General features: G+C 73.4%; 46 protein-coding genes, 1 rRNA gene and 2 pseudogenes. 36 read left to right on the top strand and 13 right to left on the bottom strand.

Translation table 11 applies throughout. From position 1 onward, the window contains the following. The 3 genes from rrf to AB0M28_RS21115 form a co-directional block, all read left to right on the top strand. A 5S ribosomal RNA gene (rrf, locus tag AB0M28_RS21125) occupies positions 1-92 on the top strand; the annotation flags it as partial. A gap of 143 nt (positions 93-235) precedes the next feature. Beyond that, entirely contained in the window at positions 236-1,462 is a 1,227-nt protein-coding gene (locus tag AB0M28_RS21120) for a hypothetical protein (protein ID WP_365406886.1), read from the top strand. After that, positions 1,405-2,379 carry a hypothetical protein gene (locus tag AB0M28_RS21115; RefSeq protein WP_365406883.1) on the top strand — a complete coding sequence of 325 codons (975 nt, stop codon included), beginning with the start codon at positions 1,405-1,407 and terminating at the stop codon, positions 2,377-2,379. The genes AB0M28_RS21120 and AB0M28_RS21115 overlap by 58 nt, the downstream gene beginning before the upstream one ends. Before the next feature lie 84 nt (positions 2,380-2,463). On the opposite strand, the gene AB0M28_RS21110 is transcribed toward AB0M28_RS21115, so the two are convergent. Continuing rightward, entirely contained in the window at positions 2,464-3,711 is a 1,248-nt protein-coding gene (locus AB0M28_RS21110) for a DUF1015 domain-containing protein (RefSeq protein ID WP_365406874.1), read from the bottom strand. 59 nt (positions 3,712-3,770) lie between these two features. Here AB0M28_RS21110 and AB0M28_RS21105 point away from each other — a divergent pair, with 59 nt between their 5' ends. Both AB0M28_RS21105 and AB0M28_RS21100 read left to right on the top strand, forming a co-directional pair. Further along, a complete protein-coding gene (locus AB0M28_RS21105) occupies positions 3,771-4,790 on the top strand; it encodes an HAD-IIA family hydrolase (protein WP_365406871.1) in 1,020 nt (339 codons plus the stop codon). Positions 4,791-4,872: 82 nt separating this feature from the next. Then, on the top strand, positions 4,873-5,541 hold the full coding sequence (locus AB0M28_RS21100; protein WP_365406868.1) for a response regulator transcription factor: 669 nt from the start codon (positions 4,873-4,875) through the stop codon (positions 5,539-5,541). A gap of 15 nt (positions 5,542-5,556) precedes the next feature. Here AB0M28_RS21100 and AB0M28_RS21095 read toward each other — a convergent pair whose 3' ends face one another. Continuing rightward, a complete protein-coding gene (locus AB0M28_RS21095) occupies positions 5,557-8,058 on the bottom strand; it encodes an FtsX-like permease family protein (RefSeq protein WP_365406865.1) in 2,502 nt (833 codons plus the stop codon). Positions 8,059-8,168: 110 nt separating this feature from the next. Here AB0M28_RS21095 and AB0M28_RS21090 point away from each other — a divergent pair, with 110 nt between their 5' ends. The 4 genes from AB0M28_RS21090 to AB0M28_RS21075 all read left to right on the top strand — a co-directional run bounded on the left by AB0M28_RS21090 (position 8,169) and on the right by AB0M28_RS21075 (position 12,814). Continuing rightward, entirely contained in the window at positions 8,169-9,728 is a 1,560-nt protein-coding gene (locus tag AB0M28_RS21090; RefSeq protein ID WP_365406863.1) for a histidine kinase, read from the top strand. 119 nt (positions 9,729-9,847) lie between these two features. Further along, complete coding sequence (locus AB0M28_RS21085) at positions 9,848-10,894, top strand: iron chelate uptake ABC transporter family permease subunit (RefSeq protein WP_365406860.1); 1,047 nt, start codon at positions 9,848-9,850, stop codon at positions 10,892-10,894. Further along, positions 10,891-11,928 carry an iron chelate uptake ABC transporter family permease subunit gene (locus tag AB0M28_RS21080; protein ID WP_365406857.1) on the top strand — a complete coding sequence of 346 codons (1,038 nt, stop codon included), beginning with the start codon at positions 10,891-10,893 and terminating at the stop codon, positions 11,926-11,928. Before AB0M28_RS21085 ends, AB0M28_RS21080 begins: the two co-directional genes overlap by 4 nt. Positions 11,929-11,980: 52 nt before the next feature. After that, the gene (locus AB0M28_RS21075) at positions 11,981-12,814 is read left to right on the top strand and encodes an ABC transporter ATP-binding protein (RefSeq protein ID WP_365406854.1); all 834 of its coding nucleotides are present in this window, start codon (positions 11,981-11,983) and stop codon (positions 12,812-12,814) included. Between the two features lie 28 nt (positions 12,815-12,842). Here AB0M28_RS21075 and AB0M28_RS21070 read toward each other — a convergent pair whose 3' ends face one another. Next, positions 12,843-13,190 carry an alkyl sulfatase C-terminal domain-containing protein gene (locus AB0M28_RS21070; protein WP_365406851.1) on the bottom strand — a complete coding sequence of 116 codons (348 nt, stop codon included), beginning with the start codon at positions 13,188-13,190 and terminating at the stop codon, positions 12,843-12,845. Between the two features lie 76 nt (positions 13,191-13,266). Here AB0M28_RS21070 and AB0M28_RS21065 point away from each other — a divergent pair, with 76 nt between their 5' ends. The 5 genes from AB0M28_RS21065 (at position 13,267) to AB0M28_RS21045 (ending at position 18,450) form a co-directional block, all read left to right on the top strand. Beyond that, positions 13,267-13,605: a hypothetical protein gene (locus tag AB0M28_RS21065; RefSeq protein WP_365406848.1), complete on the top strand. Its 339-nt coding sequence runs from the start codon at positions 13,267-13,269 to the stop codon at positions 13,603-13,605. A gap of 2 nt (positions 13,606-13,607) precedes the next feature. Then, a complete protein-coding gene (locus tag AB0M28_RS21060) occupies positions 13,608-14,420 on the top strand; it encodes a TlyA family RNA methyltransferase (RefSeq protein ID WP_365406845.1) in 813 nt (270 codons plus the stop codon). Continuing rightward, positions 14,417-15,331, top strand: coding sequence for an NAD kinase (locus AB0M28_RS21055; protein ID WP_365406842.1), 915 nt, complete (start codon positions 14,417-14,419; stop codon positions 15,329-15,331). The genes AB0M28_RS21060 and AB0M28_RS21055 overlap by 4 nt, the downstream gene beginning before the upstream one ends. Positions 15,332-15,377: 46 nt before the next feature. After that, complete coding sequence (recN, locus tag AB0M28_RS21050) at positions 15,378-17,090, top strand: DNA repair protein RecN (RefSeq protein WP_365406839.1); 1,713 nt, start codon at positions 15,378-15,380, stop codon at positions 17,088-17,090. A gap of 223 nt (positions 17,091-17,313) precedes the next feature. After that, positions 17,314-18,450 (top strand): glycosyltransferase family 4 protein, encoded by a 1,137-nt coding sequence (locus AB0M28_RS21045; protein WP_365406836.1) that lies wholly within the window; start codon positions 17,314-17,316, stop codon positions 18,448-18,450. Between the two features lie 4 nt (positions 18,451-18,454). Here the strand turns inward: AB0M28_RS21045 and AB0M28_RS21040 are convergent, their stop codons facing one another. After that, positions 18,455-20,170: a PP2C family protein-serine/threonine phosphatase gene (locus AB0M28_RS21040; protein ID WP_365406833.1), complete on the bottom strand. Its 1,716-nt coding sequence runs from the start codon at positions 20,168-20,170 to the stop codon at positions 18,455-18,457. 359 nt (positions 20,171-20,529) lie between these two features. Then, the gene (locus tag AB0M28_RS21035; RefSeq protein WP_365406830.1) at positions 20,530-22,335 is read right to left on the bottom strand and encodes a glycoside hydrolase family 15 protein; all 1,806 of its coding nucleotides are present in this window, start codon (positions 22,333-22,335) and stop codon (positions 20,530-20,532) included. A gap of 289 nt (positions 22,336-22,624) precedes the next feature. Here AB0M28_RS21035 and AB0M28_RS21030 point away from each other — a divergent pair, with 289 nt between their 5' ends. From AB0M28_RS21030 to AB0M28_RS20990, 9 genes are all read left to right on the top strand, one after another. Next, on the top strand, positions 22,625-24,298 hold the full coding sequence (locus tag AB0M28_RS21030) for a CTP synthase (protein ID WP_365406827.1): 1,674 nt from the start codon (positions 22,625-22,627) through the stop codon (positions 24,296-24,298). Then, positions 24,295-24,921, top strand: a complete 627-nt coding sequence (locus AB0M28_RS21025) for an NUDIX hydrolase (protein WP_365406824.1) — start codon at positions 24,295-24,297, stop codon at positions 24,919-24,921. Before AB0M28_RS21030 ends, AB0M28_RS21025 begins: the two co-directional genes overlap by 4 nt. A gap of 120 nt (positions 24,922-25,041) precedes the next feature. Then, entirely contained in the window at positions 25,042-27,054 is a 2,013-nt protein-coding gene (locus AB0M28_RS21020) for an AAA family ATPase (RefSeq protein ID WP_365406821.1), read from the top strand. Between the two features lie 166 nt (positions 27,055-27,220). Next, positions 27,221-28,336, top strand: coding sequence for an alanine dehydrogenase (gene ald / locus AB0M28_RS21015; RefSeq protein ID WP_365406818.1), 1,116 nt, complete (start codon positions 27,221-27,223; stop codon positions 28,334-28,336). 309 nt (positions 28,337-28,645) lie between these two features. Further along, on the top strand, positions 28,646-29,770 hold the full coding sequence (locus AB0M28_RS21010) for a ParA family protein (RefSeq protein WP_365406816.1): 1,125 nt from the start codon (positions 28,646-28,648) through the stop codon (positions 29,768-29,770). Further along, positions 29,755-30,378, top strand: coding sequence for a hypothetical protein (locus AB0M28_RS21005; RefSeq protein ID WP_365406814.1), 624 nt, complete (start codon positions 29,755-29,757; stop codon positions 30,376-30,378). Before AB0M28_RS21010 ends, AB0M28_RS21005 begins: the two co-directional genes overlap by 16 nt. Before the next feature lie 91 nt (positions 30,379-30,469). Next, positions 30,470-31,699: a segregation/condensation protein A gene (locus AB0M28_RS21000; RefSeq protein WP_365406811.1), complete on the top strand. Its 1,230-nt coding sequence runs from the start codon at positions 30,470-30,472 to the stop codon at positions 31,697-31,699. Between the two features lie 59 nt (positions 31,700-31,758). Next, entirely contained in the window at positions 31,759-32,382 is a 624-nt protein-coding gene (gene scpB, locus AB0M28_RS20995; protein ID WP_365406880.1) for an SMC-Scp complex subunit ScpB, read from the top strand. A 14-nt stretch (positions 32,383-32,396) separates the two neighbouring features. Beyond that, positions 32,397-33,494 carry a pseudouridine synthase gene (locus AB0M28_RS20990; protein ID WP_365406808.1) on the top strand — a complete coding sequence of 366 codons (1,098 nt, stop codon included), beginning with the start codon at positions 32,397-32,399 and terminating at the stop codon, positions 33,492-33,494. Positions 33,495-33,522: 28 nt separating this feature from the next. Here the strand turns inward: AB0M28_RS20990 and AB0M28_RS20985 are convergent, their stop codons facing one another. Then, entirely contained in the window at positions 33,523-33,861 is a 339-nt protein-coding gene (locus tag AB0M28_RS20985) for a DUF952 domain-containing protein (RefSeq protein WP_365406805.1), read from the bottom strand. A 137-nt stretch (positions 33,862-33,998) separates the two neighbouring features. Here AB0M28_RS20985 and AB0M28_RS20980 point away from each other — a divergent pair, with 137 nt between their 5' ends. The 5 genes from AB0M28_RS20980 to der all read left to right on the top strand — a co-directional run bounded on the left by AB0M28_RS20980 (position 33,999) and on the right by der (position 38,799). Then, positions 33,999-34,463 carry a YidB family protein gene (locus AB0M28_RS20980; protein ID WP_365406803.1) on the top strand — a complete coding sequence of 155 codons (465 nt, stop codon included), beginning with the start codon at positions 33,999-34,001 and terminating at the stop codon, positions 34,461-34,463. A gap of 207 nt (positions 34,464-34,670) precedes the next feature. Beyond that, on the top strand, positions 34,671-35,756 hold the full coding sequence (locus AB0M28_RS20975) for a prephenate dehydrogenase (RefSeq protein WP_365406800.1): 1,086 nt from the start codon (positions 34,671-34,673) through the stop codon (positions 35,754-35,756). A 73-nt stretch (positions 35,757-35,829) separates the two neighbouring features. Next, positions 35,830-36,498 carry a (d)CMP kinase gene (cmk, locus tag AB0M28_RS20970; RefSeq protein ID WP_365406798.1) on the top strand — a complete coding sequence of 223 codons (669 nt, stop codon included), beginning with the start codon at positions 35,830-35,832 and terminating at the stop codon, positions 36,496-36,498. Beyond that, positions 36,495-37,151, top strand: coding sequence for a lysophospholipid acyltransferase family protein (locus AB0M28_RS20965; protein WP_365406795.1), 657 nt, complete (start codon positions 36,495-36,497; stop codon positions 37,149-37,151). Before cmk ends, AB0M28_RS20965 begins: the two co-directional genes overlap by 4 nt. A gap of 184 nt (positions 37,152-37,335) precedes the next feature. Next, positions 37,336-38,799 (top strand): ribosome biogenesis GTPase Der, encoded by a 1,464-nt coding sequence (gene der / locus AB0M28_RS20960; protein WP_365406792.1) that lies wholly within the window; start codon positions 37,336-37,338, stop codon positions 38,797-38,799. A 66-nt stretch (positions 38,800-38,865) separates the two neighbouring features. On the opposite strand, the gene AB0M28_RS20955 is transcribed toward der, so the two are convergent. Then, positions 38,866-39,066, bottom strand: coding sequence for a hypothetical protein (locus tag AB0M28_RS20955; protein ID WP_365406789.1), 201 nt, complete (start codon positions 39,064-39,066; stop codon positions 38,866-38,868). A 137-nt stretch (positions 39,067-39,203) separates the two neighbouring features. Further along, positions 39,204-39,998 carry a hypothetical protein gene (locus AB0M28_RS20950; protein WP_365406786.1) on the bottom strand — a complete coding sequence of 265 codons (795 nt, stop codon included), beginning with the start codon at positions 39,996-39,998 and terminating at the stop codon, positions 39,204-39,206. Between the two features lie 566 nt (positions 39,999-40,564). Here AB0M28_RS20950 and AB0M28_RS20945 point away from each other — a divergent pair. Then, the gene (locus AB0M28_RS20945) at positions 40,565-41,125 is read left to right on the top strand and encodes a transglycosylase family protein (protein WP_365406783.1); all 561 of its coding nucleotides are present in this window, start codon (positions 40,565-40,567) and stop codon (positions 41,123-41,125) included. Positions 41,126-41,144: 19 nt separating this feature from the next. On the opposite strand, the gene AB0M28_RS20940 is transcribed toward AB0M28_RS20945, so the two are convergent. The 3 genes from AB0M28_RS20940 to AB0M28_RS20930 are packed head-to-tail and all read right to left on the bottom strand — an operon-like array spanning position 41,145 to position 44,938. After that, on the bottom strand, positions 41,145-41,816 hold the full coding sequence (locus AB0M28_RS20940; RefSeq protein ID WP_365406780.1) for an ATP-binding cassette domain-containing protein: 672 nt from the start codon (positions 41,814-41,816) through the stop codon (positions 41,145-41,147). A 28-nt stretch (positions 41,817-41,844) separates the two neighbouring features. Continuing rightward, entirely contained in the window at positions 41,845-44,478 is a 2,634-nt protein-coding gene (locus tag AB0M28_RS20935) for an ATP-binding cassette domain-containing protein (protein WP_365406777.1), read from the bottom strand. A 1-nt stretch (position 44,479) separates the two neighbouring features. Continuing rightward, on the bottom strand, positions 44,480-44,938 hold the full coding sequence (locus tag AB0M28_RS20930; protein ID WP_365406774.1) for a hypothetical protein: 459 nt from the start codon (positions 44,936-44,938) through the stop codon (positions 44,480-44,482). A 151-nt stretch (positions 44,939-45,089) separates the two neighbouring features. Here AB0M28_RS20930 and AB0M28_RS20925 point away from each other — a divergent pair, with 151 nt between their 5' ends. The 4 genes and pseudogenes from AB0M28_RS20925 to AB0M28_RS20910 all read left to right on the top strand — a co-directional run bounded on the left by AB0M28_RS20925 (position 45,090) and on the right by AB0M28_RS20910 (position 48,346). Further along, a complete protein-coding gene (locus tag AB0M28_RS20925) occupies positions 45,090-45,653 on the top strand; it encodes a hypothetical protein (protein ID WP_365406771.1) in 564 nt (187 codons plus the stop codon). 7 nt (positions 45,654-45,660) lie between these two features. Continuing rightward, positions 45,661-46,986 (top strand): ABC transporter substrate-binding protein, encoded by a 1,326-nt coding sequence (locus tag AB0M28_RS20920; RefSeq protein ID WP_365406768.1) that lies wholly within the window; start codon positions 45,661-45,663, stop codon positions 46,984-46,986. A 41-nt stretch (positions 46,987-47,027) separates the two neighbouring features. After that, positions 47,028-47,210: a hypothetical protein gene (locus AB0M28_RS20915; RefSeq protein WP_365406766.1), complete on the top strand. Its 183-nt coding sequence runs from the start codon at positions 47,028-47,030 to the stop codon at positions 47,208-47,210. Positions 47,211-47,269: 59 nt separating this feature from the next. Next, positions 47,270-48,346 (top strand): annotated as a pseudogene (locus AB0M28_RS20910) (YafY family protein). On the opposite strand, the pseudogene ctaD reads toward AB0M28_RS20910, so the two are convergent. Continuing rightward, a pseudogene (gene ctaD / locus AB0M28_RS20905) lies at positions 48,285-49,922 on the bottom strand (cytochrome c oxidase subunit I); the annotation flags it as partial. The pseudogenes AB0M28_RS20910 and ctaD sit on opposite strands and share 62 nt — an antisense overlap. A 486-nt stretch (positions 49,923-50,408) precedes the next feature. On the opposite strand from ctaD, the gene AB0M28_RS20900 reads away from it, so the two are divergent. Continuing rightward, positions 50,409-50,624, top strand: coding sequence for an I78 family peptidase inhibitor (locus AB0M28_RS20900; RefSeq protein WP_365406763.1), 216 nt, complete (start codon positions 50,409-50,411; stop codon positions 50,622-50,624). Between the two features lie 79 nt (positions 50,625-50,703). Here the strand turns inward: AB0M28_RS20900 and AB0M28_RS20895 are convergent, their stop codons facing one another. Further along, on the bottom strand, positions 50,704-51,771 hold the full coding sequence (locus AB0M28_RS20895; protein WP_365406760.1) for a phosphatase PAP2 family protein: 1,068 nt from the start codon (positions 51,769-51,771) through the stop codon (positions 50,704-50,706). Between the two features lie 407 nt (positions 51,772-52,178). Between AB0M28_RS20895 and AB0M28_RS20890 the strand changes: the two genes are divergently transcribed. Continuing rightward, positions 52,179-53,981 (top strand): MFS transporter, encoded by a 1,803-nt coding sequence (locus tag AB0M28_RS20890; protein WP_365406757.1) that lies wholly within the window; start codon positions 52,179-52,181, stop codon positions 53,979-53,981. Further along, the gene (locus tag AB0M28_RS20885) at positions 53,944-55,119 is read left to right on the top strand and encodes an acyl-CoA dehydrogenase family protein (protein WP_365406877.1); all 1,176 of its coding nucleotides are present in this window, start codon (positions 53,944-53,946) and stop codon (positions 55,117-55,119) included. Before AB0M28_RS20890 ends, AB0M28_RS20885 begins: the two co-directional genes overlap by 38 nt. The last annotated feature ends 539 nt before the right edge of the window (positions 55,120-55,658 follow it).

Below are 55,658 nucleotides of genomic sequence, written 5' to 3'. Positions count from 1 at the left end.
CGCCCGGTTACATTCCGAACCCGGAAGCTAAGCCTTTCCGCGCCGATGGTACTGCAGGGGGGACCCTGTGGGAGAGTAGGTCGCCGCCGAACAATCTTTGTGAGGACCCCTGGTCCCAGCGTGAGCGCTGGGACCAGGGGTCCTCTTTTTGTTTTGGCTCGAAGCGCGTTGCCTCGCCGGCTGCGTGAGAATGAACTGCGGTACCCGATGACAGGAGACACGATGTCTGCGAACGGTGACGGCTTCCGTCGCAAGGACGGCGGCCCCCGCCGCGATGACGACCGGCGTGGTGGTCCTCGCCGGGACGACCAGCGGGGTGGCTACCGCCGTGACGACCGTGCCCCCCGTCGGGATAACGACCGTCGCGGTGGCGGTGGCGGTGGCGGATTCCGGCGTGACGAGCGCCGGGATGACCGTGGTCCGCGTCGGGACGACGACCGTGGTGGCTTCCGTCGGGATGACCGTGGTCCGCGTCGCGATGACGACCGTGGCGGCTACCGTCGCGACGACCGGGGCGATGACCGCCGCAGCGGTGGTTTCCGCCGAGATGATGACCGGCGTGGTGGCGGGGACTTCCGTCGGGATGACCGTGGTCCGCGCCGGGACGACGACCGCGGTGGCTACCGTCGCGACGACCGTGGCCCGCGCCGCGATGACGACCGGCGTGGTGGTGGGGACTTCCGTCGCGACGACCGTGGCCCGCGCCGGGATGACCGTGGTCCGCGCCGGGACGACGACCGCGGTGGCTTCCGGCGGGATGACCGCGGCCCGCGCCGCGACGATGACCGTGGCGGTTTCCGTCGCGACGATCGTGGTCCGCGTCGCGATGACGACCGTGGTGGTTTCCGTCGCGACGATCGTGGTCCGCGTCGGGACGACGACCGTGGCGGTTTCCGTCGGGACGACCGTGGTCCGCGTCGCGATGACGACCGTGGCGGTTTCCGTCGCGACGATCGCGGTCCGCGTCGGGACGACGACCGTGGCGGTTTCCGTCGGGACGACCGTGGTCCGCGTCGCGATGACGACCGCGGTGGCTTCCGTCGGGACGACCGGGGCCCGCGCCGCGATGACGACCGTCGTGGCGGCGGCGGTTTCCGTCGGGATGACCGTGGTCCGCGTCGCGACGATGACCGTGGTGGCTTCCGTCGGGATGACCGTGGTCCGCGCCGGGACGACGACCGTGGTGGCTTCCGTCGGGACGATCGTGGCCCGCGTCGCGATGACGACCGTGGCGGTTTCCGTCGGGACGACCGTGGCCCGCGCCGGGATGACGACCGTGGCGGCTACCGCCGCGACGACCGCGGCGGTCGGCGACCCTACGGCGAGAGCCGGGGGCGGTTCGACCGTGGTCCGCGTCGGGACGATGACCGCGGTGGCTTCCGGCGGGACAACGACCGGCCGCCGATCAAGCGGCTGCCGATTCACGAAGACGTCACCGGTGAAGAGATCGACAAGTCGGTGAAGCAGGAGCTGCAGAGCCTGCCGAAGACCCTGGCCGAGGACGTCGCCCGCAACCTCGTCATGATCGCCCGTCTGCTGGACGAGGACCCCGAGACGGCCTACGGGCACGCCAAGGTCGCGCTGCGCCTCGCGTCCCGTGTCGGTGCCGTCCGCGAGGCCGCCGGCTTCGCCGCGTACGCCACCGGGCGCTACCAGGAGGCCCTCGCCGAGTTCCGGGCCGCGCGGCGGATGACCGGTACGCACGAGCTGTGGCCGATCATGGCCGACTGCGAGCGCGGTATGGGCCGGCCCGAGCGGGCCCTGGAGATGGCCGGTGCGCCCGAGGTGCAGCGGCTGGACAAGGCCGGGCAGGTCGAGATGCGCCTGGTGGCCGCCGGGGCGCGCCGGGACATGGGGCAGGCCGAGGCCGCCGTCGTCACCCTGCAGAGCCCTGAGCTGGGCTCCAGCGCCGTACACCCGTGGACCGCGCGGCTGCGCTACGCGTACGCCGACGCGCTGCTCGAGGTCGGCCGGGAGGACGAGGCCCGCGACTGGTTCGCCAAGGCCCTGGAGGCCGACCACGACGGCACCACGGACGCGTCGGACCGGCTGGCACGGCTCGACGGCATCGAGTTCACCGACGCCCTCGACGAGGACGCGGAGGACGAGGACCGGGACGAGGACGCCCATTACGAGGAGGCCCGTTACCAGGACGACGACGAGGCCGACGACGAGGGTGCGGAGTTCCAGCACGGCGACGTCGACGAGGACTCCGTCCCGACCGCCTTCGGCGGCGAGGAGTACTACGACGAGGACGACGACGAGTACGAGACCCCCGAGGACCGTCCGCAGCCGCGTGAGCGCGCCGAGGACGCCGAGAGGGACGTCAAGCCGGCGGACGACCTCGCCGAGCCCGTCGTGGACGCCACCGACGACTGAGCGCGCCTGACCGACGTACGACGACGAGACCCCCTCCCGGGTGCGGGAGGGGGTCTCGTCGTTCCACGGCAGGGCCGTGCGGCCTCAGCCCAGGGACAGCGAACGCAGCACCAGCCCCGTGGCCGGTTTCGGGCCGAACGACGTCGACTTGCGCGGCATGGTGACCCCCGCGCGCGCCAGCTCCCGGACGACCTCCTCGCGCACCGGTCGCATCAGCACCGCCGTGCCGCCGTGCCGCTCGGCGTGCTCCACGGCCGCCCCGGGGTCGTGGAGATACCCGATGTGCGCCGGCTGGTCGGGGACCTGCCAGACGTGCTCCAGCAGTGTCGCGTGCAGCACGGTGGCGTCGAGTGTGCGCCAGGCCGCCGGACGGTCGGCGGGGATCGTACGGGAGAGGAGCCCCGGATCCGGGCGCCGGACGAGGTGGAAGGTGTCGCCACCCGTCAGCACGAACGCCGTGTCGTCCGTTTCCACCGTGGAAAGGACGTCGAGAGCGCGCCCCAGAGGGCCGTCGATCTCGGTCACCTCGAACGCGCCGTCCAGTGCCGCCAGCGCCGTGGCCGCCGGCAGCCGGTGCAGCACCCGGTGGATGCCCTTCACCTGCAGGGGATAGCGGGCGGTGTCCACGAGCAGCACCAGACCGTAGTCCCAGGGGCCGGGGCCCGGGTGCTCGTCGCGCAGACGCAGATAGGTGGCCCAGCGGTGATGGCCGTCGGCGATCAGCGCCTGGCGGGTCGAGAGGTCGGCGTCGATCTCCGCCAGCTCGGCGGGGTCGGTGACGGCCCACAGCCGGTGGGCGACGCCGTCCTCCGTCGTCGTGGCGAGCAGGGGAGTGCGTACCGCCGCGCGCTCGATGACCGCCATGGCGCCCGTGGCGCGGCCGTCGCTGACGTACGACAGGAGCAGCGGCTCCGGGTTCGCGTCCATGGCGCGCATCAGGGCGGCCCGGTCCTGCACGATGTGCTCCATCACGCCCTCGTGCGGCAGGACGACGCCCTCGGCCGGTTCGCTGAGCCGCAGGGCGCCGATGAGGCCGCGCTGGAGGGCGTCGTCCTTGCGCTGCTCGTAGACGTAGACGGCCGGCTGCTCGTCGGGGACCAGAACGCCCTCCCGCTGCCAGCGGCGGAGGGTCGCCGCGGCCTGGTCGGGACCGGAGGGCAGGATCAGCCGGACGATGTTGTGCGGGTCCGCCGTCTCCAGATGGTGCTTCCCCTCCGGACGGACCACGACGTCGTACGGGGGAGAGGTCACCGCGGCCAGACTGCGTACGCGGGAGGGGGCGTAACGCAGACCCTGGAAGGGCCGCAGCTGAAGACCCGGCGAACTGTGCATGGTCCGGATCGTATGCCGCGTGGGGCATGAGGGATGATCGGGGGAGAAAGGAGTCCCCCGTGACCCAGCACCGCAGAAGCCGTCCCTCCGGCAGCGAGCTCCCCCTCGACGAGGCGTACGACACGGCGCTCCTCGACCTCGACGGGGTCGTCTACGAGGGCGGCGCCGCGATCGAGCACGCGGTGGAGTCGCTCGGCACGGCCCGCTTCACGGGCATGCGGCTCGCCTACGTCACCAACAACGCCTCCCGTACGCCGCAGACGGTGGCCGCCCATCTGACCGAGCTGGGCGTGCCGGCGGACCCGGCGGACGTCATCACCTCCGCGCAGGCGGTGGCGCGGCTGATCGCCGACCAGGTGCCGGCCGGTGCGCGGGTGCTGACCGTCGGCGGCGAGGGGCTGTACGAGGCGCTGCGGGAGCAGGGGCTCACCCCGGTCGACTCGGCGGACGACGATCCGGCGGCCGTCGTCCAGGGCTACGGCGGTCCCGGGCTGACGTGGGGCCGCTTCGCGGAGGCGTCGTACGCCGTCGCCCGGGGCGTGCCGTGGTTCGCCTCCAACACCGACCTGACGATCCCCAGCGGACGCGGTATCGCGCCCGGGAACGGCGCGGCGGTGGAGGTCGTACGGATCGCGACCGGGGCCGAGCCGCAGGTGGCGGGGAAGCCGCAGCCGCCCATGCACCGCGAGACCATCATCCGTACGGGGGCGGAGCGGCCGCTGGTCGTCGGTGACCGGCTCGACACGGACATCGAGGGCGCGTACAACGGCGGCGTCGACTCCCTGCTCGTCCTGACCGGTGTCACGGACGCGGCGGCGCTGCTCGCCGCGCCACCGCAGCACCGCCCGGCGTATGTGTCCGCCGATCTGCGGGGGCTGCTGGAGCCGCATCCGGTGGTGGGCGAGGACGGGCGGTGCGGCGGGTGGACGGCGGCCGCCCAGGACGGCCGTCTCGTCCTGGAGGGTGACGGGACCGCCGTCGACGGGCTGCGCGCGCTGTGCGCCGCCGCGTGGACGCGGGCGGGCGGGGGCCGTTGCGAGCTGGACGCGGGGAAGGCGCTCGCCCGGCTCGGCATGTGAGGCCCTGGACCGCCCCGGATCGCCCTGGCGCCCATGGACAGCCCTTGACCGGCCGTCTCCGGCGCGCGGTAGCGTCAGAGGCGTGATCAGAGTGCTGCTGGCCGACGACGAGGCGATGGTGCGTGCCGGCGTGCGCGCCATCCTGGGAGCGGCGGCGGACGTGGAGGTCGTCGCCGAGGCGGGCGACGGACGGCAGGCGCTGGAACTCGCCCGCGCCCACCGGCCGGACGTGGCCCTGCTGGACATCCGGATGCCGGTGCTGGACGGGCTGGCCGCCGCGGCGGAGCTGCGCCGGGCGGTGCCCGAGGTGGCGGTGGTGATGCTGACGACCTTCTCCGAGGACGAGTACATCACCGCCGCGCTGGAGGCCGGTGTCAGCGGTTTCCTGCTCAAGTCGGGGGATCCGCACGAGCTGATGACGGCGGTGCGTGCCGTGCGCCAGGGCGCTTCGTATCTCTCCCCGGAGATCGCGCACTGGGTGATGCAGCAGCTGAGCGGCGGGCCGATGGTCCGGCGGTCGTCGGCGCGGGAGCGCGTCGGCGTGCTGACACCTCGCGAGCGCGACGTGCTCGCCCTCGTGGGCGCCGGGATGTCGAACGCGGAGATCGGGGAGCGGCTGCGGCTGGCGGAGGCGACCGTCAAGGCGTATGTGAGCGCGGCGCTCAGCCGCTTGGAGGTGCGCAACCGGGTGCAGGCGGCGCTGCTGGCGTACGAGGCGGGGCTGGTGGACCGCGAGCCCGGGGACCTCTGACGCCGTCATGCCCCGCTAGTCACTCCCGATCGCCGTCAGCACGTCGAGACGGGCCGCGCGGCGGACCGGCCAGAAGGACGCGGCGACACCGACCAGGGCGGACGCCGCGAGGATGAGCCCGAGGCGGTCCCAGGGCAGCACCAGAGCCCAGACGTCGATGCCCTCCTGGGCGGCCGCCAGTTCGCCGGCCGCCCAGCCGAACAGGACGCCGAGGCCGAGGCCCAGCAGCCCGCCGAACAGGCAGACGACCAGTGACTCCAGCCGGATCATCCGCGCCGCCGACCGGCGGTCGAGGCCGACGGCGCGCAGCAGGCCGATCTCCGGGGTGCGCTCGTGGACGGACAGGGCGAGGGTGTTGACGACGCCGAGGACGGCGATGACGACGGCCAGGGCCAGCATCCCGTACAGGATGGCCAGGACGACGCCGACGGCGCCGGTGATGTCGTCGACGAGGTGCTCCTTGTCGGAGATCCGTACGGCGGGGCTGTCGCCCAGCGTGCGCGCCAGCGCGCGCGCCGTCTCCTCGCTCGGGCCGTGCGCGGTCTTCACGAAGACGGTCGAGGCGGCGGTCCGGTCCAGATGCGGGGCGAGGACGGAGACGTCCGTCTTCACACCGTCGTCGAAGCTGTCGCGGTAGACGCCGGTGAGCCGCAGTCGGCCGCGGGCGCCGTCCGCCCAGACGACCGGCAGGGTGTCGCCCGGTCGCCAGCCGTGTGCGGCGGACGTCTGGTCGTCGACGACGGCCGTCTGCCCGGTCGATGCGAAGGAGCCCTCGACGAGGTTAAGTCCGAGCAGTTCGTCGGCGGTGGCGGCGCGGAAACCGGTCACCTCCTGGAGGAGCCCGCCCACACGGGCCTGTGTGACGACCCTCGGGGAGGTGGAGGTGACCTCGTCCAGGGCGCGCAGCCTGCGCTCCGTTTCGGGCGCGAGCGCACCGTCGCCGGCCATGCTGACGAGGTAGTCGGCGCGCAGATAGCCCGTCGCGGCCAGCTCCCGTACGGCCCGGTCCGCGCCGGCGCCGAGCACCGTCAGGCCCGTGACGAGGGTCAGGCCGATGGTGAGTGCGGAGGCGGTGGCGGCGGTACGGCGTGGATCGCGCAGCGCGTTGCGTCCCGCCAGCCGGCCGCTGACTCCGGCCTGCCGCAGCAGCGGGGACGCCGCCGCGATCACCGGCCGGGACAGCGCCGGCGTAAGAACGAGTACCCCGGTGACCAGCAGCGCCGTGCCCAGACCCAGCGACGACGTGCTGCCCGTGCCGGCGGCCGTGGCGACCACCAGGGCGCAGCCCGGGGCGGCGAGCAGGGCGCCGAGCGTGTGGCGCATCCGCAGGGAGCGCGGTGAGGACGGCGCGTGCACGCCGCCGAGCGCGGCGACCGGCGGGACCTTCGCGGCCCGGCGGGCGGGCAGCCAGGCGGCGAGCACCGTGATGCCCACCCCCAACGCGAGCGAGGCCGCCACGGCGCCCGTACTGACGACGAGAGGGCCGTCGGGGAGGGTGCTGCCGGACGCGGAGAGGACCGCGCGTACCGCGGCGGCGACACCGACGCCCGCCCCGAGACCGGCCGTCGAGGCGGCCAGCCCGACCAGCGCCGCCTCGGTGAGGACCGAGCGGGTCACCTGGCGGCGGGTGGCGCCGACGGCCCGCAGCAGCGCCAGCTCCCGGGTGCGCTGCGCCACCAGCATGGTGAACGTGTTGACGATGAGGAAGCCCCCGACGAACAGCGCGATGGCGGCGCAGGCCAGCAGCACATGGGAGAACGCCGTGATGGTGGCCGCGTCGCGCTCCGTCTGCTCGGCGGCGAGACGGGCCGCGGTGACGGCCTGCGTGCCGGGCGGTAGAACGCGCTCCGCCTGGGCGCGCAGTTCGTCGGGGGAGGAGCCCGGGCGGGCCGTCAGCTCGATCCGGTTGTAGTGGCCGGGGCGGGCGAAGAGGCGCTGCGCGGTGGCCGGGTCGAAGAGGGTGAGGGAGCCGCCCGCCGCGACGCCGCCGTCGTCGGTGGCGAAGATCCCGGTGACCCTCGCCCGCAGGACCGGCCCGGTCACCGACAGGCGAACGGTGTCGCCCACTCCGTAACCGGTCCGGGCGGCCGTCCTGGCGTCCAGGAGGACCTCGTCGGCGGCCCGGGGAGCCCGGCCCTCGGTGAGCGTCTCCCCGCCGTATCCGGCGCCCCTGGTGGGCCTGCCCGCGCCGGCCAGGCCGCCGTCCCGTGTTGCCAGGGCGGTGAAGCCGGAGGCGGTGCCCGTCGCGGAGGCGGCGGCGGGCAGTGCGGCGGCCCGGTCGAGGAGTCGCCGGCCGAGGAGCCGGCCGTTGGCGGCGGCATCGCCCGTCGCGGCGGCCCGGATGGCCACGTCGACGCCCGCGACGCTCCGCTCTGAGCTTCGGGCGTACGCCTCGGTGACGCTGCCGGTGAAGACCAGCGTCCCGGCCACGAACGTCACGCCGAGGGTGACGGACAGCAGGGTCATCAGCAGACGGGCCTTGTGCGCGAGCACGGTGCGGACGGCGGTACGGAACATGCCCCGGACGCTACGGACGGCCGCCCCTTCGCGGCTCCCGCCGAAGGTCGGCGGCGGGCACCTACTTTCGTCGGGTGTCGCCGCGGCGGATGCCACGTAGCGTGACCGGCATGGTGAGACGGTTTCCGGGCGGCGAGCGGGTCGCGGACGTGCTGCTGTGGGTGGTGATCACAGCCCCGCTGCTGCTGTCCGACGACGTGGACGCGCCGGTCGGCGCCGAGGGGCTGCCGCTGCCCTGGGTGAAGGCCGCCGCGGTGCCGCTGCTCGCGGTCGCCGTGTGGCTCTCGCGCCGCCAGCCGCTCGCCGCGGTGGCGGTGACGGCGGTGCTGGGCCTGGCGGTCACACCCGAGCTGCACGCCAGCTCGTTCGGGTTCGCGCAGGCGGTCCTCGTGTACCTGATGGGGCGGCGGGCGGAGCAGCGGCGGCCGGCGCTGCTGTTCTTCGCCGCCGTGTGCGTCGCCGGCGTCCTGCTGATGCTCCCCGCCGCGCGAGGGCCGGCGGCGGCGGACAGCACCACGCTCGTGGGCAACGTGCTGCTGGTGTACGTCCTGCCCTGGCTGGCGGGCCTGTACGTACGGCAGCGGGCCGAACTGGTGCGTACCGGCTGGGAGCTCGCCGAACGGCTCGAGCAGGAGCAGGAGCTGGCGGCCGACCGGGTGCGGCTGCGGGAGCGGTCGCGCATCGCCCAGGACATGCACGACACCCTCGGCCACGACCTCACCCTCATCGCGGTGCGCGCCGCCGCGCTCCAGGTGGCCGACGACGTCGGCCCGAACGGGCGGCAGGCGGCGGCGGAGCTGCGGCAGGCCGCCGCCTCCGCGACCCGGCGGCTGCGCCAGGTCGTCGGGCTGCTCCGCGAGGACGCGCAAGGGGCGCCGCTGCGGCCCGCGGACGAGTCGGTGGCGTCGCTGGTCGAGCGGGCGGTGGCCTCGGGGATACCGGTGCGGCTGGACGACCGGCTCGGCCCGGGGACGGACCCGCTGCCGCCGATGACGGACCGGGCGGTCCACCGGGTCGTCCAGGAGGCGCTCACCAACGCGGCCAAGCACGCGCCGGGGGCGGCGGTCACCGTGACGCTGCTGCGCGAAGGGGAGCAGGCGGCCGTCACCGTCGCCAACACCGCCGCCCCGCACAGCCCGGGCGACGCGAACGGCGACGGCTACGGCCTGGTCGGCCTGGACGAACGCGTCCGCCAGGCAGGCGGCACGCTCCGCACCCGGACCGGCGACGGCGTCTTCACCGTCACCGCCCGCCTCCCCCTCACCGCCGACGCCGCCGTCACCCCGCCCGGTGAGGACGGCCGCGTACGCCGGCAGTTGGACGCCGCCAGCCGCACCACCCGCCGGCGCATGCTGCAGACCGTCTGGCTGCCCGCGGCGGGGGTCGCCGCGCTGCTGGCGCTGATGATCGGTTACGACCAGTACTCCGCCCGCGGTTCCGTCCTGGACGAGGAGGTCTACGCCGGGATGCGGATCGGCGAGCCGCGCGCCGCCGTGGTGGAGCGCCTGCCCGCGCGCCGGCTGCGACCGGAGAACCCGCCCGCGGCGCCGTCCGGCACGGACGAGTGCCTGCTGTACCGGACGATCCCGGGCGGACCCACACCCGCGTACCGGCTGTGCTTCACCGACGGCCGTCTGTCGTACAAGGACAAGGTGGCCCTCAGGGAATGAAGGGGCGGCGGGGGGGGTGTCACAGACCACTCCCGCCAGGTGCGGAGGGTGTCGCAGACCACCACCCGCGCAGGCCGACCCCCCTCGGCAGTGCAGGGAGGTTAGGCTAACCTAACGACGTGCTGGTGAAGAGTCCGCCCCAGGTCGGGGCAGTCGAAGACGCCCCGCCGCGGGGGCGGAACGCGACCCGCTCGCTCGGGCTACTGATATCCGTCGCCCTGCTCGCGGCCGTCGTCGTGGCGAGCATCGCGCTGGGCGCGAGGGCGATACCCGTCGGGGACGTCTGGCACGGCGTCTTCACCCCCAGCGGGACGGACAACGACACCGTCATCCGCGAACTGCGCATCCCCCGCACCCTCCTCGGCCTCGTCGTCGGCGCCGCGCTGGGGCTCGCGGGAGCCGTTCTGCAGGCGCTCACCCGCAACCCGCTCGCCGACCCCTCGCTGCTAGGCATCAACGCCGGGGCCTCCGCGGGCGTGGTCACGGCGATCAGCCTGCTCGGAGTCACCAGCCTCACCGGCTACGTCTGGTTCGCGTTCGCCGGCGCCGCGGTCGTCGCGGTCGCCGTCTACGCCCTCGGCGGGCACCGCAGTGCCACCCCGATACGGCTCACGCTCGCCGGTACGGCCGTCACCGCCGCCCTCTTCGGCTATGTGCAGGCCGTCCAGCTGCTCGACACGGCGGCGCTCGACAGGATGCGCTTCTGGACCGTCGGCTCGCTGGCCTCCGCCTCCATGAGCACGTTCTGGAAAGTGCTGCCCTGTCTCGCCGTCGGCACGCTCCTCGCGCTGGCCCTCGCGCGGCCGCTGAACGCCGTCGCGATGGGCGACGACACCGCCCGCGCCCTCGGTGCGAACCTCACCCGCACCCGCACCCTCGCGATGGTCGCCGCCACGCTGCTGTGCGGCGGCGCCGTCGCCGCCTGCGGGCCCATCGTCTTCGTCGGCCTGATGGTGCCGCACATGGTGCGCAGCTTCACCGGCCCGGACCAGCGCTGGATCCTGCCGTACGCCGCGGTCCTGTCGCCCGTGCTGCTGCTCGGCGCCGACGTCGTCGGCCGGGTCGTCGCCCGCCCCGGAGAGCTGCAGGTCGGCATCGTCACCGCGCTGATCGGCGGACCCGTGTTCATTCATCTCGTCCGCCGCCGGAGGATGGCCCAGCTGTGACCTCGTCCAAGACCCTCCGAAGCCCCGGCGGACTGTCCGTCCGTACGGACGGGCGCGCCGCGGTCGTCGTGCTGCTGCTGGCACTCGTCGCGGCGGCCGCCGGCGTCCTGGTCGTCGGCACCGGTGACTTCCCCATGTCCACCTCCGAGACCGTCAAGGCGCTCCTGGGCAACGGCAATCCGGCGCAGGAGATCATCGTCCACGAGCTGCGGCTGCCGCGCGTGCTGGTCGGCCTGCTGGTCGGTGGCGCGCTCGGGCTGGCAGGCGCGATCTTCCAGTCCGTCTCCCGCAACCCGCTCGGCAGCCCCGACGTGATCGGTTTCGGGCAGGGCTCCGTGGTCGGCGCGATGGTCGTCATCGTCGTGTTCGACGGCACCGCCGTGCAGGTCTCCCTCGGCTCGCTCGCCGGCGGACTGCTCACCGGCGTGCTGATCTACCTGCTCGCCTGGAAGCGGGGCGTCCACGGCTACCGCCTCGTCCTCGTCGGCATCGGCGCCTCGGCCGTGCTGACGGCCGTCAACGGCTATCTCTTCACCAAGGCCGACATCGTCGACGCCGCCCGCGCGCTGGTGTGGCTTACCGGGTCCCTGAACGGCGCCGACTGGTCGCAGGTGTGGCCGCTGCTCGCCCTGTGCGCCGTGCTGATGCCGCTGGCGTTCGGGCACGCCCGCCCGCTGCGGATGCTGGAGATGGGCGACGACAGCGCGTACGGGCTCGGCGTGGCCGTCGAGCGCACCCGCCTCGTGCTGATGGGCATCGCGGTGCTGCTGACGGCAGCCGCGACCGCCGCGGCCGGACCCGTGTCGTTCGTCGCGCTCACCGCGCCCCAGCTGGCCCGCCGCCTGACCCGCTCGCCCGGCCCCAACCTGCTGCCCGCACTGACGATGGGCGCCGCGCTGCTGGTCGCCGCCGACTGGATCGCGCAGCGCGCCTTCGGCGACCGCCAGCTGCCCGTCGGCGTCGTCACCGGCGTCCTCGGCGGCGTCTACCTCCTGTGGCTGCTGCTCACCGAACGCAGGGCGGGCCGCATATGAGACCCCCGCAGCCCGTGAAGCCCCGACCGCACCACACCCCTGGAGCGCCCGCATGACCGCCGCACCGGCCCGCCTCACCGCCGAGAACGTCACCCTCGGCTACGACCAGCGGATCATCGCGCAGCAGCTGTCGGTGCGGATCCCCGACAACTCCTTCACCGTCATCGTCGGCCCCAACGCCTGCGGCAAGTCCACGCTGCTGCGCGCCCTGTCGCGGATGCTGAAGCCGGCGCAGGGGCGGGTGCTGCTGGACGGCCAGGTCATCGGTTCGATGCCGGCGAAGAAGGTCGCGCGCACGCTCGGCCTGCTGCCGCAGTCGTCGATCGCGCCCGACGGCATCACCGTCGCCGACCTCGTCGCGCGCGGCCGCTACCCGCACCAGGGGCTGCTGCGGCAGTGGTCGGCCGAAGACGAGCGGATCGTCGGCGAGTCGATGGCCGCCACGGGCGTCGAGCAGCTGGCCGACCGGTACGTCGACGAGCTGTCCGGCGGACAGCGGCAGCGGGTGTGGATCGCGATGGCCCTCGCCCAGCAGACGCCGCTGCTCCTGCTCGACGAGCCGACGACCTTCCTGGACATCCAGCACCAGATCGAGGTCCTCGACCTGTGCGCCGATCTGCACGAGCAGCAGGGGCGCACGCTGGTCGCCGTCCTCCACGACCTCAACCAGGCCGCCCGCTACGCCACGCACCTCATCGCCATGCGCGACGGGCGGATCGTGGCGGAGGGAGCGCCGGGCGACATCGTGGACGCGCGGCTGGTGGAGGAGGTGTTCGGGCTGGCGTGCCAGGTCATCGAGTGCCCGGAGACGGGCACCCCGCTCGTCGTCCCGGCGGCCCGCAAGCGCCCGCAGGACCGGGTGCCGCTGACAAAGGCGAGCGCCTAGAGCAGCGCGCGCCTGGAAGAGCGCGCGTCTAGAGCAGCGACCTCAGCCTGACCAGGTCCATCAGGCCCGCCTCCAGCTTGACGCGGCCGGAGCCCCACGCCTTCGCGAAGCTCAGCTCGCCGTCGACGAGGGACAGCAGGTCGTCGCTCGACATGGTGAGGCGGATCTGGGCCTTGTCGGCAGGGGCGCCCGGCACCGTCGTGACGTCCTTGATGCGGCCGTCCCGGAGCCTGCCCACGAAGGTCGTGTCGAGGTCGGTGATACGGCAGCTCAGGGAGCGGTCGAGCGCGGCGGCCTTCCGCACGTCGCCCTCGGCGCCCCCGATGTTGTCCGACAGGCGGTCCAGGGCGGCGCGGCATTCCTCGATCGTTCGCATCGCCTCCGACGCTACCCGACCGCACCGTCACCGGCGCATCGCCGGAAGGTCAGTGCGGCAGGGTAGCGTCTGGGGCATGAGCGAAACGATGCCCGAGGCCCCCGCCGGGGCCGCGACGGCACCCGAGGGGGCCGAGCCGCCCGAGGCCGCCGAGGGGGCCTTCCAGGCACCCCAGGAGCCCGAGCCGCACCCCCTGGGCGTGGTGCGGACCCCGACCGGCAACGCGGACGTCGACGCCGCCCTGGAGCGGCTGGCCGACGCCGACGAACTGCCCACCGAGGGGCACGTCGAGGTGTACGAGGACGCCCACGGGCAGCTGCGCGGGGCCCTCGAGGAGCTCGACCGCCGCCCCGGCCCCCCGCCGCCCGGACCGGCCGCCGCTGCCGCGCCCGCACCCGGCCCGTACAGGGGCTGAGCGTGGCCGTACAGCGCAGAAGGCTCGACGCCGAACTCGTCCGCCGCAACCTCGCCCGCTCGCGCGAGCAGGCGCAGGCCCTCATCGCCGCCGGACGCGTCACCGTCGGCGGCGCGACGGCGGGCAAGCCGGCCACGCAGGTGGAGACCAGCGCGGCCATCGTCGTGACGAAAGACGACAGCGACCCCGAGTACGTCTCCCGCGGCGGCCACAAACTCGCGGGCGCGCTCGCCGCGTTCGTGCCCGCCGGGCTGCAGGTCGAGGGCCGCCGGGCGCTCGACGCGGGGGCGTCCACCGGCGGCTTCACCGACGTGCTGCTACGCGCGGGCGCGGCGCACGTGGTCGCCGTCGACGTCGGCTACGGACAGCTCGCGTGGTCGCTGCAGAGCGACGAGCGGGTCACCGTCAAGGACCGTACGAACGTACGCGAACTGACGCCGGAGCAGCTCGACGGGAAGCCGGTGGACCTGGTCGTCGGCGACCTGTCGTTCATCCCGCTCGGACTGGTGCTGCCCGCGCTCGTGGCCTGCACCGCGCCGGACGCGGATCTGGTGCTGATGGTCAAGCCGCAGTTCGAGGTGGGCAAGGAGCGCCTCGGCAGCGGCGGAGTCGTGCGCAGCCCCGAGCTGCGTGCCGAGGCGGTGCGCATGGTGGCGGAAAGGGCCGCCGCGCTGGGCCTCGGGGTGCTGGGAGTGACGGCCAGCCCGCTGCCCGGGCCGTCGGGGAACGTCGAGTACTTTCTGTGGCTGCGCGCCGGTGCTCCGGAGCTCGATCCGGCGGATGTCGACCGTGCCGTGGCGGAGGGGCCCCAATGACCGAACACCCGATGGCCGAACGAAACGTTCTGCTGCTCGTCCACACCGGCCGCGACGCCGCCATCCGCAGCGCCGAACTCGTCGTGCAGGGGCTGCTGCGCTGCGGGATCGGCGTACGCGTGCTGGCGGCGGAGGCCGCCGACGTCCCGCTGCCGTCCGGGGTGGAGACCCTCGCGGCCGCCGAACCGGAGGCCGTCGAGGGCGTCGAGCTGCTCATCGTCCTCGGCGGTGACGGGACGCTGCTGCGCGGTGCGGAGATCGCGCGCTCCGGCGGCGTGCCGATGCTCGGCGTGAACCTCGGCCGCGTCGGCTTCCTCGCGGAGGCCGAACGGGACGACCTGGACAAGGTCGTCGACCGCGTCGTCTCCCGCGAGTACGAGGTCGAGGAGCGGATGACGATCGACGTCCTGGTGCGCACCAACGGCGAGGTCGTGCACCGCGACTGGGCGCTCAACGAGGCGTCCGTGGAGAAGGCCGCCCGCGAGCGGATGCTGGAGGTCGTCACCGAGGTCGACGGCCGCCCGGTGTCCCGCTTCGGCTGCGACGGCGTCGTGTGCGCCACCCCGACCGGCTCGACGGCGTACGCCTTCTCGGCCGGCGGTCCGGTGGTGTGGCCGGAGGTCGAGGCGCTGCTGATGGTGCCGATCAGCGCGCACGCCCTGTTCGCCAAGCCGCTCGTCACCTCGCCCAAGTCGGTGCTGGCGGTGGAGGTGCAGGACGGCGCCGGGCAGCACGGCGTGCTGTGGTGCGACGGCCGGCGCACCGTCGACCTGCCCGCCGGCGCGCGGGTCGAGGTCCGCAGGGGGGCGGTGCCGGTGCGGCTCGCGCGGCTGCACCACGCGCTGTTCACGGACCGGCTGGTCGCTAAGTTCGCTTTGCCCGTTGCGGGCTGGCGTGGGGCGCCCCATTAGGACGGTACGAGGGGAGGGCGATGGATTCCCCGGTTCAAAACCTCGTATGGTCGTATCCGTGTTGGAGGAGATGCGGATCCGGTCCCTGGGTGTGATCGACGACGCGGTCGTCGAGCTGTCGCCCGGCTTCACCGCGGTCACGGGCGAGACAGGCGCGGGCAAGACCATGGTCGTCACCAGCCTCGGGCTGCTGCTCGGCGGCCGGGCGGACGCGGGTCTGGTACGGATCGGCGCCAAGGGCGCCACGGTCGAGGGACGCGTGGTCGTCCCGCCGGACGCGCCGGCGGCCGTCCGCGCCGAGGAGGCCGGGGCCGAACTCGACGACGGCGCGCTGCTCATCAGCCGCACCGTCTCGGCGGAGGGCCGCTCCCGGGCGTACGTCGGCGGGCGCGGCGTGCCCGTCGGGCTGCTCGGCGAGCTGGCCGACGACCTCGTCGCCGTACACGGGCAGACCGACCAGCAGGGGCTGCTCAAGCCCGCCCGGCAGCGCGAGGCGCTCGACCGGTACGCGGGCGACGCGGTCGCCGTACCGCTGGCCAAGTACGACGCCGCCTACCGGCGGCTGCGGGCGGAGTCCGCCGAGCTGGACGAGATCACCACCCGCGCCCGCGAGCGGGCGCAGGAGGCGGACCTGCTGCGCTTCGGTCTGAACGAGGTCTCCGGCGTCGAGCCGCGCCCCGGCGAGGACACCGAACTCGCCGCGGAGGCCGAGCGGCTGGGCCACGCGGAGGCGCTGACCGCCGCCGCGAACGCCGCACACGCCGCTCTCGCGGGCAATCCCGAGGACCCCGAGGGCGTGGACGCCACCATGCTCGTCTCGGGCGCCCAGCGGGCGCTGGACGCCGTCCGCTCGCACGACAGCGCGCTCGCCGGGCTGTCGGACCGCCTGACGGAGGTGGGGATCCTCCTCGCCGACGTCGGCCAGGAGCTGGCGGCGTACGCCGACGGCATCGACGCCGACCCGCTGCGGCTGGCCGCCGTGGAGGAGCGGCGGGCGGCGCTCGGACAGCTGACGCGCAAGTACGGCGCCGACATCGACGCGGTTCTGGTGTGGGCCGAGGAGGGCTCCCTGCGCCTGTCCGAGCTGGAGGGCGACGACAGCCGCATCGACGAGTTGACCGCTGAACGCGACGCCCTCGTCGGCGAGCTGACGGAGCTCGGCGCGGCGTTGACGGACGCGCGGCGCGAGGCGGCGGAACGGTTTGCCTCCGCGGTGACGGCCGAGCTGGCCGAGCTGGCGATGCCCCACGCGCGCGTGACCGTCGAAATCCGGCCACTGTCGGAGTTCGGACCGACGGGTGTGGACGAGGTCGAGCTGTACCTCGCACCGCACCCCGGCGCGCAGGCGCGGCCCATCGCCAAGGGCGCCTCCGGCGGTGAGCTCTCCCGGGTGATGCTCGCCGTCGAGGTCGTCTTCGCGGGCTCCGACCCGGTGCCCACCTATCTCTTCGACGAGGTCGACGCGGGCGTCGGCGGCAAGGCCGCCGTCGAGGTCGGCCGCCGGCTGGCGAAGCTGGCGAAGTCCGCTCAGGTGGTCGTCGTCACGCACTTGCCGCAGGTCGCGGCCTTCGCCGACCGGCAGCTGCTCGTCGAGAAGACCAACGACGGTTCCGTCACCCGCAGCGGCGTGACCGTCCTGCAGGGTGAGGCGCGGGTCCGCGAGCTGTCCCGGATGCTCGCCGGCCAGGAGGACTCGGACACGGCGCGGGCGCACGCGGAGGAGCTGCTCGCGGCGGCGCGCGTGGACGCGGCGTCGTAGGGGGCGCCGTCCGTAACGCCGCAGCGCGGACCTGACGGCCGGTGTTGACGGCGGGACCCGTGTGGGGTGCGGGCATGTGCGGGGCGCCCGGACATACCGTCCCTCATCGGGGTGATCGCCCGTCCGGGTCCCCGGGGTGCGGCGCATTCCGGTGCCATACTCCCCGCCGGGAGTGGCATCCTGCTGTCCGGCCACCACGAGACGAGACGGGAGCGCCAGCCGCGTGATCACCACCTCAGCCCCGGCGTACGGCGCCAAGCCGTACGGCGGTCTGCACGCCGTGCAGATCGTCGGCGGCGGCGGGTACGGCACCGGGCCGCACGTGCGGTCCCTGGCGGCCGGCCTGGTGGCGCGCGGGGTGCGGGTCACCGTCGTCGCCACCCCGCGGGCCGAGCGGCTGTACGGCTTCACCGACGCGGGCGCGCAGGTGGCGCGGCTGCCGGTGGGCCGCGGCGGGGAGCTGCGCACGCTGGCCGTGCTGCGGGCCGCCTGCGCCGGTTCGGACCTGGTGCACGCCCACGGGCTGCGCGCCGGGATGCTCGCCCAGACGGTCCTCGCGGGACGCCGTACGCCGCTGGTCTTCACCTGGCACACCAAGGGCGAGGACGACGGGGTGCGCGCCCGGGTCATGCCCGTGCTGGAGCGCCGTATCGTCCGCTCCTCGCGCGTCGTCCTCGGGGCGTCCACGGAGCTCGTCGACCGTGCGCGGACGCGGGGAGCGCGCGACGCGCGGCTCGCGCCCATCGCGGTGCCACCGCCCCGGATCCCCGCGCAGCTCGACGAACGGGCGCGGCAGAAGGCGCGGGCCGAGCTCGGCGCCGTCGACCGGCCGCTGCTGCTGACCGCCGCCCGGCTGGAGCCGGAGCACGGTTACACCTCGCTGCTCGACGCCGCGCGGCGCTGGCGCTCGCTCGAACCGCCCCCGCTGCTCGCGATCGCCGGAGAGGGATCGCAGCGTGCCTCGCTGCAGCGGCGGATCGACGAGGAGCGGCTGCCGGTCCGGCTGCTCGGCCGCCGCGACGACCTCGCGGAGCTGCTGTCGGCCGCCGACGTCGCGGTCCTCGCGGGCGCCTGGGAGGCCCGCCCGCTGCTGGCCCAGGAGGCGCTGCACGCCGGTGCGCCGCTGGTGGCCGCCGAGGTGGACGGCGTGGCCGAGCTGGTCGGCGAGGCGGCGGAGCTGGTGCCCCACGGCGACGCGGGGGCGCTCGCGGAAGCCGTCACCCGGCTGCTGTCGTCGCCGGAGCGGCGGCGCCGGCTGGCCGCCATGGGGCGCCGGCAGGCGGCCGGCTGGCCGACCGAGGACGACACGGTGGCGCAGGTCCTCGCGGTGTACGACGAGCTGGCCGAGGCGCTGCGCTGAGCGGTCAGCCCATGCCGGGGACGACCCGTCGTACCGCCAGCAGCGTCGCGTCGTCCGTACGGTGCGGGCCGTCGAGCCGGTCGAGGAGTCGCTCCGTGTAGTCCTGCAGACCGGCGTGCCCGGGGCCCGGCGCGGCCTCGCGCAGGCACTGCTCCGCCGCCCGGAGCAGCCGCGCCGTGTCCTCGTCCGGGTCGGTGTCGCGGCGTTCGATCAGCCCGTCCGAGTACAGCAGGACCATGTCGCCCACGACGAGCGGCGTGTCGACCACGCGGTACGACATCCCCGACAGCACGCCGAGGGCCGGGCCCGGGCCGCCCTCCGGGGGAGGCAGCTGCACCGCCCGCCCGTCGCGCAGCAGCACGGGGCGGGGATGGCCGGCGCAGGTCCAGCGCAGCAGGCCGCGCTCCGGGTGGAAGCGGGCGATCACCGCGGTGGCCGTCGACTCGGTGCCGTCGTCGCAGGCCATCTCGTTCAGCCAGTGGGTGAGGGTGTCCACCGGTTCGTCCGTGTAGCCGAGGCCCGCCAGCGCGTAACGCAGCTTCGCCATCAGCGTCACGGCCGTCAGCCCGTGCCCACGGGCGTCGCCCAGGGCGATCAGCAGCCGCCCGCCCGGCAGTCTGCGCGCCTTGTACCAGTCGCCGCCCACGGTGGCGCCCTTCGCGGGGCGGTAGACGGCCGCCGCTTCCAGCCCGTACGAGCCCAGCTCGCCGGTGAAGCGCGGCAGGACCGCGTCGCGCAGAATGTCGGCGATCTCGGCGAGCGTCTCGGCGCGGGCCCGCTGCCGGCGCGCCTCGCTGTGCGCCGCCTCGGCCCGCAGGCGGCGGCGCCGGTCGTCGGTCACGTCGACGAGGACGGCGCGCACCGCCCAGACGGGTCCGGTGGGAGGGTGCACGGGCTCGGCGACCATGCGGACGGTGCGCTCCGGTACGCCCGGCAGGTGCAGCTCGCACTCGGCGGGCCGTTCGCGCAGCAGTACGTCGTACAGGGCGGCGTGCAGCCCGGCCACGCTCTCGGGGGTGATCAGCGCGGCCAGGCCGGGCAGGTCGGGGACGGGCGCGTCCTCTGCCAGGCCGAGGACGGAGCCGAAGCCCAGGGACGGCACGACGGTGCCGTCCGTCAGATTCCACTCCGCCCAGCACGTCTTGACCAGGTTCTGCGCCGCGCGCGCCATCCGGACGCGGCTGCCGGCCTCCCAGGTGATGAGGAGGTGCGAGCCGCACGGGGCCACGCGGACCTCGTTGTTCAGCAGTACGGGCGGATGGTGGGGCCGCGTCAGGATCCACTCCACGGACTCGGGTCCCCGGGGGAGGCCGTCGCGGTGGGTGTCGACGAGCAGGCGGAAGAACGCGCTGTCCACGAGCGTGGGGAAGCGGTGGGAGAGCGGTACGGGGCCGGTCCACGGGGGGACGGCGTCCGCGGGAACGTGGTCCTTCGCATAGCGGCGGGCGCGGGCGTTCTGCGCCACGAACATGAAGTCCGTGATCTCGCCGTGCTCGTCCGGCATCGGCGTGACGAGCATCGCGGCGCTCGACAGGGCCTCGAGCAGCTCCTGGTGTCCGGGCGGCGGCGCGCTCGCCTGCGGCGTGCTTGCGGTACGCGCCGGGGCGGCGGGTGGCGCGTGTGCGCGGGCGTAGGAGTCGACCCGGTTGCGCTGCGTCGCGAGCAGTTCGGCCACGGCCCGCAGCGCCAGCCGCCCGTGCACCCCCGTCGCCCGCTCCATACCGCGCCTCCACTCAGCACCGCACCGCCCCCCATCATCACCGCGCCACGCAGGCGGGGCGACCTGGGCGGACCTGCGGCAGTCCGCGTGTGGAGCGGGGGAGGGGGTGGCCGGAACGTGTCCCTTCGCGGCGGGGTACGGACGTGTCCGGGGGATGGGGGCGGTGGGCGGCCCGACCCCCGGGGAGGCGTTCGGGCTCCGCTCCGGACGCGGGCAGGGGTGCGTAGGGGGGCGGGTTTCCGGGCCGGCGATTCGAGGTGCCGGGCCGGGGCCGCCGTACGCCAGAGTGGCCGCGGCCCGGAGCGGCCGGGCGCCGCCCGAGGGGGCGATGGCGCCCGAGCCGCCGCGAGGTGCGGGGTTCAGCCCGCGAACGCCACCGACGCGCTGAGGCGCAGGGCCGTGTCGATCAGGGGGACGTGGCTGAACGCCTGCGGGAAGTTGCCCACCTGGCGCTGCAGGCGCGGGTCCCACTCCTCCGCCAGCAGGCCGAGGTCGTTGCGCAGGGCGAGGAGCTTCTCGAAGAGGCGGCGGGCCTCCTCGACCCGGCCGATCATCGCCAGGTCGTCCGCCATCCAGAACGAGCACGCGAGGAACGCGCCCTCGTCGCCCGGCAGCCCGTCGAGGCCCTCCTCCGTACCGGAGGTCGGATAGCGCAGGATGAACCCGTCCGGCGTCGACAGCTCCCGCTGGATCGCCTCGATCGTGCCGATGACGCGCTTGTCGTCCGGCGGCAGGAAGCCCATCTGCGGGATGAGCAGCAGCGACGCGTCCAGCTCCTTCGAGCCGTACGACTGCGTGAAGGTGTTGCGCTCCTTGTCGTAACCCTTCTCGCAGACATCCCGGTGGATGTCCTCCCGCAGCTCACGCCAGCGGTCCAGCGGACCGTCCGCGTCGCCCGACTCCACGAGCTTGATCATGCGGTCGACGGCGACCCAGAGCATGACCTTCGAGTGCGTGAAGTGCCGCCGCGGCCCCCGGACCTCCCACAGGCCCTCGTCCGGCCGCTCCCAGTTCTCCTCGATCCACTGGATCATCCGGATCTGCAGCAGCGAGGCGTAGTCGTTGCGCGCCAGCCCCGTCATATGGCCCAGATGGAGCGCCTCCGCCACCTCGCCGTACACGTCCAGCTGCAGCTGGCCCGCCGCGCCGTTCCCGGCCCGCACCGGGCGCGAGCCCTCGTAACCGGGGAGCCACTCCAGCTCGACCTCGCCCAGCTCCCGCTCACCCGCGATCCCGTACATGATCTGCAGGTTCTCCGGGTCGCCGGCGACCGCGCGGAGCAGCCACTCGCGCCACGCCCGCGCCTCCTCCCGGTAGCCCGTACGCAGCAGCGAGGAGAGCGTGATGGCCGCGTCGCGCAGCCAGGTGAAGCGGTAGTCCCAGTTGCGGACGCCGCCGATGTCCTCCGGCAGGGACGTCGTCGGGGCGGCGACGATGCCGCCCGTCGGCTCGTACGTCAGCGCCTTCAGCGTGATCAGCGAGCGCATCACCGCGTCCCGGTAGGGCCCGTGGTACGTGCACTGGCCCGTCCAGTCGCGCCAGAAGTCCTCCGTCGCGGTCAGCGCCGCCTCGGGCTCCGGAAGGGCCGGCGGCTGCTGATGGGAGGGCTGCCAGCTGATGGTGAACGCGATCCGCTCGCCGGGGGCGACGGTGAAGTCCGCGAACGTCGTCAGCTGCTTGCCGTAGGTGTCGACCTCGGTGTCCAGCCATACGGAGTCCGGCCCCGCCACGGCCACCGTACGGCCGTCGACCTTGTGCACCCACGGCACGATCCGCCCGTACGAGAAGCGCATCCGCAGCGCGGACCGCACCGGGACCCGGCCGCTCACGCCCTCGACGATCCGCACCAGCTGCGGGGCGGCGCTGTCGCGGCGCGGCACGAAGTCGATGACCCGTACCGTGCCCCGCGGGGTGTCCCACTCCGACTCCAGGATCAGGGAGTCACCGCGGTAGCGCCGCCGCGCGGCCGTCGGTGGCTTCTCCCCGACGCCGTACGCCGGTCCGAGCCGCCAGTAGCCGTGCTCCTCGGTGCCCAGCAGCGCCGCGAACACCGCGTGGGAGTCGAACCGGGGCAGGCATAGCCAGTCCACGGAGCCGTCCCGGCCGACCAGGGCGGCCGTCTGCATGTCCCCGATGAGTGCGTAGTCCTCGATGCGTCCGGCCAACGTGCCTCTCCGCTCGCAGAAGTGCGTCCGAGCAGGATACGACGGAGTGACCCGGCACACAGACCCCTACAGCCCTTGTGCCGTGGCCGGCCGGTGGCAGGGGGTGGCTACCGGGTGCGCCCCAGCGCGCCGCCGCCGCCGGTGGCGCACGGGGGCCCGGGCGCTGATACCCTGGTAGCCCGTGGAGCGGAGAGTTTTCAGCCACCGGCCGAAGCACCCGCAACGCTCCCCCGAGCTCTTCCAGCAGGGGGTACGCCCAACCAGCGACCACGGGAGCCCCCCATTGGCCATGCCATCCTCGACGACCAAGCACATCTTCGTCACGGGGGGCGTCGCCTCCTCACTCGGCAAGGGGCTCACCGCCTCCAGCCTCGGTGCCCTGCTCAAGGCCCGCGGACTGCGGGTCACGATGCAGAAGCTCGACCCCTATCTGAACGTCGACCCGGGCACCATGAACCCGTTCCAGCACGGTGAGGTGTTCGTCACGAACGACGGCGCCGAGACCGACCTGGACATCGGCCACTACGAGCGCTTCCTGGACGTCGACCTCGACGGCTCGGCGAACGTCACCACCGGCCAGGTCTACTCCACCGTGATCGCCAAGGAGCGCCGCGGCGAGTACCTCGGCGACACCGTGCAGGTCATCCCGCACATCACGAACGAGATCAAGTCCCGGATCCGCCGGATGGCCACGGACGACGTCGACGTCGTGATCACCGAGGTCGGCGGCACGGTCGGCGACATCGAGTCGCTGCCGTTCCTGGAGTCCGTGCGCCAGGTCCGGCACGAGGTCGGCCGCGACAACGTCTTCGTCGTGCACATCTCGCTGCTGCCGTACATCGGCCCGTCCGGCGAGCTGAAGACCAAGCCCACCCAGCACTCGGTGGCCGCGCTGCGCAACATCGGCATCCAGCCCGACGCGATCGTGCTGCGCGCCGACCGCGAGGTGCCCGTCTCCATCAAGCGCAAGATCAGCCTGATGTGCGACGTGGACGAGTCCGCGGTGGTCGCCGCCATCGACGCCAAGTCGATCTACGACATCCCCAAGGTGCTGCACAGCGAGGGCCTGGACGCCTACGTCGTACGCAAGCTGGACCTGCCGTTCCGCGACGTGAACTGGACGCAGTGGAACGATCTCCTGCGGCGCGTGCACGAGCCGGCGCACGAGGTCACCGTGGCGCTGGTCGGCAAGTACATCGACCTGCCCGACGCCTATCTGTCGGTGACCGAGGCGATCCGCGCCGGCGGTTTCGCCAACAACGCCCGCGCGAAGATCAAGTGGGTCACGTCCGACGACTGCAAGACCCCGGCCGGCGCCAAGAAGGCGCTCGGTGACGTCGACGCGATCGTCATCCCCGGCGGCTTCGGCGAGCGCGGTGTCGAGGGCAAGGTCCAGGCGATCCGCTGGGCCCGCGAGAACCGGGTGCCGCTGCTCGGCATCTGCCTCGGCCTGCAGTGCATCGTGATCGAGGCCGCGCGCAACCTCGCGGGCGTCGCGGAGGCCAACTCCACCGAGTTCGACCCCGCCACCGCCCACCCGGTGGTCTCCACCATGGCCGAGCAGCTCGACATCGTCGCCGGCGAGGGCGACATGGGCGGCACCATGCGCCTGGGCATGTACCCGGCCAAGCTCGCCGAGGGCTCGGTCGTCCGGGAGACCTACGGCGACCAGCCGTACGTCGAGGAGCGCCACCGCCACCGCTACGAGGTCAACAACTCCTACCGCAGCGAGCTGGAGAAGAAGGCGGGCATCGTCTTCTCGGGCACCTCGCCCGACAACAAGCTCGTCGAGTACGTCGAGTACCCGCGCGAGGTCCACCCGTACCTGGTCGCCACCCAGGCGCACCCCGAGCTGCGCTCGCGGCCGACCCGCCCGCACCCGCTCTTCGCGGGCCTGGTGAAGGCGGCCGTCGGGATCCAGCAGGGCGCGAAGGGCAAGGGCAAGGCGGAGGCCAAGGCGTGACCGTCGAGGACACGCCCGCGTCCTGGGAGGTCGTCGCCTCCGCGACGCCCTTCCGCGGCGCCAAGACCGCCGTGCGGTCCGACGACGTCATGATGCCGGGCGGCGAGCCCGCCCGGCGCGACTACCAGGTCCACCCCGGCTCGGTGGCCGTGCTGGCGCTCGACGACGACGGCCGGGTGCTGGTGCTCTCGCAGTACCGCCACCCGGTGCGGATGACCCTCTGGGAGCTGCCGGCCGGCCTGCTCGACGTACCCGGGGAGAACCCCCTCGCGGCCGCCAAGCGCGAGCTGTACGAGGAGGCCCACGTCAAGGCCGAGGACTGGCGGGTGCTGGCCGACTTCTACTCCTCTCCCGGCGGCTCCGACGAGGCGATCCGGATCTTCCTGGCGCGCGGAGTCGGCGTGGCGGAGGGCGAGCGCTTCGAGGTCTCCGAGGAGGAGGCGGTCATGGAGTTCGACCGCGTCCCCCTCGACGAGCTCGTACGGGGCGTGCTGGCGGGCGAGCTGCACAACAGCTGTCTGGCACTCGGGGTCATGGCCCTGCGGGCCGCGCTCGACGGACCGGGCCTCGACTCGCTCCGCCCCGCGGACGCGCCCTGGCCGGCCCGGCCGTACGAGGGGTGACAGGCGCGCCGACCTCCGGCGCCCGCACCTGACCCGTACCGGTGAAATCAGCCCCGCCCCTCCCGGGGCGGGGCTGTGCCGTAACTGCGCGTCCACCCTGCGTGAATTACGCTCGAAAACGTGACGGACGCGGACAACGGCGGGTTCCTGTTCCTCGGACGCGGTCGCGAGATCGACGCCTTGCGGAGCGATATCGGCCGCGCCGGCCTCGACACCCTCTCCGGCCGCCCCGCGCCCCGCGCACGCGTCCTGCTCATCGCCGGACGCCCGGGCTCGGGCCGTACCGCGCTCGCCGACGAGCTGGCCCGGCGCATCGGCGACGACTACCCGGACGGCGTGCTGCGGGCGGCGCTCACCGTGGACACGCCCCGCGAGCTGCTCACGGCCCTCGGCGCCCCGCCGCCGCCCGGCGCCGATCCGGCTGAGCTGGCCGACACCCTGCGCGAGACGCTGCAGGAGCGCCGGGTGCTGCTGATCCTGGACGAGGTGCGCCGGCCGGAGCTGCTGCCGCCGATCCTGCCGGACACCCGCGACTGCCTGATCGTCGCCGTGGCCGAGGGGCCGCTGACCGGCATCCCCGACGTCCGCCCCTGCACCCTGGGCGGGCTGGAGCCGGCCGACGCGGTCCGGCTGCTGGCCGCCCACGCGGGCGACATCCGCGTCGCCTGCGATCCGCAGGCCGCCCAGGCGCTGGCCGACGAGTGCGCCGGGCACCCGGCGGCCCTGACCCTGGCCGGCGGCTGGCTCGCGGCGCGGCCGGACGCCTCGGTCGCCAGCGGTCTGAAGCAGCTCCGGGCGCTCACCGACGACGACGGGCAGCCCGGCCCCGACGCCCCGCTGCGGCGCGCCTTCCGGCTCGCGTACGAGGGGCTGCCGGCGCCCGCCGCGCAGCTGCTGCGGCTGCTGGGCGTCGCCCCCGCCGGGCTGGTGGACGCGCAGATCGCCTCCGCGCTGGCGGGCAGCACGCTGACCGGTGCGGAGAAGACCCTGGCGGACTTCGCCCGGCAGGGGCTCCTGCGGCCGGTTCCGGCTCCCGGCGAGGGGCTGTACGCCGTGCCGTCCTGCCTGCGTCCGCTGCTTCAGGGCCTGCTCCAGACCCGCGAGCGGGCGCAGGACGTGACCCTGGCGCGCGCCCGGATGCTGGAGCGGGAGGTGACGCTGCTGGGCTCCTGCCACGCGGTGACCGAGCCCGCCGACTCACCCGTGCACAAGGCGCTGGAGGGGGTGCCGCGCACCCTGCGCTTCGCCTCGGCCGAGGAGGCCGCCAGATGGCTGCGCAGCCGGCTGCCCGCGCTGCTCGCCGGCGCCCGCTCCGCCGCGTCGGACGGTGAGCTCGACACCCTCGCCCGGCGCTTCATCGCCGGGCTGTCCCAGGCGCTCACCGCCCACCACGACACCGAGGCGGCCGCCCCCGAGCTGTACCGGCTGCACGAGATGGTCCTCGGCGTGGCCGAGCGGCGCGGACTGCACCCCGAGAAGGCGGCGGCGCTGCTCAACCTCGGCGACCTCGACGCCTACGCCGGCCGCACCCCCCAGGCGCTGGTCCGCTACCGGGACGCCCTGGCCGCCGCCCGTGAGTCCGGCGAGGGCCCGCCGGGCAGGGGGCATCCCGTGCCGGTCGGCCGGGCGCTGGAGTCGCTGGGGTGCACCTACCAGGAGCTGGGCGACTTCGAGCGGGCCGCGGACTGGTACGGGCGTGCCCTGGACCTGCGGCAGGTGCGCGGCGAGGACGCCGACGTGGCACGGCTGCGGGCACGGCTGGGCGCCGTGTACACGCACGCCGCGCAGTGGGGCCTGGCCCTGCGCGAGTGGCGCGCGGCGGCCGCGGCGTACCGGCGGCTCGGGGACGTCGCGGCCCATGCGCGGGCGCTGGGCGAGACGGCGCGGGTGCAGGAGTACGCCGGTCATCCGCTGGAGTGCCTGCGCACGTGTGAGGAGGCGCTGCAGGCCGCGCTGGTGGCCGGCGACGACGAGCTGCGGGCGGCGGTGCAGCTGCGGCTCGCGGACACCCTGGACCGGCTCGGCGACCCGCAGGAGGCGGAGGTGCAGCGGGCTGCGGCGCGGCGGCTCGCGGACGTCGTCACGCCCGAGGCCATGGACGATGCCGAGGCGGCGGCCGCCGTCAATGGTTGAACCTAAGAAACAGAGACGTTTCGGAGGTGGTCTTTTTGCTTTGGAAGGCTAGACAACGAGACGTCCTTCAATACACTGGCTGTATCGCGGCGACGCCAGCAGATTCTGTGCGTCCGCATGCCGTGTACCCACCTGTTCCCTGTGATTCCAAGGACCGTGATCTGTCGTGAAGGTCGGTATCCCCCGCGAGGTCAAGAACAACGAGTTCCGGGTGGCCATCACCCCCGCCGGCGTCCATGAGCTGGTCCGGAACGGCCACCAGGTCTTCGTCGAGCAGGGTGCGGGCGTCGGCTCCTCCATCACCGACGAGGAGTACACCGCCGCCGGCGCGTCGATCCTGGCGACGGCGGACGAGGTCTGGGCCACGGCGGACCTGCTGCTGAAGGTCAAGGAGCCGATCGCGGAGGAGTACCACCGCCTGCGCAAGGACCAGACGCTCTTCACCTACCTGCACCTGGCCGCGTCCCGTGAGTGCACCGACGCGCTGCTGGAGTCCGGCACCACCGCGATCGCCTACGAGACGGTCGAGACCGCCGACCGCCAGCTGCCGCTGCTCGCCCCGATGTCCGAGGTGGCCGGCCGGCTCGCCCCGCAGGTCGGCGCGTACCACCTGATGCGCTCCCAGGGCGGCCGCGGCGTGCTGCCGGGCGGCGTCCCGGGTGTCGCCCCGGCCGAGGCCGTCGTCATCGGCGGCGGCGTCTCCGGCTGGTCCGCCGCGCAGATCGCGATCGGCATGGGCTTCCGCGTCACGCTGCTCGACATGGACATCCGCAAGCTGCGCGAGGCCGACAAGATCTTCGGCACCAAGGTGCGGACCGTGATGTCCAACGCGTACAACCTGGAGAAGGCCGTCCTCGAGGCCGACCTCGTGATCGGCGCCGTTCTGATCCCCGGCGCGAAGGCGCCGAAGCTGGTCACCAACGAGCTCGTCTCCCGGATGAAGCCCGGAAGTGTACTTGTCGACATTGCAATCGATCAGGGCGGCTGCTTCGAGGACTCGCGTCCGACCACGCACGCCGACCCGATCTTCAAGGTCCACGAGTCGGTCTTCTACTGCGTCGCCAACATGCCGGGCGCGGTGCCGAACACCTCCACCCACGCGCTCACCAACGCCACGCTGCCGTACATCGTGAAGCTCGCGAACCTCGGCTGGCAGGAGGCGCTGCGCCGCGACGAGGCGCTGGCCAAGGGCCTCAACACCTATGACGGACAGGTCGTTTACGGTCCCGTCGGCGAGGCGCACGGTCTTCCGGTGACCGAACTGAGCCGCGTTCTGGGCTGAATCTCACACCGATAGGAACGGCGTCAACACAAGGCGTCAACCAGCCAACTGATGCCCACCGGCCGAACCTTGTCACCTGGGGTTCGGCCGGTGACGTGTCTTGTCAGGGCACTTGCAGAAGCCTGTTCGACCACCGACACATCGTGCCGGGTCCGGCTGATTGTGTTGCTGGGACCCCCTGACACGCCATAGAGTCGCCAATCGTCGGCATGATGCCACGCTGACCTATCTAGAAGTTTCCTGGTCACCAAGGAGGTAGGACGACTTGTGAATGAGTCGACATTTACTCCCGGGGGTGGTCAACCAGGAATGCCTGCGCGGGGCCAGGTCCCCTCGGGGGTCGACGCGCCTGTCGGCTCCGTCGCCGTCCACACCTTCGCCGTGCGCCAGGGCCAGTACACCACCACCAGCAGGAACGATCATCACGTGAACGCCATGGCAGGCGGCCCCGGCGGCGGGGACGATCCGACGACCGGACTCGCCGACTACGACGATCTGTCCGAAGGTCATTTCTACGACCCGGACGCCGACTACGAGCCCGATCCGGAGTACGCGGCCACGCTCGCGCCGGACGCCGCGCGGCAGCGCCGCGAGCGCATCGGCCCGACGGGACGGCCGCTGCCGTACTTCCCGATCCCCGGCCCGGTGACCGACCACGGCCCGGCCACGGTCATCGCGATGTGCAACCAGAAGGGCGGCGTCGGCAAGACCACGTCGACCATCAACCTGGGCGCGGCGCTGGCCGAATACGGACGCCGGGTGCTGCTCGTCGACTTCGACCCGCAGGGCGCCCTCTCGGTCGGCCTCGGCGTGAACCCCATGGAGCTCGACCTCACCGTCTACAACCTGCTCATGGAGCGCGGGATGTCGGCGGACGAGGTGCTGCTGAAGACGGCCGTGCCGAACATGGACCTGCTGCCGTCCAACATCGACCTTTCCGCCGCCGAGGTGCAGTTGGTGAGCGAGGTGGCGCGGGAGCAGACCCTGCAGCGGGCGCTGAAGCCCCTGATGCCCGAGTACGACTACATCGTCATCGACTGCCAGCCGTCGCTCGGCCTGCTGACCGTCAACGCGCTGACCGCCGCGCAGAAGGTCATCGTCCCGCTGGAGTGCGAGTTCTTCGCCCTGCGCGGTGTGGCGCTGCTGACGGAGACCATCGAGAAGGTCCAGGAGCGGCTCAACCCCGACCTGGAGCTCGACGGCATCCTGGCGACCATGTACGACTCGCGCACCGTGCACTCCCGCGAGGTCCTCGCGCGCGTGGTCGAGGCGTTCGACGAGCACGTCTACCACACGGTGATCGGCCGGACCGTCCGCTTCCCGGAGACCACCGTCGCCGGCGAGCCGATCACCTCGTACGCCTCCAACTCCGTCGGTGCCGCCGCCTACCGTCAGCTCGCCAGGGAGGTGCTCGCCCGGTGCCACGCCGAGTGAGTCTGCCCGGGGCGGATGAGCTTTTCCGTACGACCGGGGGGATGGCGCTCCAGTCCTCCACGCCGGGCGGCGGGGCGTCGGCGTCCCGGCCCTCGGCCAACGGGGAGGGCCCGGAGGGCTCGACGGCGACGGCGTCGGCGGCTGGCTCGTCGGAGGACGACGAGAAGGAGTCCTCGGGAGCCGCGGCGGGTGGATCGGACGAACCAGAGCACTCCGGACGGCGGTCGGAGGCGCCCGTGGCGGCTCCGCCGCAGCAGCGCGTCCAGTCGCCCGGCGACCCGGCGCGGGCCAAGGCGCCGCGCGCCGGCGCCCCGGGAACGGGTTCCGGCTCCGCCCCCGCGGCCGCTGCCGCGGCGGGACAGCGCCGGCGCGGACGGCCCGCGGCCCGGCGGCCGTCCGGGCGGGAGCGGCACGACGAGAAGATCACGGTGTACGTGTCGGCCGAGGAGCTGATGGACCTCGAGCAGGCCCGGCTCGTGCTGCGCGGCGAGCACGGGCTCGCGGTGGACCGCGGCCGGATCGTGCGCGAGGCCGTCGCGGTGGTCCTCGCCGACCTCGAGTCGCGCGGCGAGGCGTCGATCCTCGTACGGAGGCTGCGCGGGCGGTAGCCCCCGTGGACCGGGCGGACCCCCGTCGCCGTGTCGGACGCGCCCCGGGTTCGGGCTGCCGTACGGGTGTGCAGGCGATACGCTGCCCGCGATGGACAGGCACGATGAGCAGCGCAAGGGCGGGCGGCGCACCCTGGGACGCGGACCCGGCGCGGGTGGCGGGACCGCCGCGCCGGACGCGCCCGTGCGGACGCTGCCGCCTCCCGTGCCGGAGCCCACCCCCGTACCGGAACCGCCGAAGCCGCAGCCGGTGCCCGAGCCGGAGCCGGTCCCCGAACCGCGCCCCGAACCGCCGGTGCCCGGCCCCGAGCCGCGCCCGCAGCCCGGTCCGGAGCCGCGCCCCGCGCCCCCTCCCGTACCGACGCCCCTCCCCGGACCCGACCCCGCGCCGCTGCCGGGGCCCTCGCCGCTGCCCCGGCCCGCACGGGATCCCGAGCCGGCGGCCGGGCCCGAGCCGGAGCCCGCACAGGCGACGGAGCCCGCCGAGGCGGCCCCGTCGGACGCCCCCGGGGACGGCCGCTTCACCGTGCGGCTGGCCAACTTCGAGGGCCCCTTCGATCTGCTGCTCCAGCTCATCTCGAAGCACAAGCTCGACGTGACCGAGGTCGCCCTGTCCAAGGTCACCGACGAGTTCATGGTGCACATCCGCGCCATGGGCGCCGACTGGGACCTCGACCAGACCACGGAGTTCCTCGTGGTCGCCGCCACCCTGCTCGACCTGAAGGCCGCCCGGCTGCTGCCTTCCGCCGAGGTCGAGGACGAGGGGGACCTGGCCCTGCTCGAGGCCCGCGACCTGCTCTTCGCACGGCTGCTGCAGTACCGGGCGTACAAGCAGATAGCGGCCATCTTCGGGGAGCGGCTGCTCGCCGAGTCCAAGCTGCACCCGCGCACCGTGGGCCTGGAGCCGCAGCACGCGGAGCTGCTGCCCGAGGTCGTCATCAGCATCGGCGCCGAGGGCTTCGCCAAGCTGGCCGTGAAGGCCATGCAGCCCAAGCCCAAGCCCCAGGTGTACGTCGACCACATCCACGCCCCCCTGGTCAGCGTGCGGGAGCAGGCCGCCGTGGTCATCGGCCGGCTGCGGGAGACGGGCGAGGCCACGTTCCAGGAGCTGATCGCCGACGCCCCCGACCCGCTGACCGTGGTGGCCCGCTTCCTGTCGCTGCTCGAGCTGTACCGCGAGAAGGCCGTGGCGCTGGAGCAGGAGGAGGCGCTGGGCGAGCTGATGGTGCGGTGGACCGGCGAGGCCGGGGACGAGCCGCTGGTCACGGACGAGTTCGACGTCGCCCCGACGGCGGACGACGACAAGGAGAAGGCCAAGTGAGCGTCACGGACGACGAGCCCCAGGTGGCGCTGCCTGCCCAGGCCGGGGAGACCGACCCGGTGGGCGAGGAGGAGGCGGAGGCCGTCGACCCCGTCGCCGAGCTGCCGCTGAAGCCCGCCCTCGAGGCCGTCCTCATGGTCGTCGACGAACCCGCCACGGCCGACCACCTGGCCAAGGTGCTGCACCGGCGGCCGCGCGAGATCAGCGACGCGCTGGCGGAGCTGGCCGACGAGTACACCGCGCAGGGGCGCGGTTTCGATCTGCGCGTGGTGGCCGGGGGCTGGCGGTTCTACACCCGGCGGGAGTACGCGCCGGCCGTCGAGGGCTTCGTCCTGGACGGGCAGCAGGCCCGCCTCACCCAGGCGGCCCTGGAGACCCTCGCCGTCGTCGCGTACCGCCAGCCGGTCAGCCGGTCGCGCGTCTCGGCAGTGCGCGGGGTGAACTGCGACGGCGTGATGCGCACCCTTCTGCAGCGCGGGCTGATCGAGGAGGCGGGCACGGAACCCGAAACAGGTGCGATCCTGTACAGGACGACGAACTACTTCCTGGAGCGGATGGGCCTGCGCGGCCTGGACGAGCTCCCGGAGCTCGCACCCTTCCTCCCGGAGGCGGACGCGGTCGAGGGGGAATCCCAGGAGGGCGTGCCGTCGTTCGATGTGGACGACCACAGCGACAGTGACTGACTTACGGACGTTTGATGCGAAGCAGCGGCAGCGGCAGGAACAGCGGTAGCGGCGGCGGGTCCCGCGGCGGCTCGAGCGGCGGAGCCCGCGGCGGGTCCGGCGGCGGAGCCGGCGGCGGAGCCCGCGGCGGGTCCCGTGGCGGCTCGGGCGGCAGCAGCCGCGACTACCGCGGTGCGGGCAACCAGCGCGACGACAAGCAGAAGCGGGCGGGCAAGCCGCGGCCGGAGGAGCGGCGGTACGAGAAGAGCGGCATCCCGCAGGGAGGTCCCGCCAAGGGGCGCGGCCGCAGCGCGCCCGCGCGCCCGCGCGAGCTGGACGCGCAGATCGAGGAGCGCAACCGGGCCCGGCACGACAAGCCGGCGATCAAGACGCCGAAGACCTTCGGCGAGCCCGAGGGCGAGCGGCTGCAGAAGGTCCTCGCGCGGGCCGGCATGGGTTCGCGGCGTGCCTGCGAGGAGCTCATCGAGCAGGCCCGCGTCGAGGTCAACGGGCGGATCGTCACCGAGCAGGGCGTGCGCGTCGACCCGGAGAAGGACGAGATCAAGGTCGACGGGCTGACCGTCGCCACCCAGTCGTACCTCTTCTTCGCGCTCAACAAGCCCGCCGGCGTCGTCTCGTCGATGGAGGACCCCGAGGGGCGCCAGTGCCTCGGTGACTACGTCACCAACCGCGAGACCCGGCTCTTCCACGTCGGCCGGCTCGACACCGAGACCGAGGGCATCATCCTGCTCACCAACCACGGCGAGCTGGCCCACCGGCTGACCCACCCGCGGTACGGCGTGCAGAAGACGTATCTGGCGGCCATCACGGGTCCCCTCCCGCGCGACCTCGGCAAGCGGCTGAAGGACGGCATCCCGCTGGAGGACGGCTACGGCCGCGCCGACCACTTCCGGGTGGTCCAGCAGACCGGCAAGAACTACCTGGTCGAGGTGACCCTCCACGAGGGTCGCAAGCACATCGTGCGCCGGATGCTGGCGGAGGCCGGCTACCCGGTGGACAAGCTGGTCCGGGTCCGCTTCGGCCCGATCGCCCTGGGCGACCAGAAGTCCGGCTGGCTCCGCCGGCTGACCAACAGCGAGGTCGGGATGCTCATGCGGGAAGTCGGCCTGTAGGGCCCGACCTGCAGGGCGAGGCGGAGGGTCAGGACCACGCGCGCATCGTGTGGGCCCGGCCCTCCGCGTCCCGTTCGACCTCCAGCATCCCCGTGACCGCCGAGCGGTTGATGCGGCCGTAGACGTGCGGGTACGAGCGGCCGTCCGCGGCCTCCTCCCAGACCAGGCGCGACGTCAGTTCGTGTTCGTCGATCAGCAGCACCATCAGCGGGCCCACGCGGTCGCGGAACCGCTCGTCCGCCACCGCCAGGGCCGCCTCCTCGTCGGGGGAGCAGTGCACGAAGCCCTCCTCGGCCAGGGAGGCGGGGGCGTAGGGGCGGTCCGGAGCCAGCAGCCAGTCGTCCAGCGGGACCACGTGGTAGATCATGTCCTTTTTCTACCGGACGGCCGCGGTGTTTGCGGGGAATCCAGGGCTTGATCGACTCGCGGCTGTGTCCGGTATACGGGAAATTAGGCGTGTCCAAGCCGGGTGTCACCCGGCTCGCTTTCTGCGAAAGGCACGACATGTCCGGTAACCCTCTCGGTGATCTGCTCGGCGCGATACTCGGCGGGGGCGGGAAGTCAGCCGCCGGCGGCGGCAGCGGTGCAGGAGGTCTGCTCGGCTCCCTGCTCGGCGCGCTGAGCAGCGGGGGAGGCGGCGGAGGCGGCGGCTCGGGCAGCAACCCGCTGAGCCAGCTCTTCGATATGTTCGCGGGCCCCAAGGCGCAGCCCGAGGTCAAGGAGGCCGCGCAGTCCTGGGTCTCCACGGGCGAGAACAAGCCGGTCAGCGCGGAGCAGCTCTCGCAGGTGCTGCCCACGGACGCCGTGCACCAGGCGGCCGAGGCCAACGGCCTCACCGACGACCAGGCGCTCAACGAGCTGTCGAAGAAGCTGCCCGAGGTCGTCAACGAGGCCACGCCGACCGGCTCCGTGTCCGACTTCGACGCGGTCCTCAGCCGGTTCGGCCTGAGCGGGCAGAAGGCGGCGTGACGGCCCTGTAGGGCCCGCAGGGGAACCCCGGAGCGTTCGTACGGCTTCCGGGGTTCCCGCACGCTCGGGGGCGCGTAGCGGCGGCGTCCCGCGCGTCCCGAGGGGCGCGTCGCGGGCGGCGTCCCGTGCACCCTGGGAGCGCGTCCCGTGCGTCTCAAGGGGCGGGCGGCGCGGCGGGCGGGGCGGGGGCTGACTACGCTGAACGTTGTGAGAACCGCACTCGTCATCGGCACCGGCCTCATCGGCACCTCCGCGGCGATCGCCCTCAGCGGGCGCGGCGTACAGGTGTATCTGACCGACGAGGACCCCGGCCGGGCCCGCACCGCCGCGGCCCTGGGCGCCGGCACGGACGAGGCCCCCGACGGCCCCGTGGACCTGGCGATCGTCGCCGTACCGCCCGCGCTGGTCGCCCGTACCCTCGCCGGCGCGCAGGCCCGCGGCCTCGCCCGCGGGTACCTCGACGTCGCCAGCGTCAAGGGCGGACCGCGGCGGGAGCTGGAGGCGGCTGGGTGCGACCTCACGGCGTACATCGGCACCCACCCGATGTCCGGCAGTGAGCGCAGCGGGCCGCTGGCCGCCACCGCCGACCTCTTCGAGGGCCGCCCCTGGGTCCTGTCGCCGACCCCGGAGACCGACACCGAGGTGCTGAACCTCGCCCTGGAGCTCGTCGCCCTGTGCCGGGCGGTGCCCGTGGTGATGGACGCCGACGCCCACGACCGGGCCGTGGCCCTCGTGTCCCACACCCCGCAGCTGCTGTCGAGCATGGTCGCCGCGCGGCTCGCGGGCGCCGAGGAGGCCGCCGTACGGCTGTGCGGCCAGGGGATCCGGGACGTGACGCGAATCGCCGCCTCCGACCCGGCGATGTGGATCGACATCCTCTCCGCCAACCCCGGGCCGGTCGCCGACGTGCTCTCCGAGGTGGCCGCGGACCTGGCCGAGACGGTCGAGGCCCTGCGCGCCCTGCAGGCGGCGGACGAGGCCAAGCGGACCGCGGGCGCCGCCGGTATCGAGGACGTGCTGCGGCGCGGCAACGCGGGCCGTGAGCGGGTGCCCGGCAAGCACGGGGCCGCCCCGGCGACGTACGAGGTCGTCACGGTGCTCATCAGCGACCAGCCCGGCGAGCTGGCGCGGATCTTCGCGGACGCGGGAGCGGCGGGCGTCAACATCGAGGACGTGCGGATCGAGCACGCCACTGGCCAGCAGGCCGGCCGGATCGGGCTGACCGTCGTCCCGCAGGCGGCCCCCGCGCTCACCGCGGCGCTGCGCGAGAAGGGCTGGGCCCTGCGCCAGTAGGGCGGCACCGGGTGCCTCCGCGGTGCCAGTAGGCTGTCCGAGGCAGATGCGCGGTACGAAAGGTGTCCCTGAAATGATCGTCGGAATCGACGGCCCCTCCGGCACGGGCAAGTCGAGCACGTCCAAGGCCGTGGCGGTCAAGCTCGGCCTGAGCTACCTCGACACCGGCGCCCAGTACCGCGCGATCACCTGGTGGATGCTGAACAACGGGATCGACGTCGACGACGCGGCCGCCGTCGCCGCCGCCGCGGCGAAGCCCGTGATCGTCTCCGGTACGGACCCTTCTGCGCCGACGATCACCGTCGACGGGGCGGACGTCGCCGCCCCGATCCGCGGCAAGGAGGTCACCTCCGCCGTGAGCGCGGTCAGCGCCGTGCCGGAGGTACGCGCCCGGATCACCGAACTGCAGCGCTCCATCGCGCACGAGGCGCCCGTGGGCATCGTCGTCGAGGGCCGCGACATCGGCACCACGGTGCTCCCCGACGCCGACGTCAAGATCTTCCTGACGGCCTCCGAGGACGCCCGCGCCGCCCGCCGCTCCGGCGAGCTGAAGGGCAAGGACGCGCAGAGCCTGCAGGCGACGCGGGACGCCCTGGTCAAGCGCGACGCCGCGGACTCCGGGCGGAAGACGTCCCCGCTGGCGAAGGCCGCCGACGCCGTCGAGGTGGACACCACCGAGCTGACCCTGGAGCAGGTCATCGAGTGCGTCGTGACGCTGATCGAGGAGAAGCGGGGTCGGTGAGCGAGAGCAGCAGCCTGCCCTCGGCACGGGGTGCGGCCGTCGGCCGGCGCATCGGCATCGGCCTGATGCAGGGCCTGTGGAAGCCCCGGGTGCTCGGCGGCTGGCGGATGCCCGCCACCGGCCCGGTCATCCTGGCCGTCAACCACACCCACAACATCGACGGCCCGATGCTGATGGGCACCTGCCCGCGGCCCGTGCACTTCCTGATCAAGAAGGAGGCGTACGTCGGCCCGCTCGGCACCTTCCTGCGCGGCATCGGCCAGGTGGAGGTCGACCGCACCTCCGCCGACCGGAACGCGATCACCCGGGCGCTCGGCGTCCTGCAGAACGGCGGGGTGCTGGGCATCTTCCCCGAGGGCACCCGGGGCGAGGGCGACTTCGCCTCGCTGCGCTCGGGGCTCGCGTACTTCGCGGTCCGCTCCGGGGCGCCGATCGTCCCGGTCGCCGTGCTCGGCAGCACGGAGGCCAGGGGACGGCTGATATCGGCCCTGCCGCCGCTGCGGAGCCGGGTGGACCTGGTCTACGGTGACCCGTTCCAGGCCGGCGACGGCAGCGGACGGCGGACGCGGGCGGCGCTGGACGAGGCCACCGTGCGGATCCAGGAGCGGCTGACGGACCATCTGACGGCCGCCAGGCGCGCGACCGGCCGATAGACGAGACTGGGTGCTGCCCGGCCCGGTCGAGGACACTGGGTGCTGCGTGACCCGGTCGAGGACACTGGGTGCAGCGTGACCCGGTCAAGGACACTGGGTGCAGCCGCACCCGAACGAGAACCTTGCCGCCGCCTCCGGCCTACGGACGCGGCGGCGCCCCAGACGTGACGAGGACGAAGACTTCATGACGAGCGAGCACATTCCCGCCGGCGACGAGCACGGCGAGCTCTCCGACGCCGAGTACGCGGAGTTCATGGAGCTCGCCGCGCAGGAGGGCTTCGACCTGGAGGAGGTCGAGGGCGATCTGGCCGCGGCCGGACACGGCCCGCTGCCCGTCGTCGCCGTCGTCGGCCGGCCCAACGTCGGCAAGTCGACCCTGGTGAACCGCATCATCGGCCGCCGCGAGGCGGTCGTCGAGGACCGTCCGGGCGTCACCCGCGACCGGGTCACCTACGAGGCCAACTGGGCCGGCCGCCGCTTCAAGGTCGTCGACACCGGCGGCTGGGAGCAGGACGTGCTCGGCATCGACGCCTCCGTGGCGGCGCAGGCCGAGTTCGCGATCGACGCCGCCGACGCGGTGATCTTCGTGGTGGACGCCAAGGTCGGCGCCACCGACACCGACGAGGCCGTGGTGAAGCTGCTGCGCCGGGCCGGCAAGCCCGTCGTGCTGTGCGCCAACAAGGTCGACGGCCCCTCCGGCGAGGCCGACGCCGCCATGCTGTGGAACCTGGGCCTGGGCGAGCCGTTCCCCGTCTCCTCCCTGCACGGCCGCGGTACGGGCGACATGCTCGACGCCGTGCTGGACGTGCTGCCGGAGGCCCCCGCGCAGACCTTCGGGGAGGCGGTCGGCGGGCCGCGCCGGATCGCGCTGATCGGCCGGCCCAACGTCGGCAAGTCGTCCCTGCTGAACAAGGTGGCGGGGGAGGAGCGGGTCGTCGTCAACGAGCTGGCCGGCACCACCCGCGACCCCGTCGACGAGCTGATCGAGCTCGGCGGCAAGACGTGGAAGTTCGTCGACACCGCCGGTATCCGCAAGAAGGTGCATCTGCAGGAGGGCGCCGACTACTACGCCTCCCTGCGCACCGCCGCCGCGGTGGAGAAGGCCGAGTGCGCCGTCGTCCTCATCGACGTCACCGAGTCGATCTCCGTGCAGGACCTGCGGATCCTCACCATGGCCGTCGAGGCCGGGCGGGCGCTGGTCATCGCGTACAACAAGTGGGACCAGCTCGACGACGAGCGGCGCTTCTACCTGGAGCGCGAGATCGAGCGCGACCTGGTGCAGATCCAGTGGGCGCCGCGGGTGAACGTCTCGGCGCGCACCGGCCGCCACATGGACAAGCTGGTGCCGGCCATCGAGACCGCGCTGGACTCCTGGGAGACCCGGGTGCCGACCGGCAAGCTGAACGCCTTCCTGGGCGAGCTCGTGGCCGCGCACCCGCACCCGATCCGGGGCGGCAAGCAGCCGCGCATCCTCTTCGGCACCCAGGCGGGCACCAGGCCGCCGCGCTTCGTGCTCTTCGCGTCGGGCTTCATCGAGGCGGGCTACCGGCGCTTCATCGAGCGCCGGCTGCGCGAGGAGTTCGGCTTCGAGGGGACGCCGATCCAGATCTCGGTGCGGGTGCGGGAGAAGCGGGGCCGGAAGAAGTAGCGGTACGACGAGCGGGGCGGCGTCTGTGACGCCGCCCCTGCGCTTTTGTTCGGCCGGTCCGTGTCCTCAGAACCCCAGCTCCCGGTCCGGGCCGCTGTGGCGGCCCCTGCGGCCGTAGCCGTAGCCGGTCACGGCGTCGAACCGGAGTCTCTCCTCGCCCGTCCGGTCCCCGGGCAGCGCCCGGAACAGCCTGCGGTACTCGGCGCACAGCTCGTCGTAGATCGGCGTTGGGCTTGTCCTCTCATCGGACTCGTGCGCCGGGCGCATGCCGGGGATATGGGTGTGGGGATACGAGGAGTGCACACCCCAGCAACGAACGCGCGGCCCTCCGGGATGCGGGTGCCCTTGCGCCGTTCGTGTGGACTTCCCGGAAACGCCCGGTCCGTCCCGGCCGCCCGGGCCGCTCAGGTACCGGTCAGCGGCATCGTGGCGCCGACGAGCAGCCCCCGCGCCGCCGCCCGCTCCAGCGCCTCGCGCATCAGGTCCTCGCGCGGCTGGCGCCCCACGGAGCCCACCGGGGCGGCGAGCACCAGCACCTCGTGCGACTTCACCGCCACCTGCCGCCAGGCGTCCGTCACCTGCAGCGGCTGGTGCGCCTGCCACCACGCGGTCGGCGCCTGGCCGACCTGCCCCGGCTGCATCACCGCGTGCAGCCGCCCGCCGACCAGCAGCACCGACCAGCCCGGGACGGACGACGGGGGCCGGGCGACGTCCACGACCGGGAGGAAGCCCTGCTCGATGAGGAGCGGCAGGAAGTCGTCGCCCGGGCCCGTGGAGCCGGGGCGGGCGATGGTCCCGGTCGGCTCGACCACCAGGGCGGCCTTCAGGTCCTCGCCGCACAGCACCAGCCCGCAGGTCACGCCGAGGACCGCCTGCTGCGGCGGCTCGGGAGCCGGCGGGGGCGGCGCCACGGAATCGCCCTCGCTCGCCGTGATGGAGGCGACCGCTCCCTGCATCTGCTCCTCCGAGACCGGCACCACCTGGGACGGGACGCAGCCGGCGTGCGCGAACGCGAGCACCGCCGTCTCCTCGCCGACGAACAGCACCGTCGAGGTGCGCTCGTTCAGGCTGTCCCCGGGCGTGCGGCATGACGTGCAGTCGTACGTGCCGGGGGTGCCGTCGCCGGACAGCAGCCGTTCTGCTTCTTCGTCGCCGATCTCGGCGCGTACGTCCTCGCTCACGTCGAGCATGCGAGACACGGATGACTCCCTCGGTGTGGTGGTTCGGTCCCCAAGTCCAACGGGCGAGATGTGTCCGGGGTCACGCCCCGCGGGTGGATTGGCGACGCCGACGCTCGCGCACGGTGAGATATCGGGCGGACGTGCTTACTCCCCGCCAACTCCGAATCCCGGAGGGGGAGTTGCATGTGTGAGGCGGGTCACGTTCCGCTTCGTCGCCGGGCTGACAAATGCCCGTATCGCCACATGTATCCGGTGGCCGGAAATCGACGATACCGACGGTAACGGGCAACTGACCTGTCATGACCTGAGTTCGGTTGATACCTGCGCGAGTTCGGTCATACATTCGGCGGCCGTGTGCACCGAGCACCGCCCGGTACGTCCACCGCACAGCGAACCGGATCGATTCCGCGGGGGCGGGGCGGGGCCGGCCGCCGGGCGTCCCTACGCCCGGGCCGCGGCCCCGTCCGGGGGAGACCGGGCTCGTCGAGAGGGATGGAATGCCTTTTTCGTTGGGCGCATCGACAGCGGGCAAGCGGACCGTCGGAGGCGCTGTCCGCAGCGGCCTCACCGCCACGGGAGCAGCCGTGCTGCTCACACCGGTCGCGCTGACCGCCGCCGCCGCACCGGCCGGCGCGGCGGACACGGCGGTGTGGGACCGTATCGCCGCTTGTGAGAGCGGAGGGAACTGGCACATCAACACCGGCAGCGGGTATTACGGCGGGCTGCAGTTCACCGCCGGCACGTGGGAGGCCTACGGCGGTACGGCGTACGCGTCGCGGGCCGATCTGGCCTCCCGGGAAGCGCAGATAGCCGTCGCCACCAAGGTGCAGGCCGCACAGGGGTGGGGTGCGTGGCCGCACTGCTCCCAGGTCGCGGGGGCGTACGGCCGGTCCCCTGCCGCGCCGTCCCCGAGGTCGTCCGGCGGCTCTCCGGGCGGTGGTTCCCAGCCGGGCGGGCCGGCGGTGTCGTCCCGCTACGACGGCGACCGCGAGGGCGCGGGCAACTACAAGGTCAGGGCCGGCGACACCCTCAGCAAGATCGCCAAGGCGCACGACAAGTCCTGGCGCGAGCTGTACACCGCGAACAAGAAGACGGTGGGCAGCGATCCCGACCTGATCCTCCCGGGGCAGCGGCTCAAGGTCTGAGCGTCCGCTCCGACTCGGCTCAAGGTCTGGCCGTCCGCTCCCACTCGGCCGGTTCGCCGCCGAAGGCGACCGCGCCGCGGCGCAGTTCGTACACCACCTGGGCGGCGGCCGCGAGGCCCGGGGCCAGTGACTGCTCCGCCACCACCACGGTCCGCCCCGAGCGGGCGAGTTCGCCGAGCAGGGCGTGGGTGCGGGCCTCGACGTCCGCGCTCATGCCCTGCCCCGGCTCGTCCAGCAACAGCAGCCGGGCCGGGGCCAGCAGGGCCCGGGAGACGGCGACCATCCGCTGTTCGCCCCCGGAGAGCGTGCCCGCGCGGCGGCCCAGCAGCGCCCGCAGCGCCGGGTACGCGTCGAGGGCCGGGGCCGGGTCGCCGTCCGGGGCGGCGAGTTCGAGGTTCTCGGCGACGGTGAGGGAGGTGAAGACGGCGCGGACGTCGGGGATGAGGCACATGCCCCGGCGGGCGCGCGCGTACGCGGGCAGCCGGGTGACGTCCGCGCCCTGCCATACGACGCGTCCGGCGGACAGCGGCACGGTGCCGGCGAGGGCGCGCAGGGCGGTGGTGCGGCCGGAGCCGTTGCGGCCCAGCAGCACGGTGAGCCGGTTCCCGGCGACCGCCAGGTCGATGCCGTGCAGGGCCTCCAGCGGGCCGTAGCGGACGCGGGCCGCCTCGAGCCGGATCTCCACGCTCACGGCGCTGCCTCCAGCCGGATCTCGACGGTCACGGCGCGGCCTCCGCCCCGTGCGGCTGCTGCGCGTGTACGCCGGTGATCCTGCCGCCCGCCATCTCGTACACGGTGTGGGCGAGCCGGCTCACCAGATCGGGGTCGTGCTCCACGATGAGCAGGGCCATGCCGTCGGCGGCGAGGGCCGCGAGGAGCCTGGCCAGATCCTCCGTCTCGGCGCTGTCCAGACCGGCGGCGGGCTCGTCCAGCAGCAGCACGCACGGGTCGCCGGCGAGGGCGCGGCCCAGTTCCACGCGGCGCAGGGTGCCCGTGGGCAGGTCGGCGGCGGGGTGCCGGCCGACGCCTTCGAGGCCCAGCAGGGCGATGGTCCGGGCGGTCGCCCCGGGGTCGCGGCGGCGTCCCTGTTCGGCGCCGATGCGGATGTTCTCCTCGACGGTGAGGCTGGGGAAGACGGCGAGCTGCTGGAAGGTCCTGGCGATGCCGCGGCGGGTCCGCTCGTGGGCGGGCGCGCGGGTGATGTCCTCGCCGTCGAGGATGACCGTGCCGCCGTCGGGGCGCCGGGTGCCGGCCAGACAGTGGAACAGGCTGCTCTTACCGGCGCCGTTGGGACCCGTGAGGGCGGTGATCCGGCCGGGGGTGAGGGTGAGGTCGACGCCGTCGAGGGCCCGGTAGCCGTCGTACGTCACGGCGACGCCGCGGGCGGTGAGCCGCCCCGCGGGCCGGCGGCCGGGCGCCGGGTCGCCGTGCCGGACGGTGCCGCCGGCTTCCGGACCCGGGGCAGGCGGCGCGGGCGCCACCGCGGCGAGCCGCTGCCGCGCACGCAGCCCCGTCGGCGACAACGCCACGGGCGCGGGCCGCACCCTCACCCACGCCGCCCGCAGCGCGTCGGACACGCCGCCCGGGAAACGGCCCAGCGCCACCGCCAGGACGCCGATCACCGCCGCCGCCATCCCGCCGCGCGCCCCCGCGTCGAGGCCGACGAGCAGCGCCGCGGCCAGCAGCGCGCCCAGCACGGAGTCCGCCCCGAGTACGACCACCGCGGCGAACCACAGCAGCCCGCGTACGGGGTCGAACGCGCCCGGCGAGAACGCCTGGACGCCCATCGACAGCATCCCGCCGCCCAGCGCGGCCAGCGCCGCCCCCGCCACGAACGCCGACACGGTCAGCAGCGGCACCCGCACACCCGCCGCCGCGGCCCCCGGCTCGTGGTCCCGCATCGCCGCCAGCGCGCGCCCCGTACGGCCGCGCCGCAGCAGCCACACCACCAGGACGGCGAGGGCGAGGAGCACCAACTCCAGTACGTAGTACGCGCGGTCGTCCGCGAAGCCGGCCGGCCGGGTCACCGTCAGCCCCGACGTCGCGTACGGCTGCGCGAAGACGAACGCGCTGACCCCGACGCCGAAGGCCAGCGTCGTCAGCGCGAGCGCGAGCCCCTGGCGGCGGATGGCCGGATACCCCGTCAGCAGCCCCAGCGGCGCGACGAGCAGCACCGCGACCCCGAGCGCCGTCAGCTCCGGCAGCCGCGGCAGCCCCGGGAAGCGCCCCGAGGCGAGCAGCGCCGCGAACAGGGCGCCCAGCCCGGCGTACCCCGCCTGCCCCAGCGACACCTGGCCGCCGCGGCCGGTCACCACGACGAGGGACAACAGCACCACGGCCAGCGCCGGCACCTGGACGGACGTGGTCAGGTCCGAGCCGGCGAAGCCGAGGGGGAGGAGGAACAGCACGCCCGCGAGGACCCACACCAGCCCGCCGCCCGACACAGCCGCCGGCGGCACGCGCAGGAACCCCTGCCCGTCGCCCTCCGCCGTCCCGATGCGCGGCAGCGCGAGCGCGGCGAGAAGCAGCAGCACCGCGAACAGGTTCGCCCCCAGCGCCTGCAGCACCTGCTCCTCCCAGCCCCCGGGATGCAGCCGCGTCAGCTGGCTCTGCGCCACCCCGACCGCCAGCGCCGCCGCGACGGCGACCGGCAGGCTCCGCATGCGCGCCGCCACCGCGACGCCGAGGACCGCCATCACCAGCAGCGGCAGCCCGTACGGGTCGAGCCGTACGTACGGCGCCAGCAGCAGCCCCGTCAGGCCCGCCGTGAACGTGCCGAACGCCCACCCCGTGTCTGCCACCCGGTCCGCGTCGATACCGCTCAGCGTCGCGAGCCGCCGGTCGTCCACCACGGCCCGCAACTCGCGTCCGACACGCGTCCACCGCGTCACCGCCGCGACGGCGGCCGCGAGCGCCGCGACCGTGGCGAGCTGGACCCACGGATCGTCCGGCAGGATCTTCGGCGCGTCGGTCTTCGCCCCCGTCCCCCACACCAGCCCCGCCCCGCCGACCAGCAGCACGAACACGCCCAGCGAGGCGACGAGCGACTGCGCCCCGCCGCTGCCGCCGCGGTCCCGCAGCAGCGACAGCGGCCGGAACACGAACCGCCCCAGCAGCAGCCCGATGCCCGGAGCGACCACCAGCAGGCACAGCGCCGCCGCGGCGGGCAGCGGCCAGCCCCAGCCCACGCGCAGCTGCCACATGGCGTACGCCGTGACCATCGCGACCGCGCCGTGGGCGAAGTTGAGCACGCCCGTCGCCCGGTAGGTCACGATCAGACCGATCGCGGTGAGCGCCGCCGCGCTGCCCACCGCCAGACCGGCCAGCGTCAGGTCGTACGTCAGCGACGACATCTCAGGCGGCCGGCTCGCAGACCGGGCAGGGGGACAGCCCGGACGGTTCCCCGTCCACGGGCGTCGCGTCGGCCTTCCCGCCGACCAGCGGGCAGTCCGCGCGGTGGTAGAGCGTGCCGCCCGGCACCGCGAGGAAGGGCGCCTCGGCGACGGCCGTGCGCGGCGCGCCGCCGCCGGCGGCCGGCTCGGGCCCGGACGCGGTGAGCGCCGCGTACAACTCCTCCACCCGGGTGGCCGCGAGGCCCTGGTCGCCGCGGGCGAGCAGCACCGCCGCGGCGACGATGAGGGCGGCGCCGGGGATGGTCGAGGAGGCCAGATAGGGGAGCTGGCGTTCGGCGAAACGCTCGCCGGAGATGCCGTACCAGCCGATCACGCACAGGACCGCGCCGACCGCCAGCGCCACCCAGCCGCCCCAGCGCAGGGCGAGGGTGCGGACCGCGGAGCTCTCTCGGAATCTCACTCGCGGCATTCTGCCCCCTGGACCCGTCGGTGGACATGTCGCGGCTTCCCACTTCGTCCCGTGTGTCAGCTATGGGAATACGGGCCGCACGGATGCACTATGCCGTGTATGGCTTGGTAAGGGCAGTTGTTCTACGCGAGAGGTGAGACGGATGCCCAGAGGGGGAAGACGGGCGCGGGCTGCCGCGCTGACGGCGGGACTGGTGCTGGCGCTCGCGGCGAGCGTCACGGCGTGCTCGGACGACGGCGGCGACGGAGACGGCACGAAGACGCCGTCACCGACGGCGGAGACGACCACCGCCGCGCCGTCGCCGACCGATACGGCGAGCCCCAGCCCCACGGGCGGCGGCGAGCCGGCCGATCCGGCGGCGGCGCAGGCGGAGATCACGAAGAACTTCGAGGACTTCTTCAACCCGAAGGTCCCGCTGGACAAGAAGGCGGGCCTGCTGGAGGGCGGCGAGGAGATGCGCCCGCTCATGCAGCAGTTCGCCGGCAGTGAGCAGGCCAAGGGAGTGGAGGTGAAGGTCACCGGTGTGTCGTTCTCCTCGCCCACCGAGGCGGCCGTGAGCTACTCGCTGGCCGTCGGCGGCGCCACCGTGCTGCCCAACGGCGCGGGTACGGCGGTACTGGAGGACGGCACCTGGAAGGTGTCCAAGGTGACGCTCTGCGGGCTGGTCGGCCTCAGCGGGACTCCGGGGCCGGGCTGCACTTCATGACGGACTCATGAGCGGCCGCCGCACACCGGCGGCGGCCCTGCTCGCCGCGGCCGTGCTGATACTCGGCACGGCCTGCGGGAGCAGGCTGCCGGAGCGGGACTTCACCGAGCGCTCGCCGCTCCCCGACGCGTCCGGGTCCGCGTCCGCGGCGCGCGGTGAGCCGGTGAAGGTCGGCATCATCGCCAGCGCCACCAGCCCGATCGGCGCGACGGCGTTCACCGGGCCGCGGGACGGGGCCCGCGCGTACTTCGCGTGGCTCAACGACCACGGGGGCATCGGCGGCCGGCCGGTGGAGGTCGTCACCTGCGACGACCAGGGCGCGGGGGTGGGCAACAGCGACTGCGTGCGCAGACTCGTCGGCCAGGAGAAGGTCTTCGCGCTGGTCGCCACGACCTCGCTCGACTACGCGGGGGCGCGACAGGTCAGCGACGCGGGGGTGCCCGACATCGGCGGGCAGCCGATCGGCGCCGCGTACGACACGTATCCGCACCTGTACTCGATCTACGGCAGCCTGGCGCCGCGCGAGGGCACGCCGGGGTGGGGCGGGAAGCTGTACGGGGGGACGGAGGTCTACCGCTACTTCAAGGAGGAGCAGGGGGCGCGCACCGCGGCGGTCGTGTCGTACAACCAGGCGTCCTCCGCCTCGTACGCGCGGCTGGTGGCCGCCGGGCTGAAGGCGGAGGGGTACCGGGTCGTCACGGAGCAGGTGGACTTCGCGCTCCCCAACTTCCGGGCCGTGGCGGCCGATCTGAAGGCGCGGGACGTGGACCTCGTCTTCGACGCGATGGACACGAACGGCAATGTGCGGCTCTGCGAGGCGATGGAGTCGGCGGGGGTGCGGGTGACCGCGAAGGTCACGAACGTGCAGAACTGGTCGTCGCAGGTGCGCAAGGAGTACGCGGGCGTCCCCGACTGCCGCAACACCCTGTGGGTGACGGGCTCCAGCCGCAACTACGCCGACGCGGACCATCCCGCGGTCGCCGACTTCCGGCGGGGGATGGACCGTTACGCCGAGACGGACACGCGCTCGCAGTGGCAGCTGGAGGGCTGGGCGGCGGCGATGTGGTTCGCGGACGCGGCGGCGTCCTGCGGGGACGCGCTCACGCGCGCCTGCGTCGAGACCTTCATGAACCGCTCCACCCCGTACGACGCCTCCGGCCTCCTCCTCCCCACCCGCTTCGAGTCCCTCCCGGCCCCGCCGCGGACGCGCGACGCGTGTGTGTCGGTGGCCCGTTGGCAGGACGCCGCGTCCTCGGGCAAGGGAGGCTGGACCACCCAGGGCGACATGAACGAGAACTGCTTCACGGTGCCCTACCTGGGCTACCGCCCGTAATCCGCTGTCCTCGACCGCCTCGGGCGGGGGATGCCGCGGCCATGGCGGTCACCCGGCAACTCGCCCGGCTCACCCCGGAGTACCTGGACCGCTGCCGCCGCATGGCGCCGTCCGCACCCGACGGGGACCTGCGGTGCTGTCTCGGGGACGCGCTCCGGCGGGTGCGGGGCTTCTACGCCGATGCCGCGGCGGAGGGGCAGGTCGTCGTGGTGTGGGAGGGCTGAGCGCTACTACGATCGCATCGAGGACAGGCGTTGGCCGCAATGGTGGGGAGGATGCGGGCATGTTGGAGACCTCCGCGCGACTGTTGAAGCTGTTGTCCCTGCTGCAGGCCCACCGGGAGTGGTCCGGGGCCGATCTGGCCGGGCGGCTGGGGGTGAGTGCGCGGACCGTGCGGCGGGACGTGGACCGGCTGCGGGAGCTGGGGTATCCCGTCAACTCCTCAACCGGGGTCGCCGGGGGGTACCAGCTCGGCGCCGGGGCGCAGATGCCGCCGCTGCTGCTCGACGACGAGGAGGCCGTCGCCGTGGCCGTGGGGCTGCGGCGGGCCGCGGGCGGCGGGATCGAGGGGATCGAGGAGACGTCGGTGCGGGCGCTGGCCAAGCTGGAGCAGGTGCTGCCCGGCCGGCTGCGCAGGCGGGTGAGCACGCTCAGCTCGTTCACCGTGCCGATGACCGGCGCCGGCGGCGGCCCCACCGTCGACCCCGGCGTGCTCACGGAGCTCGCGAGCGCCTGCCGCGACAGCGAGATCCTGCGCTTCGAGTACGCCGGCCACGACGGCACCCCGTCCCGCCGCACCGTCGAGCCGCACCGCCTCGTCTGCTCCCGCAACCGCTGGTACCTCGTCGCCTGGGACACCGCCCGCGAGGACTGGCGCACCTTCCGCGCCGACCGCATCGAGCCGAGGCCCCCGCACGGCCCCCGCGTCCCCCCGCGCGACCCGCCCGCCGCGGACCTCGCCGCGTACGTCTCCCGCGGGGTGTCCACCGCGGCGTACAGCGACCAGGCCACCGTCCGCCTCCTCGTACCGCTCGAGGAGGCGGCGGCGACCATCTCACCGTCCGCCGGCGTGCTCGAGGCCGTGGACGACGGCAGCTGCCTGCTGCGCACCGGGACGAACGGCCCGCGGGTGATGGTCATCCATCTGCTGATGACCGGCTACGACTTCGAGGTCGTCGACCCGCCCGAGCTGATCGAGCACATCAGGGCGATGGAGGGGCGGCTGTCCCGGGCTCTGGGGCGCTCGCAGGCTCCTCGCCCGGCGTGAGCTCCGGCGTACCGCCGCCCGTGTCGTCGTACGCCGCGTACGGATGGTGCAGGTCGAACGCCGGCGACTCGGAGCGGATCTTGGGCAGGGTGACGAAGTTGTGCCGCGGCGGCGGGCACGACGTCGCCCACTCCAGCGACCGCCCGTACCCCCACGGGTCGTCGACCTCGACCTTCACGCCCTCGCGCGTCGTCTTCCAGACGTTGTAGAGGAACGGCAGGGTCGACAGCCCCAGCAGGAACGCCCCGATGGACGAGACGGTGTTGAGCGCGGTGAAGCCGTCCGCGGCGAGATAGTCCGCGTACCGGCGCGGCATGCCCTCCGCGCCCAGCCAGTGCTGGACGAGGAACGTGGTGTGGAAGCCCACGAAGAGCGTCCAGAAGTGGATCCGCCCGAGCCGCTCGTCCAGCATCTTCCCGGTGAACTTCGGCCACCAGAAGTAGAAGCCCGCGAACGTCGCGAAGACGACCGTGCCGAAGACGACGTAGTGGAAGTGGGCGACCACGAAGTACGTGTCGGAGACGTGGAAGTCGATCGGCGGCGAGGCCAGCAGCACGCCCGTCAGCCCGCCGAAGAGGAAGGTGACCAGGAAGCCGACGGACCACAGCATCGGGGTCTCGAAGGACAGCGAGCCCTTCATCATCGTGCCGATCCAGTTGAAGAACTTCACCCCGGTGGGCACCGCGATCAGGAACGACATGAACGAGAAGAAGGGCAGCAGCACCGCCCCCGTGACGAACATGTGGTGCGCCCAGACCACCACCGACAGCCCCGTGATCGCCATGGTCGCGCCGACCAGCATGATGTACCCGAAGATGGGCTTGCGCGAGAAGGCCGGGATGATCTCGCTGATGATCCCGAAGAACGGCAGCGCGATGATGTAGACCTCGGGATGGCCGAAGAACCAGAAGAGGTGCTGCCACAGCAGCGCCCCGCCGTTCGCGCTGTCGAAGATGTGCGAGCCGAAGGCGCGGTCGGACTCCAGGCACAGCAGCGCCGCGGCCAGCACCGGGAACGCCATCAGGATGAGGATCGACGTGAACAGGGTGTTCCAGGTGAAGATCGGCATCCGGAACATCGTCATGCCCGGCGCGCGCATCCCGATGATCGTCGTCAGGAAGTTGACCGCGCCGAGGATGGTGCCGAAGCCGGCCAGCGCCAGCCCCATGATCCACATATCGGGCCCGATGCCGGGCGAGCGCACCTGGCTGTTGAGCGGGGCGTACGCGAACCAGCCGAACGCCGCCGGCCCGCCGGGCACGATGTAGCTGGAGGCCACGATCAGGCCGCCGAACAGGAACAGCCAGAACGACAGCATGTTCAGCCGGGGGAACGCCACGTCCGGCGAGCCGATCTGCAGCGGCATGATCTCGTTCGCGAACCCGGCGAAGGTCGGCGTCGCGAAGAGCAGCAGCATGATCGTGCCGTGCATGGTGAACGCCTGGTTGAACTGGTCGTTGCTCATCACCTGCAGCCCCGGCCGGGCCAGCTCCGCTCGCATCAGCAGCGCGAGCACCCCGCCGAAGAGGAAGAACAGGAACGAGGCGATGAGATAGAGATGCCCGATCTTCTTGTGGTCGGTGGTGGTCAGCCAGTCCACCAGGACGTGGCCCTGGCGTTGTGACCGGGGCAGGGCCACATCTGTCGCCACCGCGTGCGTCGTCCCCATCCCGTGATCCCCTCTCAGCCGTCTCGCGGGCCGGGCTGTCACCTGCGTCGCATGCGACATGATGCTCGCGTCGACCCCTGATGCGCGAGGGTGCGTCGCGAGGTTCCGGGCAGAAGGTTGCCGTTCGGTTGTGCGGTTATTGTAAGGATCTTGTAAGGGCCGGGAATGGAAAGGCAGTTGCGTGATCTTCGCGAGGGTCGCCGGGGTGGTATTCGGAAAGGTATTCCAAGGGTGATTCGCGGAGTAATTCGAAGGGAAAATCCGATGAGCGGGGCGACCGTTCGGGGTGTGTGAACCGGCCCGATTCGACGCTTTCCAGGGGCTGTTCCGGGAATTCGGCGGACGCGCACATTCCGCGGATCGGGCACGCGTCAACCGTGCGGCGGCGGTTGTGACCCAAGTGTGACCTGGTGCGGACGGGGCCGGGACGCCCGTATGCCCGGTCCGTGCCTTCCCGGGCGATCAGCGGGGGTCTAGCGTGGGGGCATGGCACCCGTACCGAACCCGCCCGCCGAGCCCGTCGACGACCTCGCGTCGTACCTCGGCCTCGACGCCGACACCGCGGAGCGCCGGGCGCGCGAACGCGGCTGGTCCCCCGTCCGCACCCTGCCGCCGGGGGCGATCATCACCATGGAGTACCTGGGCGGCCGGCTGAACCTCGAGGTCGAGGACGGCACGGTCAAGCGCTGCTGGCAGGGCTGAGCGCGCGGCGTCCGACGACGAAGGGCCCCGGTCCTCCTCGCGGAGGGCCGGGGCCCTGTGCCTGCCTGTGCGTACCCCGTTACGCCGTCGGGCCGCCCGCGGCGCGCGTCTGCGGGCGTGGGGAGCGGTCCGGGTACGGGGGGCGGCGCGGACCGGTCGGGGTGACCGGCGTGCGCTCGTGCCGCGCGATGTGCGGCCGGGCGGGGTGGTGCGGCCAGCCCTCGCCGAGCTCCCGGCTCCGTTCCAGCGCGGGCGGACCCGCGGGGCGGGCGCCCACCCCTGCCATCTCCGGCAGCGGGTTCTCGCCGGGGCCGAACGCGGCCTGCGGGGCCCCGACGCCGGCGCGCTGGGAGATGATCGCCACCCGGGTGGAGAGCGGCTGCAGCGCCGGCGCGGGCACCGGACGCAGCGACGAGCGCAGCCGGCGCCAGAGGGCGGGCAGCAGGTCCTCGGCCCTGTGCATCCACGGCTCGAACCAGGGCAGGGCCAGCAGGATCAGCAGACCGGCGGCCCAGCCGAGCAGCACGTCGCTGATCCAGTGGGTGCCCAGATAGACCGTGGTGAGGCCGACGCCCAGCGAGACCAGGGCGGAGATGACGGAGGCGATGCGGCGGGCCACCGGCGTCGCCGCCACATAGGCCAGCACGCCCCAGGTGACCACGGCGTTGGCGGTGTGACCGGAGGGAAATATATCGCCGCCGAGCCACATCTCGTTCGACCCTATCTGGGTGGCGTAGTGCGGGCCGAGCCGCCCCATGCCGATCTTCGCGGCGCCCACCGTGAGGTTCAGCAGCAGCAGCGCCGTGCCGAGGACGAGGACCGGGCGCAGGGAGTGCTGGCGCCACGCGCAGTAGCCGAGCCAGCACAGAACGGCCAGCGCGGTCGGGCCGCGCTGGCCGAGCACCACGAAGTAGTCGAGGAAGGCGTGCACCTCGGGCCACTGCTTGTACGGGCGGAACAGCATCAGCTGCCAGTCCAGCCGTACCAGCCAGGACGTGCTGAGCACGCCGACCACGATCGCCACGTACACCGCCGCGGTCGACCCGAGGAGCCACAGCCGGGCCCGGGTCATGCGCGGAGGGCGCGGCCGGCCCGCCGGGCGGGCGGCCTGCTCCTCCACGGCAGCGGTCTTCTCTTCGGTACGCACGGAATCGACGCTACAGGTTGGCGTGGGGTGGATTGGCACGAGCGCCCGGTTTGTAATGCCTATGTGATGTGGAGTCCGTCTCAATCGGGGCTTCGGGCCTGCGGTTTTGAGGACTTTCTGCCGGGGCTTTCCGGAAGTGCGCGCGCCATTCACCATCCATTTTTATTTCCTTCTTACAGATGTTAATCCTGGATTCGCCGCAGAGTCGAGGTTCGTTCGCCGGATCCGGGCGCGTGTGTGTTGATCGATCAACTGACCGTTCCCCAGTACCCGGTGACGGGTTCTCCACGCACAGTCACAGAACGTGGGAGGTTTGCCTCAACTCGGACCGGACCCCGCGACAGCAGCCGCGACTCGCGTACTCTGACGTCTCGCGAAGGGCCAGGTTCCGCGCTGGAGGTGCGTTGATGGCAGGGACGACCACGGCCGTGCTTCAGCCGGGGCGCGTGTCTGCGAGAGCGCGTACCACCAGAGACGGCGGCGCCGGCCGCTGGACGGTGCTGGTCGTGCTCTGCTCCAGCCTGCTGCTCGTCGCCCTCGACGCGACCGTGCTGCACGTGGCCGTGCCCTCCCTCACGGAGGATCTGCGGCCCAGCTCCACGGCCCTGCTCTGGATCGTCGACGCCTACCCGCTCGTCGCCGCGTCGCTCCTCATCCTCTTCGGCACCCTCGGCGACCGCGTCGGCCGCAGAAGGGTGCTGCTGCTCGGATACGCCCTGTTCGGTGTCGCCTCCGCACTCGCGGCCTCCGCCCACGATCCGAACGTGCTCATCGCCGCCCGCGCCCTCCTCGGCGTCGGCGGGGCGATGATCATGCCGGCCACGCTGTCGATCCTGCGCCACGTGTTCCCCGACCGGCGCGAGCGCGCGGTCGCCATCGGCGTGTGGAGCGCCACGGCCGCCGTCGGCGCGGCCATCGGGCCGCTGCTCGGCGGGTTCCTGGTCGAGCACTTCTGGTGGGGCTCGGTCTTCATCGTCAACATCCCGCTCATGGTCATCGCGGTCCCGGTGGGCCGCTGGCTGCTGCCGGAGTCCGTCGAGGGCGGCCACGGGCCCTGGGACGTCCTGGGCGCCCTGATGGCGGCCTTCGGCCTGTTCGGCGTGGTGTACGCCGTGAAGGCGGTCGGAGCGGGCGAGCGGGTCCTGCACGCGCCGGTGGCGGCGTCCGCGGTGGGAGGCGGCGCGCTGCTCGTGCTCTTCGTACGCCGGCAGCGGCGCCGTACGTATCCGCTGGTCGACCTGCGGGTGATGCGCCGGCGGGCCTTCGGCATCTCGGTCGGCTGCATCGTGCTGGCCATGCTGGCGCTGGTGGGGCTGCAGCTGATCGCCGTGCAGTATCTGCAGCTGGTGCTCGGCTTCACCCCGCTGGAGACCGGGGTCCGGCTGATCCCGCTCACCTTCGCCGCCATCACCGCCGGGCTGCTGGGCGCACGGATGCTGCGGCGCTTCGGGCCGCGCGTCATGGTCGCGCTCGGCTTCGTGCTCACCGCGGTGGCGGTGCTCGGGCTGATCGTCATGGGCCAGCAGGACCAGCCCGCGGTGCTCACGACCGGTTTCGTGCTGCTGGGCTTCGGGCTGGAGATGACGCTCTTCGGCGCGTACGAGTCGATGCTCAGCGAGGCCCCCGCCGAGCAGGCGGGCGGCGCCGCCGCCATCGGCGAGACCTCCTACCAGCTCGGCGCGGGCATCGGCATCGCGCTGCTGGGCAGCGTGATGAACGCCGTCTACCGGCCCGGCGTCAGCGACGTCCCCGGCGTGCCCTCCGCGTCCGGCCGGGCCGCCGGCAACTCCCTGGGCGAGGCGTACGAGGTGGCCACGGAGCTCGGCGGCCACCGCGGAGAGGCGCTGCGCCACGCGGCGCGCGACGCGTTCGTGCACGGCATGCACGTCACCCTCGTCGTCAGCGCGGGCCTGCTGCTGCTCGGCGCGCTGGCCGCGCTGCGGCTGCCGCGGACGATGGAGTGTGGCGCCGGTCACGATGCGGCGGACGGGCGGCGGGGGCGCCTGGACGCGGGGGATTACCCGGACGTAGCGTCGGCTGCGCAGCAGCCGGCACCGGTGCCGCAGCCGGCTGCGCAGCCGCTGCTGAAGCCCCCGCAGCAGCTGAGCCGCGAACGTCATCCGGAGGACGCCCCCGATGTCCAGCACACCGTCCCGCACCCAGCGCGGCCCTATGCCGCCGTTCGATCCCAGCGATCCGCTCGGGATTGACGATCTGCTGAGCCCCGAGGACCTGGCGGTGCGCGACACCGTCCGGTCCTGGGCGGCACGGCGGGTGCTGCCCGAGATCGCCGACTGGTACGAGAGCGGGTCGCTGCCGCCGATCCGCGAGCTGGCGCGTGAGCTGGGCTCACTGGGAGCGCTCGGCATGTCCCTGGAGGGCTACGGCTGCGCGGGCGCGTCGGCGGTGCAGTACGGGCTCGCCTGCCTGGAGCTGGAGGCCGCCGACTCGGGCATCCGGTCGCTGGTGTCCGTCCAGGGGTCGCTCGCGATGTACGCCGTCCACCGCTTCGGATCCGAGGAGCAGAAGCAGGCGTGGCTGCCGCGGATGGCCGCCGGCGAGGTCATCGGGTGCTTCGGGCTGACCGAGCCCGACCACGGGTCCGATCCGGCGGGCATGCGGACGTACGCCAAGCGGGACGGGTCCGACTGGGTCCTGAACGGGCGCAAGATGTGGATCACCAACGGGTCAGTGGCCGGGGTCGCGGTGGTCTGGGCGCAGACGGACGAGGGCATCCGGGGCTTCGCCGTCCCCACGGACGCGACGGGGTTCTCGGCGCCGGAGATCAAGCACAAGTGGTCGCTGCGGGCGTCCGTGACGAGCGAGCTGGTGCTCGACGACGTACGGCTCCCTTCCGACGCGGTGCTGCCCGGGGTCACCGGGCTGAAGGGGCCGCTCAGCTGCCTGACGCACGCCCGGTACGGGATCGTGTGGGGCGCGATGGGGGCGGCGCGTGCGTCGTTCGAGTCGGCGCTGTCGTACGCGAAGACGCGGGAGCAGTTCGACCGGCCGATCGGCGGCTTCCAGCTCACGCAGGCGAAGCTGGCGGACATGGCCGTCGAACTACACAAGGGGCTTTTGCTGGCGCATCACCTCGGGGTCCGGATGGACGCGGGGCGGCTGCGGCCGGAGCAGGTGAGCTTCGGAAAGCTCAACAATGTGCGCGAGGCGATCGAGATCTGCCGCACCGCGCGCACGATTCTCGGGGCGAACGGGATTTCGCTGGAGTATCCGGTGATGCGGCATGCGACGAACCTCGAATCCGTGCTCACGTATGAGGGGACGGTCGAGATGCATCAGCTTGTTCTGGGCAAGGCGCTGACGGGTCTCGACGCGTTCCGGGGCTGAAGCCCCGGGGTTCCTCGCCCTGCCCGGGGGCTCCGCCCCCGGACCCCCGGGTGGGCTTGGGGGTCGCCTTTGCGCCGGCTGACGCGGATCGGCGCTGCGCGCCTCGTCCTCAAGCGCCGGACGGGCTGGATTCGGTGCCGGTCGCGCTAATCGGCTCGGGTCCCGCGGGCGCCTGCGGCGCGGTCGGCGCTGCGCGCCTCGTCCTCAAACGCCGGACGGGCTGATGTGGTGCTGCGCTCACGCTGCATCGTGCGGTTTGCGCTGGCGCCTGCGGCGCGGTTCGGCGCTTCGCGCCTCAGTCCTCAAGCGCCGGACGGGCTGGAAGGGCGCCGGTTGCGTCGGCTGACGCGTTTCGGGCTTCGCCCGAAGTCCTCAAACGCCGGACGGGCTGGGAAGGGGGCCGGTCACGCTGGCACGGGGCGCTTTTGCCGGCGGAGCGCAGCGGAGCCGGGCCGGCCCCACCGGCCCACCCAGTGGCATCCCTCGGCGGAGCGCAGCGGAGATCGGAAGTGCGTCGGGGAGGGAAAGAGTGTGCAGTA

Source organism: Streptomyces sp. NPDC051940 (assembly GCF_040680895.1).
Classification (GTDB): domain Bacteria; phylum Actinomycetota; class Actinomycetes; order Streptomycetales; family Streptomycetaceae; genus Streptomyces.
The sequence above is the reverse complement of the archived record's forward strand: the minus strand, read 5'-3'. Positions and strand labels throughout refer to the sequence as shown.

Excerpts from the sequence above, each read along its gene's own strand:
- AB0M28_RS21110 (WP_365406874.1), bottom strand. The coding sequence starts at position 3,711 with ATGCACAGTTCGCCGGGTCTTCAGCTGCGGCCCTTCCAGGGTCTGCGT.
- AB0M28_RS21095 (WP_365406865.1), bottom strand. The coding sequence starts at position 8,058 with ATGTTCCGTACCGCCGTCCGCACCGTGCTCGCGCACAAGGCCCGTCTG.
- AB0M28_RS21090 (WP_365406863.1), top strand. The coding sequence starts at position 8,169 with ATGGTGAGACGGTTTCCGGGCGGCGAGCGGGTCGCGGACGTGCTGCTG.
- AB0M28_RS21075 (WP_365406854.1), top strand. The coding sequence starts at position 11,981 with ATGACCGCCGCACCGGCCCGCCTCACCGCCGAGAACGTCACCCTCGGC.
- AB0M28_RS21070 (WP_365406851.1), bottom strand. The coding sequence starts at position 13,190 with ATGCGAACGATCGAGGAATGCCGCGCCGCCCTGGACCGCCTGTCGGAC.
- AB0M28_RS21065 (WP_365406848.1), top strand. The coding sequence starts at position 13,267 with ATGAGCGAAACGATGCCCGAGGCCCCCGCCGGGGCCGCGACGGCACCC.
- AB0M28_RS21055 (WP_365406842.1), top strand. The coding sequence starts at position 14,417 with ATGACCGAACACCCGATGGCCGAACGAAACGTTCTGCTGCTCGTCCAC.
- recN (WP_365406839.1), top strand. The coding sequence starts at position 15,378 with ATGGTCGTATCCGTGTTGGAGGAGATGCGGATCCGGTCCCTGGGTGTG.
- AB0M28_RS21040 (WP_365406833.1), bottom strand. The coding sequence starts at position 20,170 with ATGGAGCGGGCGACGGGGGTGCACGGGCGGCTGGCGCTGCGGGCCGTG.
- AB0M28_RS21030 (WP_365406827.1), top strand. The coding sequence starts at position 22,625 with ATGCCATCCTCGACGACCAAGCACATCTTCGTCACGGGGGGCGTCGCC.
- AB0M28_RS21010 (WP_365406816.1), top strand. The coding sequence starts at position 28,646 with ATGCCTGCGCGGGGCCAGGTCCCCTCGGGGGTCGACGCGCCTGTCGGC.
- AB0M28_RS21000 (WP_365406811.1), top strand. The coding sequence starts at position 30,470 with ATGGACAGGCACGATGAGCAGCGCAAGGGCGGGCGGCGCACCCTGGGA.
- AB0M28_RS20990 (WP_365406808.1), top strand. The coding sequence starts at position 32,397 with ATGCGAAGCAGCGGCAGCGGCAGGAACAGCGGTAGCGGCGGCGGGTCC.
- AB0M28_RS20985 (WP_365406805.1), bottom strand. The coding sequence starts at position 33,861 with ATGATCTACCACGTGGTCCCGCTGGACGACTGGCTGCTGGCTCCGGAC.
- AB0M28_RS20980 (WP_365406803.1), top strand. The coding sequence starts at position 33,999 with ATGTCCGGTAACCCTCTCGGTGATCTGCTCGGCGCGATACTCGGCGGG.
- cmk (WP_365406798.1), top strand. The coding sequence starts at position 35,830 with ATGATCGTCGGAATCGACGGCCCCTCCGGCACGGGCAAGTCGAGCACG.
- der (WP_365406792.1), top strand. The coding sequence starts at position 37,336 with ATGACGAGCGAGCACATTCCCGCCGGCGACGAGCACGGCGAGCTCTCC.
- AB0M28_RS20955 (WP_365406789.1), bottom strand. The coding sequence starts at position 39,066 with ATGCGCCCGGCGCACGAGTCCGATGAGAGGACAAGCCCAACGCCGATC.
- AB0M28_RS20935 (WP_365406777.1), bottom strand. The coding sequence starts at position 44,478 with ATGTCGTCGCTGACGTACGACCTGACGCTGGCCGGTCTGGCGGTGGGC.
- AB0M28_RS20925 (WP_365406771.1), top strand. The coding sequence starts at position 45,090 with ATGCCCAGAGGGGGAAGACGGGCGCGGGCTGCCGCGCTGACGGCGGGA.
- AB0M28_RS20920 (WP_365406768.1), top strand. The coding sequence starts at position 45,661 with ATGAGCGGCCGCCGCACACCGGCGGCGGCCCTGCTCGCCGCGGCCGTG.
- AB0M28_RS20915 (WP_365406766.1), top strand. The coding sequence starts at position 47,028 with ATGGCGGTCACCCGGCAACTCGCCCGGCTCACCCCGGAGTACCTGGAC.
- AB0M28_RS20900 (WP_365406763.1), top strand. The coding sequence starts at position 50,409 with ATGGCACCCGTACCGAACCCGCCCGCCGAGCCCGTCGACGACCTCGCG.
- AB0M28_RS20890 (WP_365406757.1), top strand. The coding sequence starts at position 52,179 with ATGGCAGGGACGACCACGGCCGTGCTTCAGCCGGGGCGCGTGTCTGCG.
- AB0M28_RS20885 (WP_365406877.1), top strand. The coding sequence starts at position 53,944 with ATGCCGCCGTTCGATCCCAGCGATCCGCTCGGGATTGACGATCTGCTG.